Source organism: Curvibacter sp. EU05-FHT14A10 (assembly GCF_058791075.1).
Map to the genome: position 1 here is coordinate 280200 of NZ_JBYTDE010000008.1, position 54819 is coordinate 335018.

General features: G+C 67.2%; 53 protein-coding genes, 1 tRNA gene and 2 riboswitches (2 of these 56 running past the window's edge). Of the genes, 25 read left to right on the forward strand and 29 right to left on the reverse strand.

Annotation, left to right across the window (positions count from 1 at the left end; genetic code table 11):
* Window positions 1–395: the 5' portion of a glutathione S-transferase family protein gene (locus tag AC3WUT_RS17595; RefSeq protein WP_492348368.1), read on the reverse strand. It extends 289 nt beyond the left edge of the window; only the first 395 of its 684 coding nucleotides appear in the window; it begins with the start codon at window positions 393–395; its stop codon lies off the left edge, out of view.
* 186 nt (window positions 396–581) lie between these two features.
* On the opposite strand from AC3WUT_RS17595, the gene AC3WUT_RS17600 reads away from it, so the two are divergent.
* A tRNA-Met gene (locus tag AC3WUT_RS17600) sits at window positions 582–658 on the forward strand.
* A 108-nt stretch (window positions 659–766) separates the two neighbouring features.
* On the opposite strand, the gene AC3WUT_RS17605 is transcribed toward AC3WUT_RS17600, so the two are convergent.
* The gene (locus AC3WUT_RS17605) at window positions 767–1183 is read right to left on the reverse strand and encodes a winged helix-turn-helix transcriptional regulator (RefSeq protein WP_492348369.1); all 417 of its coding nucleotides are present in this window, start codon (window positions 1181–1183) and stop codon (window positions 767–769) included.
* A gap of 90 nt (window positions 1184–1273) precedes the next feature.
* On the opposite strand from AC3WUT_RS17605, the gene AC3WUT_RS17610 reads away from it, so the two are divergent.
* Both AC3WUT_RS17610 and AC3WUT_RS17615 read left to right on the forward strand, forming a co-directional pair.
* Window positions 1274–2125 carry an SDR family oxidoreductase gene (locus AC3WUT_RS17610; RefSeq protein ID WP_492348370.1) on the forward strand — a complete coding sequence of 284 codons (852 nt, stop codon included), beginning with the start codon at window positions 1274–1276 and terminating at the stop codon, window positions 2123–2125.
* Window positions 2126–2212: 87 nt separating this feature from the next.
* A complete protein-coding gene (locus tag AC3WUT_RS17615; RefSeq protein ID WP_492348371.1) occupies window positions 2213–2524 on the forward strand; it encodes a hypothetical protein in 312 nt (103 codons plus the stop codon).
* Here the strand turns inward: AC3WUT_RS17615 and AC3WUT_RS17620 are convergent.
* A complete protein-coding gene (locus AC3WUT_RS17620) occupies window positions 2455–3447 on the reverse strand; it encodes an MBL fold metallo-hydrolase (RefSeq protein WP_492348372.1) in 993 nt (330 codons plus the stop codon). The genes AC3WUT_RS17615 and AC3WUT_RS17620 overlap by 70 nt on opposite strands.
* Window positions 3448–3579: 132 nt before the next feature.
* Here AC3WUT_RS17620 and AC3WUT_RS17625 point away from each other — a divergent pair, with 132 nt between their 5' ends.
* The gene (locus tag AC3WUT_RS17625; protein WP_492348373.1) at window positions 3580–4446 is read left to right on the forward strand and encodes a transporter substrate-binding domain-containing protein; all 867 of its coding nucleotides are present in this window, start codon (window positions 3580–3582) and stop codon (window positions 4444–4446) included.
* Window positions 4447–4467: 21 nt separating this feature from the next.
* Here AC3WUT_RS17625 and AC3WUT_RS17630 read toward each other — a convergent pair whose 3' ends face one another.
* The gene (locus AC3WUT_RS17630) at window positions 4468–5721 is read right to left on the reverse strand and encodes a branched-chain amino acid ABC transporter substrate-binding protein (RefSeq protein WP_492348374.1); all 1254 of its coding nucleotides are present in this window, start codon (window positions 5719–5721) and stop codon (window positions 4468–4470) included.
* Between the two features lie 82 nt (window positions 5722–5803).
* Entirely contained in the window at window positions 5804–7432 is a 1629-nt protein-coding gene (locus AC3WUT_RS17635; protein WP_492348375.1) for a long-chain-fatty-acid--CoA ligase, read from the reverse strand.
* Window positions 7433–7633: 201 nt separating this feature from the next.
* Window positions 7634–7736, forward strand: a riboswitch (glycine riboswitch).
* A 1-nt stretch (window position 7737) separates the two neighbouring features.
* Window positions 7738–7866: riboswitch (glycine riboswitch) on the forward strand.
* A gap of 57 nt (window positions 7867–7923) precedes the next feature.
* Here AC3WUT_RS17635 and AC3WUT_RS17640 point away from each other — a divergent pair.
* On the forward strand, window positions 7924–9201 hold the full coding sequence (locus AC3WUT_RS17640; protein ID WP_492348376.1) for a D-amino acid dehydrogenase: 1278 nt from the start codon (window positions 7924–7926) through the stop codon (window positions 9199–9201).
* A gap of 236 nt (window positions 9202–9437) precedes the next feature.
* Window positions 9438–11414, forward strand: a complete 1977-nt coding sequence (locus AC3WUT_RS17645; protein WP_492348377.1) for a methyl-accepting chemotaxis protein — start codon at window positions 9438–9440, stop codon at window positions 11412–11414.
* Window positions 11415–11445: 31 nt separating this feature from the next.
* On the opposite strand, the gene AC3WUT_RS17650 is transcribed toward AC3WUT_RS17645, so the two are convergent.
* Window positions 11446–11874: an acyl-CoA thioesterase gene (locus tag AC3WUT_RS17650; RefSeq protein ID WP_492348378.1), complete on the reverse strand. Its 429-nt coding sequence runs from the start codon at window positions 11872–11874 to the stop codon at window positions 11446–11448.
* Between the two features lie 253 nt (window positions 11875–12127).
* Between AC3WUT_RS17650 and AC3WUT_RS17655 the strand changes: the two genes are divergently transcribed.
* Window positions 12128–12658, forward strand: a complete 531-nt coding sequence (locus AC3WUT_RS17655) for a chemotaxis protein CheW (RefSeq protein WP_492348379.1) — start codon at window positions 12128–12130, stop codon at window positions 12656–12658.
* An 11-nt stretch (window positions 12659–12669) separates the two neighbouring features.
* On the opposite strand, the gene AC3WUT_RS17660 is transcribed toward AC3WUT_RS17655, so the two are convergent.
* Both AC3WUT_RS17660 and AC3WUT_RS17665 read right to left on the reverse strand, forming a co-directional pair.
* A complete protein-coding gene (locus tag AC3WUT_RS17660; protein ID WP_492348380.1) occupies window positions 12670–14406 on the reverse strand; it encodes an FAD-dependent oxidoreductase in 1737 nt (578 codons plus the stop codon).
* A 52-nt stretch (window positions 14407–14458) separates the two neighbouring features.
* Entirely contained in the window at window positions 14459–15265 is an 807-nt protein-coding gene (locus tag AC3WUT_RS17665) for a shikimate dehydrogenase family protein (protein ID WP_492348381.1), read from the reverse strand.
* A gap of 191 nt (window positions 15266–15456) precedes the next feature.
* Between AC3WUT_RS17665 and AC3WUT_RS17670 the strand changes: the two genes are divergently transcribed.
* From AC3WUT_RS17670 to AC3WUT_RS17690, 5 genes are all read left to right on the forward strand, one after another.
* On the forward strand, window positions 15457–16284 hold the full coding sequence (locus tag AC3WUT_RS17670; RefSeq protein ID WP_492348382.1) for an IclR family transcriptional regulator: 828 nt from the start codon (window positions 15457–15459) through the stop codon (window positions 16282–16284).
* An 18-nt stretch (window positions 16285–16302) separates the two neighbouring features.
* Window positions 16303–18024 (forward strand): FAD-dependent oxidoreductase, encoded by a 1722-nt coding sequence (locus AC3WUT_RS17675; protein WP_492348383.1) that lies wholly within the window; start codon window positions 16303–16305, stop codon window positions 18022–18024.
* A 53-nt stretch (window positions 18025–18077) separates the two neighbouring features.
* On the forward strand, window positions 18078–18704 hold the full coding sequence (locus AC3WUT_RS17680; RefSeq protein WP_492348384.1) for an NIPSNAP family protein: 627 nt from the start codon (window positions 18078–18080) through the stop codon (window positions 18702–18704).
* Between the two features lie 10 nt (window positions 18705–18714).
* On the forward strand, window positions 18715–19518 hold the full coding sequence (locus AC3WUT_RS17685; protein WP_492348385.1) for a sugar phosphate isomerase/epimerase family protein: 804 nt from the start codon (window positions 18715–18717) through the stop codon (window positions 19516–19518).
* Window positions 19519–19627: 109 nt separating this feature from the next.
* Complete coding sequence (locus AC3WUT_RS17690; protein WP_492348386.1) at window positions 19628–20383, forward strand: IclR family transcriptional regulator domain-containing protein; 756 nt, start codon at window positions 19628–19630, stop codon at window positions 20381–20383.
* A 272-nt stretch (window positions 20384–20655) separates the two neighbouring features.
* On the opposite strand, the gene AC3WUT_RS17695 is transcribed toward AC3WUT_RS17690, so the two are convergent.
* The 3 genes from AC3WUT_RS17695 to AC3WUT_RS17705 form a co-directional block, all read right to left on the reverse strand.
* Window positions 20656–21543 carry a sugar phosphate isomerase/epimerase family protein gene (locus AC3WUT_RS17695; RefSeq protein WP_492348387.1) on the reverse strand — a complete coding sequence of 296 codons (888 nt, stop codon included), beginning with the start codon at window positions 21541–21543 and terminating at the stop codon, window positions 20656–20658.
* An 11-nt stretch (window positions 21544–21554) separates the two neighbouring features.
* Window positions 21555–22439: a 4-hydroxyphenylpyruvate dioxygenase gene (locus AC3WUT_RS17700; RefSeq protein ID WP_492348388.1), complete on the reverse strand. Its 885-nt coding sequence runs from the start codon at window positions 22437–22439 to the stop codon at window positions 21555–21557.
* Window positions 22440–22635: 196 nt separating this feature from the next.
* A complete protein-coding gene (locus AC3WUT_RS17705) occupies window positions 22636–23406 on the reverse strand; it encodes an IclR family transcriptional regulator domain-containing protein (RefSeq protein ID WP_492348389.1) in 771 nt (256 codons plus the stop codon).
* A 229-nt stretch (window positions 23407–23635) separates the two neighbouring features.
* Here AC3WUT_RS17705 and AC3WUT_RS17710 point away from each other — a divergent pair, with 229 nt between their 5' ends.
* The 3 genes from AC3WUT_RS17710 (at window position 23636) to AC3WUT_RS17720 (ending at window position 27101) form a co-directional block, all read left to right on the forward strand.
* Complete coding sequence (locus AC3WUT_RS17710) at window positions 23636–25027, forward strand: MFS transporter (protein WP_492348390.1); 1392 nt, start codon at window positions 23636–23638, stop codon at window positions 25025–25027.
* A gap of 123 nt (window positions 25028–25150) precedes the next feature.
* Complete coding sequence (locus tag AC3WUT_RS17715; RefSeq protein WP_492348391.1) at window positions 25151–26212, forward strand: Gfo/Idh/MocA family protein; 1062 nt, start codon at window positions 25151–25153, stop codon at window positions 26210–26212.
* Window positions 26213–26264: 52 nt separating this feature from the next.
* Window positions 26265–27101: a shikimate dehydrogenase family protein gene (locus AC3WUT_RS17720; RefSeq protein WP_492348392.1), complete on the forward strand. Its 837-nt coding sequence runs from the start codon at window positions 26265–26267 to the stop codon at window positions 27099–27101.
* On the opposite strand, the gene AC3WUT_RS17725 is transcribed toward AC3WUT_RS17720, so the two are convergent.
* The 4 genes from AC3WUT_RS17725 to AC3WUT_RS17740 all read right to left on the reverse strand — a co-directional run bounded on the left by AC3WUT_RS17725 (window position 27102) and on the right by AC3WUT_RS17740 (window position 30570).
* A complete protein-coding gene (locus AC3WUT_RS17725) occupies window positions 27102–27932 on the reverse strand; it encodes a KilA-N domain-containing protein (RefSeq protein WP_492348393.1) in 831 nt (276 codons plus the stop codon). It lies immediately after the preceding gene.
* A gap of 75 nt (window positions 27933–28007) precedes the next feature.
* A complete protein-coding gene (locus AC3WUT_RS17730) occupies window positions 28008–28958 on the reverse strand; it encodes an AEC family transporter (protein WP_492348394.1) in 951 nt (316 codons plus the stop codon).
* A gap of 69 nt (window positions 28959–29027) precedes the next feature.
* Window positions 29028–29474: a type II 3-dehydroquinate dehydratase gene (gene aroQ / locus AC3WUT_RS17735; RefSeq protein WP_492348395.1), complete on the reverse strand. Its 447-nt coding sequence runs from the start codon at window positions 29472–29474 to the stop codon at window positions 29028–29030.
* A gap of 46 nt (window positions 29475–29520) precedes the next feature.
* Complete coding sequence (locus AC3WUT_RS17740) at window positions 29521–30570, reverse strand: Gfo/Idh/MocA family protein (RefSeq protein WP_492348396.1); 1050 nt, start codon at window positions 30568–30570, stop codon at window positions 29521–29523.
* 113 nt (window positions 30571–30683) lie between these two features.
* Here AC3WUT_RS17740 and AC3WUT_RS17745 point away from each other — a divergent pair, with 113 nt between their 5' ends.
* The 6 genes from AC3WUT_RS17745 to AC3WUT_RS17770 all read left to right on the forward strand — a co-directional run bounded on the left by AC3WUT_RS17745 (window position 30684) and on the right by AC3WUT_RS17770 (window position 36213).
* Window positions 30684–31607 carry a LysR family transcriptional regulator gene (locus tag AC3WUT_RS17745; protein WP_492348397.1) on the forward strand — a complete coding sequence of 308 codons (924 nt, stop codon included), beginning with the start codon at window positions 30684–30686 and terminating at the stop codon, window positions 31605–31607.
* Between the two features lie 85 nt (window positions 31608–31692).
* Window positions 31693–31833 carry a hypothetical protein gene (locus tag AC3WUT_RS17750; protein WP_492348398.1) on the forward strand — a complete coding sequence of 47 codons (141 nt, stop codon included), beginning with the start codon at window positions 31693–31695 and terminating at the stop codon, window positions 31831–31833.
* A gap of 95 nt (window positions 31834–31928) precedes the next feature.
* Window positions 31929–33089, forward strand: a complete 1161-nt coding sequence (locus tag AC3WUT_RS17755) for an acyl-CoA dehydrogenase family protein (protein WP_492348399.1) — start codon at window positions 31929–31931, stop codon at window positions 33087–33089.
* Between the two features lie 8 nt (window positions 33090–33097).
* Window positions 33098–34708, forward strand: a complete 1611-nt coding sequence (locus AC3WUT_RS17760) for an acyl CoA:acetate/3-ketoacid CoA transferase (RefSeq protein WP_492348400.1) — start codon at window positions 33098–33100, stop codon at window positions 34706–34708.
* 60 nt (window positions 34709–34768) lie between these two features.
* The gene (locus tag AC3WUT_RS17765) at window positions 34769–35554 is read left to right on the forward strand and encodes an IclR family transcriptional regulator domain-containing protein (RefSeq protein WP_492348401.1); all 786 of its coding nucleotides are present in this window, start codon (window positions 34769–34771) and stop codon (window positions 35552–35554) included.
* Window positions 35551–36213, forward strand: a complete 663-nt coding sequence (locus tag AC3WUT_RS17770) for an HAD family hydrolase (protein WP_492348402.1) — start codon at window positions 35551–35553, stop codon at window positions 36211–36213. Before AC3WUT_RS17765 ends, AC3WUT_RS17770 begins: the two co-directional genes overlap by 4 nt.
* Before the next feature lies 1 nt (window position 36214).
* Here AC3WUT_RS17770 and AC3WUT_RS17775 read toward each other — a convergent pair whose 3' ends face one another.
* On the reverse strand, window positions 36215–37069 hold the full coding sequence (locus AC3WUT_RS17775; RefSeq protein ID WP_492348403.1) for a shikimate dehydrogenase family protein: 855 nt from the start codon (window positions 37067–37069) through the stop codon (window positions 36215–36217).
* A 614-nt stretch (window positions 37070–37683) separates the two neighbouring features.
* Between AC3WUT_RS17775 and AC3WUT_RS17780 the strand changes: the two genes are divergently transcribed.
* The gene (locus tag AC3WUT_RS17780) at window positions 37684–38772 is read left to right on the forward strand and encodes a porin (RefSeq protein ID WP_492348438.1); all 1089 of its coding nucleotides are present in this window, start codon (window positions 37684–37686) and stop codon (window positions 38770–38772) included.
* 87 nt (window positions 38773–38859) lie between these two features.
* The gene (locus AC3WUT_RS17785; protein WP_492348404.1) at window positions 38860–40767 is read left to right on the forward strand and encodes a bifunctional sugar phosphate isomerase/epimerase/4-hydroxyphenylpyruvate dioxygenase family protein; all 1908 of its coding nucleotides are present in this window, start codon (window positions 38860–38862) and stop codon (window positions 40765–40767) included.
* 12 nt (window positions 40768–40779) lie between these two features.
* Here AC3WUT_RS17785 and AC3WUT_RS17790 read toward each other — a convergent pair whose 3' ends face one another.
* The 10 genes from AC3WUT_RS17790 to AC3WUT_RS17835 form a co-directional block, all read right to left on the reverse strand.
* On the reverse strand, window positions 40780–42735 hold the full coding sequence (locus tag AC3WUT_RS17790; RefSeq protein ID WP_492348405.1) for a putative bifunctional diguanylate cyclase/phosphodiesterase: 1956 nt from the start codon (window positions 42733–42735) through the stop codon (window positions 40780–40782).
* A 166-nt stretch (window positions 42736–42901) separates the two neighbouring features.
* The gene (locus AC3WUT_RS17795; RefSeq protein ID WP_492348406.1) at window positions 42902–44086 is read right to left on the reverse strand and encodes an ABC transporter substrate-binding protein; all 1185 of its coding nucleotides are present in this window, start codon (window positions 44084–44086) and stop codon (window positions 42902–42904) included.
* Window positions 44087–44128: 42 nt separating this feature from the next.
* A complete protein-coding gene (locus AC3WUT_RS17800) occupies window positions 44129–44842 on the reverse strand; it encodes an ABC transporter ATP-binding protein (protein WP_492348407.1) in 714 nt (237 codons plus the stop codon).
* Complete coding sequence (locus tag AC3WUT_RS17805; protein WP_492348408.1) at window positions 44839–45561, reverse strand: ABC transporter ATP-binding protein; 723 nt, start codon at window positions 45559–45561, stop codon at window positions 44839–44841. The genes AC3WUT_RS17800 and AC3WUT_RS17805 overlap by 4 nt, the downstream gene beginning before the upstream one ends.
* A gap of 10 nt (window positions 45562–45571) precedes the next feature.
* A complete protein-coding gene (locus tag AC3WUT_RS17810; RefSeq protein WP_492348409.1) occupies window positions 45572–46558 on the reverse strand; it encodes a branched-chain amino acid ABC transporter permease in 987 nt (328 codons plus the stop codon).
* Window positions 46559–46635: 77 nt separating this feature from the next.
* Window positions 46636–47487 carry a branched-chain amino acid ABC transporter permease gene (locus AC3WUT_RS17815; RefSeq protein WP_492348410.1) on the reverse strand — a complete coding sequence of 284 codons (852 nt, stop codon included), beginning with the start codon at window positions 47485–47487 and terminating at the stop codon, window positions 46636–46638.
* A gap of 8 nt (window positions 47488–47495) precedes the next feature.
* A complete protein-coding gene (locus tag AC3WUT_RS17820; protein ID WP_492348411.1) occupies window positions 47496–48332 on the reverse strand; it encodes an SDR family NAD(P)-dependent oxidoreductase in 837 nt (278 codons plus the stop codon).
* 177 nt (window positions 48333–48509) lie between these two features.
* On the reverse strand, window positions 48510–48902 hold the full coding sequence (locus tag AC3WUT_RS17825; protein ID WP_492348412.1) for an NIPSNAP family protein: 393 nt from the start codon (window positions 48900–48902) through the stop codon (window positions 48510–48512).
* A complete protein-coding gene (locus tag AC3WUT_RS17830) occupies window positions 48899–50605 on the reverse strand; it encodes an FAD-dependent oxidoreductase (RefSeq protein WP_492348413.1) in 1707 nt (568 codons plus the stop codon). The genes AC3WUT_RS17825 and AC3WUT_RS17830 overlap by 4 nt, the downstream gene beginning before the upstream one ends.
* An 18-nt stretch (window positions 50606–50623) precedes the next feature.
* Entirely contained in the window at window positions 50624–51448 is an 825-nt protein-coding gene (locus AC3WUT_RS17835; RefSeq protein WP_492348414.1) for an SDR family NAD(P)-dependent oxidoreductase, read from the reverse strand.
* A gap of 113 nt (window positions 51449–51561) precedes the next feature.
* Between AC3WUT_RS17835 and AC3WUT_RS17840 the strand changes: the two genes are divergently transcribed.
* A complete protein-coding gene (locus tag AC3WUT_RS17840; protein WP_492348415.1) occupies window positions 51562–52476 on the forward strand; it encodes a helix-turn-helix domain-containing protein in 915 nt (304 codons plus the stop codon).
* Window positions 52473–52679 carry a hypothetical protein gene (locus AC3WUT_RS17845; protein ID WP_492348416.1) on the forward strand — a complete coding sequence of 69 codons (207 nt, stop codon included), beginning with the start codon at window positions 52473–52475 and terminating at the stop codon, window positions 52677–52679. Before AC3WUT_RS17840 ends, AC3WUT_RS17845 begins: the two co-directional genes overlap by 4 nt.
* An 11-nt stretch (window positions 52680–52690) precedes the next feature.
* Here AC3WUT_RS17845 and AC3WUT_RS17850 read toward each other — a convergent pair whose 3' ends face one another.
* The 3 genes in view from AC3WUT_RS17850 to AC3WUT_RS17860 are tightly spaced (at most 57 nt apart) and all read right to left on the reverse strand, a layout consistent with a single transcriptional unit that may run on beyond the window.
* A complete protein-coding gene (locus AC3WUT_RS17850; protein ID WP_492348417.1) occupies window positions 52691–53722 on the reverse strand; it encodes a zinc-binding dehydrogenase in 1032 nt (343 codons plus the stop codon).
* Window positions 53723–53779: 57 nt separating this feature from the next.
* Window positions 53780–54559 (reverse strand): enoyl-CoA hydratase-related protein, encoded by a 780-nt coding sequence (locus AC3WUT_RS17855; RefSeq protein ID WP_492348418.1) that lies wholly within the window; start codon window positions 54557–54559, stop codon window positions 53780–53782.
* A gap of 12 nt (window positions 54560–54571) precedes the next feature.
* Window positions 54572–54819, reverse strand: partial view of a Bug family tripartite tricarboxylate transporter substrate binding protein gene (locus AC3WUT_RS17860; RefSeq protein ID WP_492348419.1) — the 3' end only. The gene runs 742 nt beyond the window's last position; the window shows 248 of its 990 coding nt (coding positions 743–990); its start codon lies off the right edge, out of view — the gene reads right to left on this strand; its stop codon occupies window positions 54572–54574.

The window sequence follows — 54819 nt, forward strand, 5'->3', positions numbered from 1 at the left end:
AAGAAGGGCATGGGCTGGGTCGGGATGGTCATGAACACCAGCTTCATCACCAGCCAGTTCATCAGCGAGCCTTCGGCGTAGTGCATCCAGAAGCGGCATTGCCGATGCTCCTCGGTACCGCGGGCGGGCTCCAGGCCGGCCAGTTCACCGCTCAGGCTCTGGCCATATTGCTCGGCCAGGTACTCCAGGATGGCCCCGGACTCGGCCACCGTGATGTTCCCATCGGTGATCACCGGCGATTTGCCCAGCGGGTGGATCGCCTTGAGTTCGGGCGGTGCCAGGCGGGTCTTGGGGTCGCGCTTGTAAGTCTTGATCTGGTAGGGCAGGCCCAGTTCTTCGAGCAGCCAGAGCACGCGCTGCGAACGCGAGGTTTCGAGGTGGTGGACGGTGATCATGCGGTTCCAGGGGGTGGGTTGCAGGAGGGCCGGGCGATGGAAGCTGCCGAGCACGGCGCGATTGTCATCGCTTTGGCGCTCGCCTGTGTCTCAGCCTGGCAAAGCACCGGCGGGGCCCCTGGCAGTTTTTAAAACTTATTTTTCTATCAACGGAATTTCATATTCCGAACACTGTTATGATTCGTCTGCGCGGTGGAGCAGCCTGGTAGCTCGTTGGGCTCATAACCCAAAGGTCGCAAGTTCAAATCCTGCCCGCGCAACCAATACCCAAGCCCTTGCGGCTTGTAGCAAACGCCCACTGATCAGTGGGCGTTTTGCTTTGTGCTCGGTCAACACGCAGGCCGGCACCCCAGATTCAGGGCCTCAGAGCCTCAGGGGCTTTTGGCTTGCGCCGATTCGCGCGCACTGAGGATCACGGGCAGGCTCTGCTCGATCCAGTTGGCCAGGTCTTCCACCCGCTGGCTGACCTGCTGCCCCACCGGCGTCAGTGAGTACTCCACATGGGGCGGAATCACCGGGTGGGCCACCCGCAGCACAAAGCCATCCTGCTCCAGCGTCTGCAGGGTCTGCGCCAACATCTTTTCACTGATGCCCTTGATCTTGCGGCGCAGGTCGCTGAAGCGGTGCGTGCCGCCCCGCAGAGCCACCAGAATCAACACCCCCCAACGGCTGGTGACGTTGCGCAGCACCTCGCGCGAAGGGCAGGCCTCGGAGAACACATCGCCCCGGGCCATGCGTTCGGCCAGGGTGCCGGCCAGGGGGATGTCCTCAGGGCGTGTTTTGTTCATGGCGCTTACCTTTTTGTGCGTACTTGCGAAAAGTTAGTGTCGTCGCAATCATAGCGGCTCTTCTCTTTTTCAAGCACAGGAAAGCATCTCATGATCGTCGTCACTGGCGCCACCGGCCAACTGGGTCAACTCGTCATTCAATCGCTGCTGCGCAGCGTGCCCGCTTCGCAAATCGTCGCCGCCGTGCGCCAGCCAGCCAAGGCCAGCGCGCTGGCCGCCCTGGGCGTGCAGGTGCGCGAGGCCGACTACAACCGCCCGGCCACCCTGGACGCCGCCTTCGCTGGCGCGGACAAGGTGTTGCTGATTTCTTCGAGCGAGGTGGGCCAACGCCAGCCCCAGCATCAGAACGTGATCGATGCCGCGGTGCGCGCCGGCGTCAAGCTGCTGGCCTACACCAGCCTGCTGAGGGCCGATACCTCGCCCCTGGGCCTGGCGGCCGAGCACTTGGCCACCGAGCGTGCCCTGAAGGCCTCGGGCCTGCCCCATGTGTTGCTGCGCAATGGCTGGTACACCGAGAACTACCTGGCCAGTGTGCCGGCTGCGTTGGCGCACGGTGCCTTGATTGGCAGCGCGGGCGACGGGCGCATCTCGTCGGCCGCGCGGGCTGACTATGCCGACGCCGCGGCTGCCGTGCTCACTCAGGCCGATCAGGCCGGCAAGGTCTATGAGCTGGCGGGCGACAGCGCCTACACCCTGAGCGAATTGGCCGCCGAGCTCAGTCAGGCCACGGGCAAGACCGTCCCGTATGTGAACCTGCCCGAGGCAGACTTCAAGGGGGCGCTGCTTCAGGCTGGTCTGCCGGAGCCCATTGCCGAACTGCTGGTCAACTCGGATGCCGGTGCGGCCCAGGGCGGCTTGTACGAGGGCAGCGGCCAGTTGGGCCGCTTGATCGCGCGCCCCACCACGCCCCTGGCCACGCTGCTGCAGGCCAGCCTGGGCTGAGCCTGCGATGCGCTGGCGGGCGGGGTCGGCGCGGCTCGCCAGCGCTTATCCTGCCTGCTGTCTGTTCGCCACCAGGAGCCCGTACCCATGTCCGACCTTCGCCAAACCTTGCGCCTCATGCAGGCCGGCCGCTGGAACGAGGCGCATGACCGCATCCAGCACGACGATTCCATGCTGGCGGCCTGGCTGCACGGCCTGCTGCACCTTCAAGAGGGCGACCTGGAAGATGCCGAGAACTGGTACAACCGCGCCGCCCGGCACTTTCGCAGCCGCGGCAGCCTGCAAGAAGAACTGGCCTTGTTCGAGGCCGCCTTGTTCGGCACGGCGGCTCAGGAACAGCCGGCGGTACAGGCACCACTGGCGTCAAACTCCAGGGTCTTGTCCGACAGCGGCACATAGGCCGGCACCTTGCTGGCCTTCAGAAAGGCTTCGGTCTTGCTGCCGGGGCGCACCTTGCCGCCCACGGTGCCGACCTCGTTGGCGTGCGAGAGGATCACCGAGGCGGGCTTGACCAGGTCGTTGATCACATAGGCGGCCTCGGCAGGCCCGGTGGTGAAGCCATCGCCCATGTTCATCACGGCGAGCTTGGCGTGGTAGTGGTCGCGCACCACGCGCTCCTGATCGGCCAGGATGCCGGTGTCGCCCGACAGGTAGGCGACCAGGCCGTTGCTGAAGGTCAGCACATAGCCGGTGGCCGCACCGGCATCGCCCGCAATGCCGGCTTCTTTCATGGCCCGGCCCAGATCGCCCCCGATGTAGTCGGGGTCCACACCATTGCTGTGCAGTGCCGTCACGGTGGCGATGCGAACCCCACCCACCATCACACTGCCGCCAAAGCGGGCCAGCACCGATTGCCCAGGGTCGCCGCCGTTGGACTTGAGTTTGGCGGCAAAGAAGGCGGGCATTTCGCTGCCGCTGATGATCTTGGACTTCTTGGCCACGGCAATCGCCACCGCGCTGGTGGCCGGCAGGGCCGAGACCGACACATCGGGTTGGGCGCAGCTGCCTGCGTTGGGGGCCTTGTTGTGGGCATTGCCCACATGGTCACCATGCAAGTGGGTGACCAGCACGATGTCGATCTTGCCCAGGCGTGGGTCGTTGGCACCGGCCACTGTGCGACCCGGGTCGTACAGGATGCGGGTGCCATTCGGATCTTCAAATACCAGGGCCCGGTCCTGGGGGCAGAACTCGCCCGCCATGCCGCCCAGCGGTGTGACCTTGACGCTTTCCTTCACGTTCTGGGCCGCCGCGGTCCCGAGCCCGCAGCTGAAAGTCAGTGCCAGCGCGGCGCCCACGGTGGAAAGCCGGGATGTCTTGAACATGGTCTGTCTCCTGTTTTGTGTTTCAAAGTATTGCATAGGCCCTCCGTTTTTGCTGGGCGGGGTGGCGCCGGGTCTGGGTTGACAGGGGCTTGGTCGCTGACGACGATGGCGACCCGCCCCCAAGGAGACTGCATGCGCCCGATCACCTGCCCAACCCCGCCCGGGGCTGTCTCGGTTCGCCGCCGTGAACTGTTGGGGGCCTGTGCACTCAGCTGGCCGCTGGCGGCTTGCGCCAGCCGATCGGGTGATGTCTCCGCCGCTGCGGTTCGGTCTGAACTCGCGACCGAGGGGCGTCTGCGGGTGGCCATCAACCTGGGCAACCCGATCCTGGCGTCGCGGGGCCACGAGCCCGGTGCGCCCCAGGGCGTGTCGGTCGATCTGGCGCGTGAGGTGGGTCGACGCCTGGGCCTGCCCATCGAATGGGTCGAGTTGCCTGCGGCGGGCCGGGCGGTCGAGGCGGTGCGGGCCCGGCAGGTCAACCTGGCCTTCGTGGCCATCGACCCGGTGCGGGGCGCCGACCTGGATTACACGCCGCCGTACGTGGTGATCGAGGGCGCTTACCTGGTGCGGGCCGACTCGGCGCTGAGCCGCCTGGACGAGGTGGACGGCCCGGGCAACCGGGTGGTGGTGGGCCGTGGCAGCGCTTACGACCTGTACCTGACGCGGACGCTGCAGCACGCCCAACTGGTGCGGTCCGCCACCTCGCCGGCCGTGGTCGATCAGTTCCTGGCCGAGGGGCTGGAGGTGGCGGCCGGCGTGCGTCAGCAGTTGCAGGCCGACAGGGATCGCTTGGCCGCCACCGGCGGCCCTGCGCTGCGGCTGCTGCCCGGCCGCTTCATGGTGATCGAGCAGGCCATGGCCGTGCCCAAGGGGCGGCAGGCCGCGCAGGCCTGGCTCAGTGCGTTCATTGAAGAGATGAAGGCCTCAGGCCGGGTGGCCGATAGCCTGCGCCGCCACGGCATCGAAGGGGCGGCGGTGGCGCCGCCCGCCCGGCCCTGATGTGCGTCGCCGCGCCGGCGCTCAACTGGGCCGCTTCATCTGGCAGGAGGTCGGCTGGGCACTGATGTACGAATCCCAGGCCACCTCGGAGCGGAAGCCGTAGCCGGTGTTCTCGGCGTCGTACTTCACGCCCTTGCTGCCTTGCTTGGCCCAGATGCCCAGGTACAGCGGGGCCTCCAACTGGTGATCGGCCTTGCGCATCTTCACCTCGCCCATGGGGCTCTTGTAGCTCATGCCTTCGAGCGCCAGGGCCACCTTCTTGGCGTCGGTGGAGCTGGCCTTGCGCATGGCCTCGCGCAGCATGTTCATGCTGTTCCAGTGCGCGGCAAAGATGAATTCGTCGTTGTACTTCTTCTTGTAGTCGACGTAGATCTTCTCCAGCTCGGGCGTGGGCGCGTTGTGCACCCAGTTCCACACCACGCCTACCTTGCCTTCACCCCAGTTGCCCAGCTGGGCCGGGGTGCCCGGGTTGTTGGCGTTCAGGGTGAAGTAGTTGATGTTGAGCCCGTAGTCGCGTGACGACTTGAACAGCAGGGTCAGGTCGCTGCCCCAGTTCGAGGTGATCACCGTGTCGGCACCGCTGGAGGCGATTTTGGCCACGTACGAGGCAAAGTCGCGCGTCTGGGCGATCGGGATGAAGTCGTCGCCCACGATCTGGATGTCCGGCCGCTTGCGCGCCAGGTACTCCCGGGCTGCCTTGGACACCTGGCGGCCATGGGTGTAGTCCTGGTTCAGCAGGTACACCTTCTTGATGTCCTTGCGGCCCTGCAGGTAGGTGGTCAGCGCCTCGATCTTCATCTCACTCGAGGGGTAGAAGCGGAAATGCCAGAAGCTGCATTTGTCGTTGGTCAGCAGCGGGTCCATGGCGGCGTAGTTCAGGTACACCGTGGCTCGCTCGGGCTCGCGCTCGGCCAGCTTGTTGAGCGCATCGACCAGGGCCAGTGCCACCCCTGAGCCACCGCCCTGGGTGATGTAGCGGATGCCCCGGTCGGTGGCCGCCTTGAGCACGTTCAGGCTTTCCTGGGGCGAGCCCTTGTTGTCGAAGTCGACCACCTCGAACTTGGGGTCGTTCGGGCCGGCCTTGGCATTGAGTTGCTGTACCACCTCACGCAACTGCTTGAGCGAGCTTTGCCCGGTCAGCGCAAAGGGCCCCGAGAGCAGGTCGATGAAGCCGATGCGCACGGTCTCGGCCGCGCCGGCATGTGAGGCGGCCGCCAGCAGGGCAGCGCCCAGCCAGGCTCGGCGGCGAAGGGTCAGGGGGGTGAACAGGGGCATGATGTCTCCAGGGGCGCCGAGGCGCTGTTGGTGTTGTGAATCGGTCGCAGGATCTGGGGGCGGGCGGGTCAGGTCGGGCGGATCACAGGCCTTCGAAGACGCCGCCGTGCTGGTGGCGCAACTCGTTTTTCTGCACCTTGCCCGTGCCGCCCAGGGGCAGGCTGTCGACGAACAGCACCTCGTCGGGCAGCCACCACTTGGCCACCCGCTCCGTCAGAAAATCGAGCACCTGCTGCTTGCTCAGATCCTGCCCGGGCTTGCGCACGATGAACATCAGTGGGCGCTCATCCCAGCGTGGGTGCTTCACGCCGATCACCGCAGCCATGGCCACGGCGGGGTGGGCCACTGCAGCGTTTTCGAGGTCGATCGAGCTGATCCATTCACCGCCGGACTTGATCACGTCCTTGGTGCGGTCGCGGATCTGCATCACGCCCTGGGCGTCGATGGTGGCGATGTCACCGGTGGGGAACCAGCCGTCAACGAGGGCCTCGCGCTCGGCCTTGTGATAACGCTCCACGATCCACTGACCGCGCACCATCAGCTCGCCTTGCGACACCCCGTCACGCGGCAGGTTGTGGCCGTTTTCGTCGACCACCTTGATCTCGATGCCGAACACCGATTTGCCCTGCTTGCCCACCAGCGCGTGGCGTTCTTCGGCCGGGCGGGCCATCTCGTCGGGGCCCAGGTGGCTCATGGTGGCGATGGCCGTGGTCTCCGTCATGCCCCAGCCGTGGCGCACGTCCACGCCATACACGTCATTGAACTTGGCGATCAGGGCCTTGGGCATGGCCGAGCCACCGACGCCAGTGCGGCGCATGGTGCTGAAGCGCAGCTGGTGCTGCTCCACGTGATGGATCAGACCCATCCAGATGGTGGGCACGCCGGCACTGACGGTGACACGTTCGGACTCCATCAGCTCGTACAGGCTGGCCGGGTCCAGACGAGGGCCGGGCAAGACCAGCTTGGCGCCCGAGATCAGGGCCGCATAGGGCAGGCACCAGGCATTGATGTGAAACATCGGCACCACGGGCAGCAGGGTCTCCTGCGCCCACAGGCTCAGCACGCCGGGCAGGCAGGCCGACAACGCGCTCAGGCACAGGGCGCGGTGAGAGTACAGCACCCCCTTGGGATGGCCGGTGGTGCCCGAGGTGTAGCACAGGGCGGCGCCGGTCTTTTCATCCAGCTCCGGCCACTCAAAGCGGTCGTCCTGGGCCTGGATCAGGCTGTCCACCGCCAGCACGGCCGGGCCGGCCTCCAGTGAGGGCAGGGCCGCCTCGTCGCACAGGGCCACCCAGTGGCGCACGCGGGGGCAATGCGTTGCCACGGCCTGCACCAGGGGGGCGAAGCTGGTGTCGAAGAGCACCACCTCATCGTCGGCGTGGTTGATGATGTAGGCCAGTTGCTCGGGGTGCAGGCGCGGGTTGCAGGTGTGCATCACCATGCCGCTGCCTGAGACGGCGTAGTAGGCCTCCAGGTGGCGGTGGTTGTTCCAGGCGATCGAGCCCACGGTGCTGCCCGTCTTCAGGCCCAGTGCCTGCAAGGCCTTGGCCAGTTGTCGGGCGCGCCGGGCCAGGTCGGTGAAGGTGCCGCGGTGCAGGCTGCCATCGGTCTCGCGCGAGACGATCTGCTGAGTGCCGAACTGGGCGGTGCCGTGTTCCAGGATGGCCGAAACCAGCAGGGGGCGGTCCATCATGCGGCCGGGCTGTTGCATTGTCTGTGTCTCCTTGGGGCTGTTTTGAGGGTTCGGGGCTGTCGGCCCTTGAAAATGTGTCCGGATGTTCGCAAACGCATTCGCTCACCCTTGTCGTGTCGGCGACTGGTGGGCTTTGGCATGGGGGTAAAAACTTTTTGTTTCCAAGTGGCCCGGGTTCTTCTACACTGCGCCCGGTTGTCGGTTGAAAACCGCCGACACCACGTGAACCCGGGAGAGACTGCCCCGCCTTCGATGGCTGGTGCGCAGCGCCGAAGGAGCAACCGCCCCGGAAACTCTCAGGCAAAAGGACCGGGTTCACACGCGACAGATACTCTGAAGAGCTGCCGGAAATCGTTTTCGTCGTCCGGCGCACCGAAGGAGCAAGCCCGCACCGCCCCCCTGTCAGGGCGGCGGCCGGGTGAATCTCTCAGGTCCAGAACAGAGGGGGCGCCTGCCACGCAATGTCGCGTGCAGGCCCCAACCTCATGACGAGTTCTGGAGCTTTTCCCATGAAAACCATCGCAGTCATTGGCGGCGGCATCACCGGTGTCACCACCGCCTACGCATTGGCCCGCCGCGGCCTGTCGGTCACCCTGTTCGAGAAGAACCGCTACGCCGCCATGGAGACTTCGTTTGCCAACGGCGGCCAGCTGTCGGCCTCCAACGCCGAGGTCTGGAACCATCCCTCCACCCTGCTCAAGGGCCTGAAGTGGATGCTGCGCAACGATGCCCCGCTGCTCGTCAACCCCAAACCCAGCTGGCACAAAATCTCGTGGTTCGCTGAGTTCATGGCCCACCTGCCGCATTACGAGCGCAATACCATCGAGACGGCCCGCCTGGCGGTGGCGGCGCGCGAGCATCTGTTTGGCTGGGCCCAGGAAGAGGCCATCGACTTCGACCTCAAGAAGCAGGGCATCCTGCACATCTACCGCGACAAGGCCGGCTTTGACCATGCGGGCCGGGTGTCCGAATTGCTGGCGCGCGGCGGCCTGCCGCGCCGTGCCGTGACCCCCGCCGAGATGAAAGCCATCGAGCCCACGCTGGCCGGCCAGTACTTTGGCGGTTACTACACCGAGAGCGATTCCACCGGCGACATCCACAAGTTCACCAACGGCCTGGCCCGTGCGGCTGAACGCCGCGGGGTGCGCACCCTGTTCGGGCAGGATGTTCAGGGCGTGAAGGCACATGGTGGCGGCATCCAGATCACGGCAGCCGATGATTCGGGCGTGATGCAGCACCGCTTTGACGGGGTCGTGGTCTGCGCGGGCACCGCCAGCCGCCAGATCGCCGCCAGCCTGGGAGACCGCATCAACATCTATCCGGTCAAGGGCTACTCCATCACCGTCAACCTGCGCGATGAAACCAGCCAGCGTGCCGCTCCCCAGGTCAGTCTGCTCGACGACGCCACCAAGCTGGTCACCAGCCGCCTTGGGGTGGACCGATTCCGCGTGGCGGGCACAGCCGAATTCAACGGCTTCAACAAAGACATCCGGGCCGACCGCATCCAACCCCTGATCGACTGGGTGCAGCAGTGCTTCCCGGGTGTCAGCACCCAGAGCGTGGTGCCTTGGGCCGGGCTGCGACCGATGATGCCGAACATGCTGCCGCGCGTGGGCCGGGGCCGGGCTCCCGGGGTGTTCTACAACACCGGTCACGGTCACCTGGGCTGGACGCTGAGCGCCGTCACGGCGGACATGGTGGGGGATGTGGTGGCCGAGGCCTTGTTGCCCCGGGCGGGGGGCCTGAGGGCCGGTGGGTTGGCGGGGCCCGCACTCACCCAGGCCTGACAGGCCTGCGCGCCGGTGCCGGGCCGGCGCCTTGTTCTGGTGCTTGGAAGGCAGGGCCCGGGGCAGGCCCGACGGTGCGCCCCGTGTTGGGGCGCTTCGAAGCCGGGGCTGTCACCGGGCTGTGTCGTGGGCTGTGTTATGGGCTGGGGGGCGGCGCAGAACTTGCTCGGGTTGTGGATGGCCGCCTCCTTTGCCGAGGGCTGGGGTGGCCCTGAGTCCTGAGCCTTCCCATCCCCATGAATCCGCCACTTCACACCCCCTCGCTTGTTGCCCCCCCGCGTTCCTCCAGTCACTTTTTCCGGCACCACGGCGTTTGGGCGCCCGGGGTCCGGCTGTTCCGACGGCTGCAGTTCGGCGCCAAGGCCGGCTGGATCTCGCTGGCTTTCATGTTGCCCATCGTGTTGCTTTTGCTGGCCTACGTGCGCACCAGCCAGGCCACCATCGACTTTGCCGCCAGCGAACGCATGGGTGTGGGGGTCATCCGCCAGATCGAGCCCTGGTTGATCGAGGTGCAGAAGCAGCGCCGGCTGCTCGAGTCGGGCCTGGCCAAGACACCCGATCTGGAGGCCATCGCGGCCCGCATGGCCGCCACCCAGGCCAGCCTGGACGCTGTGGCCAGCCAGATGGACCTGCGCTCTGAGTTCGCCCACGTGGCGCAGTTGCACGAACAGATCAAACCCCTGGCCGCCAGTGGCCGGATCGATGACCTGACCCAGCCGCTGCAGGCCTATGTGGACGCCGTTCGTGATTTGCGCGTGACGGTGATGGACCGGTCTCAGCTCACGCTCGATCCGGATCAGGACACCTACTACCTGATGACCCTGTCGACCGACGTGGTGTCGGCCGTGATCGAGCCCGTCTCGCGCACCCGGGCCCTGGCCGGCGCGATCGCACGCCGTGGCGAACCCGATGCCGCAGCCTTGCGTCAGCTCTATGGGGTCTGGTACCAGGGACGTGAGAGCGTGGACGGTGTGCTGAAGGCCGCGCTACGTGCCGCCGAGGCCAACCCCGAGGTGACTCGGCGAGTCAAGGCGGCCGAGGCTGTCGAGGCGGCACGGGCCTTTCTGAGCGCAGCCGACACGGCCTGGTTCGGGCCGACCTTCCGGGCTGACACCGAAGCCCTGAATGGCCCGGGCCAGGTGGCTGTGGACCGCTTGCGCGAGGTGGGCAGTGCCAGCCTGGGCCTGCTCGACGAGCTGCTGCAGCAGCGCATTGCCCGCACCGAGAGCGAGCGGCGTCTGTTGTTGGTGGGCCTGGTGCTGTGCCTGCTCATGGGCATCTACCTTTTCTATGCCTTCTACCTGGTCATGAACGGGGGGCTGCAGGAGGTCAGCCGCCATCTGGAGGCCATGACCGAGGGCGACCTCACCACCTCGCCCAGCCCCTGGGGGCGTGACGAGGCGGCCAGTCTGATGATCATGCTGCGCCAGATGCAGGACAGCCTGCGCAGCATGGTGCTGCAGGTGAGGCGCTCGTCCGATGAGATCGTGCATTCCAGCACCGAGATCGCCGATGGCTCGGTCGATCTCTCGGCCCGGACCGAGAAGACAGCGGCCAACCTGGAGCAGTCGGCTGCGGCCATGGAGCAGATCGGCGCCACGGTGCGCCAGACCACCGAACACACCCAGGAGGCGACCCGCATCGCCGCCCACAACGCCCAGGTAGCCGGGCATGGCGGTGGCGTGATCGGCAACATGGTGGCCACGATGGAGCAGATCCAGGCCGCTTCACGGCGCATCGAGGACATCATCGGCGTCATCGACGGCATTGCGTTTCAGACCAACATCCTGGCCCTCAACGCCGCAGTCGAGGCGGCCCGCGCAGGCGAGCAGGGCCGGGGTTTTGCCGTGGTGGCCAGCGAGGTGCGATCCCTGGCCCAGCGCTCGGCAGCTGCCGCGCGTGAGATCAAGGGCCTGATCGGGACCAGCGTGGAGAAAGTGGACAGCGGCACGGCCATCGTGCGTGAGGCCGGCAGCACCATGCAGGACATCGTGCAAAGCGCGCAACGCGTGAACGAACTGCTGAGCTACATCGCCACCGGGGCGGTCGAACAAAGCCAGGGCATCGCTCAGGTCAGTGAGGCGGTGCAGGAACTGGACCGCGCCACGCAACAGAATGCTGCCCTGGTCGAAGAGACCGCCGCTGGCGCGTCGGCCCTGCGTGAGCAGGCCGCGCGGCTGGCCCGGGAGGTGGCGCGTTTCCAGACGCCTTGAGGTGCCCTGAGCGCGCTTTGCGCCGAAGGTCTCAGCGGCACAACGCCAGGATGTCGGCTGGCACCGGCACGGCCTTGATGCGTTCAGGGCCTTCGGGGCTTTCGGGCAGGCGCACGCAGAAGGCGCGCACCTCACGGCCCTCGCACAGCACGTCGTCGCCCCGCATCACGACATGGCGGTGCACAAAGGTCTTGTCGCGCCATTCCTCGACACTGGTGTGGATCTGCAGCGTTTCGCCATAGGTGGCGGGGCGCATGAACTTGGTGTTGATTTCCAGCAGCGGCGTGCCGATGATGCCGGTGGTCTTGACCAGTTCACGCCAAGGCGGGACGCCGCAGCTCACGAAAAAGTTCAGCGACGAGGCATCCATCCATTTCGAAAAGTTCGGAAAGAACACGATGCCCGCGGGATCGCAGTCGCCGAACATCACCTTCACTTCATAGACCACGGTCTTGGTCATGGGGTCTCCATTGATTTCATTGATTTGTTTGGCAGGGCGATGGTGCTTCAGTCGCCGCTCGCCACGGCCCCGATTGTGGCCTGTGAGCGGCTGGATGGCCGTTGTCCCGGCGCGACCCCTTACTTTCTGCGGGGCAGGGGAGGCGCGCTGCGGGTGTGTTTTCTATTGATTTTTTCATTTGCTTTGCTTATCATTTAAATCAATTTAAGCAAATATGGCGGCTTGGCAACAAGCTTGCCTTCTGGAGTCAATCATGGAGCGCTCGATTTCAATGCCTTCTACCAGCCGTGCTGGCCGACCCACTGAGGCCGCAACCCAGGTGCGTGAGTACCTGGCCTTCCAGGTTGGCAAAGAGCTGTACGGCGTTGACATCCTGCGTGTGCAGGAGATTCGCGGCTTTGAGATGCCGACCCGCATCGCGGGTGCCACCGAGGTGGTGCGCGGCGTGTTGAACCTGCGTGGCGTGATCGTCCCCATCCTGGATTTGCGTCACAGCATGGGCCTGCCGGCCGACATCGGGGTGGCTACCGTGACCATCGTGATGAACCTCAAGCAGCGCACCGTGGGCTTTGTGGTGGATGGCGTGACCGATGTGGTGGGCCTGGCCCCGGCTCAAATCCAGCCCGCCCCTGAGCTGGCCGATGGGGGGCGCGGTACGTTCATCCAGGGCCTGGGTGAGCTCAGCGTGGAGGGCCGTCAACAGATGCTGATCCTGCTCGACGCCGATCAGTTGCTGGGCCAGTTGGGCGACAGCGAGCAGGCCTTGCTCGCGGTGCCCATGTAAGGTTTCAACCCTCAGAGCGCAGATCTGGCGCGCGCCCAGGCGTGCTGCGCTGCCAGGTAGGCAAACACCAGGCCAGGTCCGATGGTGATGCCCGGGGCGGTGTACACCCCCCCCATGATCGAGTTCATGTCGTTGCCCACCGCGTACAGGCCGGGCAGAGCCTGGTCGTGCTCATCGAGCAATCGGGCCTGCGCGTCGGTCACCAGGCCGGTGCTGGCGCCGATGTCCCCGGGGTACAGGCGGATGGCGTAGAACGGCGCCTCGTTCAGCGGCCCCAGGTTGGGGTTGCGATGGCCCGCCGCCGCATCGCCGATGTTCTGCTGGTAGGCGGTTTCTCCGCGGTGAAAGTCGGGGTCCACGCCGGTCTCGGCGTAGCGGTTGATCTGTGCCACCGTGTGTTGCAGCGCCTGCGCCGGCACCTTCAATTGGGCGGCCAGTTCGGTCAGGGTCTGGCCGCGCAGCAGGTAGCCCTCGGCCAGGAAAGGCGCCAGCCCCTTGCCGCCCGGGCGCACCATGCCCAGACCGTATTGGCGCAGGGCCTTGGCGTCGCACACCAGATAGGCCGGGATGGCGGGGTTGTGTGGGGCGGCCTTTTGCATGGCCAAGCCAAACAGGTGGTACGAGGTGCTTTCATTGACAAAGCGCTCACCAGCCTGGTTGACGGTCACCATGCCGGGCTTGGCCCGGTCCATCACGAAGTGCGGAAACACGGCCTGGCTGCCGTCGGGCCGGCGGCGCAGCGACACCGGGGCCCAGAAGGCCGGGCTCAGGCCGTTTTGGCCGTGCCGGGCGCCCAGGCTCTGGGCCAGGCTCTGGGCCTGGCCGGTGTGGCCGGGCGCGGCCGGGCACCAGGCCTCGTCCGCCCCGGGCAGCAGTTTCTGGCGCCACTCGGGGTGGCGGTTGAAGCCTCCGCTGGCCAGCACCACACCACCGCGCACCCGCACGTTCAGGTGCTGGCCCTGGTGCTCCAGTGTCAGTTCGCGCAGGCCCTGCTGGTCGGGGCCGATGGCAGCCACGCTGGTGTTCAGCGCCAGGCAGACCGAGTCATGCTGCGCCAGCGAATACAGCAGGCGCGCGATCAGTGCATTGCCCATCACCAGTCGGGTGCCACGCGGGTGGCTGAGGCGGTCCAGGCCGTGCCGCGCCAGGATCTTGATCGAGTGCTTGAGCGAAGCCCACGAGCGGGTCATGCCTAGCAGGTGGTTGATGTCGTTGCGGTCCACCATCATGCCGCCCAGCACCGTGAACTCGGGGATGGGTGGGCGCAGCAACTTCAGCAGCGGGCCCAGGCGGCGGCCATCAAAAGGCAGGGGTTCCAGCGCCCGGCCGCACAGCGTCGAGCCGCCCAGGTCTGAGATGTAGTCGGGGTGCTTGGCGTAGGCGCGGTAGCGCACTTCGGAGTGCGCCTCGATCTGCTCCACCGCAGCGCGGCCGTGGGCCAGAAAGGCCTCGCGCAGGGCGCGCGGCGCGTTGTCGCCGATGGCGTTGTCGAGGTAGCGCGCCGCCTCGCTGAGGCTGTCTTGCGGGTTCACCGCGGCGCCCTGGCGCGTGCCTGGCACCCAGGTGGTGGCCGCCGACAGGGCCGTTGTACCACCCACGTACCCGGTCTTCTCCACCACCAACACCCGCGCCCCCTCGATGGCCGCAAACAGCGCCGCCGACAGCCCGGCCCCCCCTGCACCCACCACCACCACATCAAAAGTCTGGCCCGCTGTGAGGCCGCTCAGGTCTTTGTCCAACAACTGCATTTCAGTGATCCAAGAGAAAACGGTGGGGCCGAAGGCGGCTCAGGGAGCGGCCTTAAGCGGGGGACAGAAAATCCACCATGAGGTCCTTCACCCGCGCGAACATGTCCGCGCCAGTCATGGTCGTGCAGCCCAGGCTGCGCGCATGGGCGATCAGTGGGGTCACGGCCGGCTGGGTGATCACGCAGCCGACAAACATCTGGCCCTGCAGGCGGTTGGCGTCCAAGGGGTAAGGGTCACCGTTCTTCATGCCCACGGGCGTGGCGTTGAGCACGATGTCAAAGCCGCTCGGGTCGGCGCTGCCGTCTCGCACCGGGCAGCGGCCCAGGCCGGCCAGGCGGCTCACCAGGGTCTGGCGGCGGGTGTTGTCCTCGTCATGGATGGCCAGTTCGCTGACACCCGCCAGCACCAGCGCGTGGGCGATCGCCGAGCCGGCGCCGCCGGCGCCCACCAGCAGGGCTTTTTTTCCCGCCGGCTGGCAGCCGCGGTCCTGCATGGCGCTGACAAAACCCAGGCCGTCGAACATGTCGCCATACCAGCTGCCATCGGGCAGGCGGCGCATCACGTTGACGGTGTGCAAAAAGGCCGAGCGCTCGGAATGGGCGCTGCACAGATCGAAGCAGGCGAACTTGTGCGGCACGGTGACGATGATGCCGTCCACATTGCGGGCCAGCGACACGCCACGGGCCCAGGCCGCCAGCTCGGCCGGCGGCACATGGGCCGGCACCACCAGGGCGTGCTGGTCACGCGCCTGCAAGGCCAGGCTGACCCCGGCGGGGGATTTGACCTGGGCAATCGGGTCGCCCACGATGTAGTGGACTCGGGTGGCGCCGTCGAGCGAAAGGCTCAGCTTGTCTGTCATGGTGTGAGGGTGATGACTGGTGAAAAGAAGCCAGATCGTATTTGAAAGTGGAATTCAATTCAACTATTGAATTTAATTCCAATTTATGGATATGATTGCGCCATGCTGTCACGCAAGGCCCCGTCACTCATCCCCACCGCTGGCTGTGGCTCGGGTACGCTCGGGCTCCTTCCCGCATGGAGTGTTGAGCAATGAGTGGCGTATTGGAAAGAACCCTGGGCATTCTTGAACTGCTGGCCCAGCATGGCGACGGGCTGGAACTGGCCGTCATCGCCGACCGCCTGGACATCCCGCGCAGCGCGGTGCACCGCCTGCTGACCGATCTGGTGCGCTGTGGCTATGTACGCCAGTTGCGCGACCATGGTGACTACATGCTCACCACCAAGCTGGTGGCCATGGGCCTGTCCTTCCTCAGCAGCACGGGCATCGTCGACATCGCCCAGCCCCTGCTGGACCGGCTGGCCGAGATTTCGGGGGAACTGGTGCGCCTGGCCGTGGTCGACGGTCACCGCCTCACCTGGGTGGCCCGTGCCCAGGGGGCACGCCAAGGCCTGCGCTATGACCCCGACATGGGCAGCGATGCCTTGCTGGCCTGTTCGTCTTCGGGCCTGGCCTGGCTGTCGGGCCTGAGCGACGACGAAGCCCTGGCCCTGCTGGCCCAGCAAGGGCTGGGTGAGCCCGGCAAATACGGCCCCAATGCCCCCACCAGCCTGCAGGCTGTGATGGCCGAGGTGCAGGCCACGCGCCAGCGCGGCTACAGCCTGACCTGTGAAACCTACACCGCCGGCCTCAATGCGATGGCCGCCCCGATCCGCCTGCATGGCCAGCCACCGCTGGGCACGCTCAGCATCGCGGGCCCGACCGTGCGCTTCACCCCCGAGCGCATGCAGGCCCTGGGCGATGAGCTCCAGGCCTGCGCCGCCCAACTGGCGGCTGCCAGCGGCAGCTCGCCTTTCTTCAGCAAACCTGCCCAGGGCGTGCGCGCCGCGGCAGGTGCCAAACCCATTTACGCGGCCTGAGGGCCCCACCACGCCTGCATGAACCCCGCCAGTTCCTCTTCCAACGCCGATGTCGATTTGCTGGTGGTGGGTTCAGGGGCCGGAGGGCTGGCCACCGCCGTGGCTGCGGCGCACCTGGGCCTGAAAGTGCTGGTGCTGGAGAAAGACCCCCAGTACGGTGGCACCACCGCCTGGTCGGGCGGCTGGATGTGGATCCCGCGCAACCCGCTGGCGCGCGCCGCCGGCATCGACGAAGACCCGGCCCTGCCCGAGGCCTACCTGCGCCACGAGTTGGGCGAGCAGTTTGATGCCCCGCGCGTGAGCGCCTTCCTGAACCAGGGGCCGCGCATGGTCGAGTTCTTCCGGCGCCAGACCGCGCTGCAGTTCATCGATGGCAACGGCATACCCGACTTCCATGGCCTCAGTCCGGCGGCCGCGCTGGGCGGACGCTCGGTTTGTGCAGCCCCTTTTGATGCCCGCCGCCTGGGCCGCCACATCGACCGCCTCAAGCCTCCGCTGGCCGAGACCACGCTCTGGGGCATGGGCATTGCCTCGGGGGCTGAACTGCGGCATTTTCTGAATGCACTGCGCAGCCCGCGCTCGTTCTGGCATGTGACCGGGTTGGTGTTGCGCTACTGGCGCGATGGCCTGCTGCATGGGCGCAGCATGCGACTGGTCAATGGCAATGCCCTGGTGGGCGCGCTGGCGGCCTCGGCCATCGAGGCCGGCGTGACGATCCGGGTCGACACCCCGGTCAGGCGCCTGCTGATCGAGGGCGGGCGCGTGGCTGGGGTGCAGACCGCTGGCCCCGACGGCAACCAAACCCTGCGCGCCCGCTGTGGCGTGGTGCTGGCCTGTGGCGGCTTTCCACACGACGAGGCGCGCAAGCGCGAATTGCTGCCGCATGCCCCCAGCGGACGCGAGCACTGGTCGGCCGCCTCGCGTGGCAACACGGGCGATGGTTTGCGCCTGGGTGAATCGGCCGGCGCCGTGGTGGCGCGTGACCTGCGCAGTGCCGCGGCACTGGCCCCGGTGTCCCTGGTGCCACGCGCCGATGGCTCGGTGGCGCATTTTCCGCACCTCATCGAACGGGCCAAGCCCGGCCTGATCGCGGTCACGGCGGCGGGCCGGCGCTTTGTCAACGAGGCCGACTCGTACCACGACTTCATGAGTGCGCTGCTGGCCGCCATGCTAGCAGGCCAAACGGTGCAAGCCTGGCTCGTGTGTGACCACCGCTTCATCCGTCGCTACGGTCTGGGGGCGGTCAAGCCCGCGCCCATGCCGTTGGGCCCCTGGCTGCGTCGCAGCTACCTGCTGCGCGGTCACACCCTGGCCGAACTGGCCCGGGCCTGCGGCATCGATCCGGCGGGCTTGCAGGCCACGGTGCAGCACTACAACGCCGCCGCACTACAAGGGCGCGACACCGACTTTGCCAAGGGCGAGAGCCCCTATAACCGCATCCAGGGTGATGCGGCTGCCGGCACCGCCAACCCCTGCATGGCGCCGCTGCAGCACGGCCCGTTCTACGCGGTGCGGGTGCTGCCCGGCAGCCTGGGCACGTTCGCCGGCCTGCGTGCCAACGCCCATGCCCAGGCGCTCGATGCCCAGGGCCTGCCCATTCCGGGCCTGTACGCCGCTGGCAATGACATGAACAGCCTCATGGGCGGTTGCTACCCCAGTGGCGGCATCACCCTGGGGCCGGCCATGACCTTCGGCTTCATCGCGGCCCACCATGCGGCGGGCGTGGCCCTGCCGACCTGAGGGCGCGCAGCCCGCGGGCTTTTTTCCTTGATTCACACTCCACTGGTCTGTCCATGTACTACGAACTCGCTACCCTGACTCTTCCCTTCGGCACCGCCGGCCAGGCGGCCACCCAGGTGCAGGCGTTTACCAACGCGCCTGAAGCGCAGGGCGAACTGCTGGCCTGCTGGACCACCGACATCGGTGAACTCAACCGCATGATCGTGCTGCGCGGCTTTGCCGATCTGACCACGCTCGAAGCCGAGCGCCAGCGCACGCAAAACAGCGCCAGCCCCTTCGGCTGCGGTGATCTGTACCAGAGCCTGAGCCTGGAGAGCTTTCGCGGCTTCCCCTGGATGAAGCCAGTGCGCCCCAGCGCCGAGTCGGGCATCGTGGGGCCGGTGTATGAGATTCGCACCTATGGCATCAAGCCCGGTGGCGTGCAGCCCACCATCGACCTGTGGGCGCAGCATGTGCCCGCGCGCGAGGCCCTGTCGCCCTGCGTGGTGGCCATGGTGGCGCTCGACGGCCCACTGCGCTTCACCAACATCTGGGCCTACCCCACGCTGGATGCCCGCAGTCAGGCCCGTGCCGATGCGGTGGCCCAGGGCATCTGGCCGCCCAAGGGGGGCCCGGCGCACCTGAGCACGCAGATGGTCTCGACCATCGCCCTGCCCACGGCGGTGTCGCCCTTGAAATGAGGTCAACACCATGCGGACCTACTCTCTGGCCTACCTGACGGCGGGCTCACTCACCCCGGCCGCCATGCTGCGGCTGGCCGCGGAGCTGGGCTATGCCCACGTGGGCCTGCGCCTGTTGCCCAACGGCCCCGGCGGGCCCTTCCAGACCTGGCTGTACGATCCTCAGCAGCAGCGCGAGACGCTGGCGGCCCAACGCGACACCGGCGTGGGCGTGTTCGATCTGGAGATCATCCGCATCGGTGAGGGCTTTGATGCCCTGACTTACCGCCCCTTGCTTGAAGCGGGGGCGGCGCTGAAGGCCAAGGCCTTGCTGGTGGCTGGCGACGACACGAACGAGGCGCGGCTGGTCGAGGGCTATGCCCGCCTGTGCGAGCTGGCGGCGCCCTATGGTTTGAGTTGCGATCTGGAGTTCATGCCCTGGACCGCGGTGCCCGATGCCCGCGCCGCGCTGCGCGTGGTGCAGGCCGCCGGCACCCCCCAGGCGGCGGGCATTCTGGTCGACGCGATCCATGTGGGGCGCTCCGGCACCACGCTGGACGACCTGCGCGCCCTGCCACGCGAGCTGCTGCATTACGCCCAGATCTGCGACGCCCCTGGCGGGCCCGATCTCACGGTGCCCCAGATGATCCACACGGCCCGTTGCGAGCGCCAGCTACCCGGCGAAGGCGTGATCGACCTGGCCGGCATGTTTGCCGCCCTGCCGGCCGAGCTGCCCATCAGTGTCGAGGTGCCGCACCAGGTGCGGGTGGCGCGCCTGGGCCAGACCGCCTGGGCGCGTGCGGCTTTGGCGGCCAGCCGTTCTGCATTGGAGTGACGGTTCCTGGTGGGGGGGTGCGCGACATGCGCGCAATTTGGGCGCCAGCCGGGTGTTTTGAGGGATATCACCAAGGGCCAGGCCCGAGACGCCCGGCACAGAATCGGTGATGGAAGTTGCGCGCAAGAACATCATCGACGGCCTGGGCAAGGGGCTGCGGGTCATTGAGGCCTTTGACGACGAGCATGCCCGGCTCACGGCTTCTGAAACCGCCATCCGGGCCGACATTTCGCGCACGGCGGCGCGGCGCTACCTGCTGAGCCTAGTGCATTTCGGCTATGCCGCGACCGATGGCAAGCGCTTCTGGCTGTCACCCCGGGTGCTGATGCTGGGGCAGAGCTACCTCAGCGCGGCGCGCCTGCCCCGGCTGGTGCTGCCCTTCATCCAGCGGCTGGCGGCCGAGTGCGGCGAGAACTTCAATTTCAGTGTGCTCGACGGGCACGAGGTGGTTTACCTGGCGCGCAGCCAGAGCAACCGCATGGTGACGATCGGGTTTCCGGTCGGGGCCCGCGTGCCGGCCCACGTGGTCACGCCGGGGCCGGCCATCCTGTCGGCCTGGGAGCCGGCCGCCATGGAGGCCTGGGTGGCCGAGCACGAGTTCAGCACCTTCACCGCCAACACGCCCACCCATGCCGAGGTGTTCCGCCGCGATGTGGACGCCGCGCGCGAGCTGGGCTACTGGGTGGCCGAGCAGCAGCTCAGCTCGGGCTTGCGCGGCTTTGCCGTGCCGATCAAGACGCGGCGCGGTGAATGCGTGGGCGCGGTGGGCGCCACCATGACCATGCACCAGAGCCGCGAGGCCATGGTGGCGCGTCTGCTGCCGCGGGTCACCGACGTGGCGATGCAGTTGCAACAAGTGTTGTGACCCCCCCCTGAGTCGCCTTCGGCGCCTACGTGCGGCCGCGAGACGCGGACGCTCTTCACCCTGTCCAGCCCTGCGCAGGCAGGCCTGGAGCCGCAGGGTTCAGCCCCCAAGGGGCGACACCCGCGGCCTGGCAAAGCCAGCTCCGCGGTGTCTGCTGGCATGGCTTGCTCCGCAGCCTTCTGAACGTTAAGACCGCGGTGCTATCGGGCGTCGTGGGCCCGTACGAGCGCTTCGGATTCCTGGGTCTGATCCGACGGCGGGCGCGCAGCGCTTCAGCGCGCACCCGTGGTGGTTCGGGTCCAGTGGGGTAGGGGGGCGGCGCGGTGCAGCACGTCGTCGTTGAGCCAACTGGCGCTTTGGCGGGCCTGGGCGGCCACGTGTTGGGCGGGGAGTTGGGCGTAGTCGTCGTTGCTCACGTCCAGGCTGTAGTCGCCGGTGTAGCCCAGGCGGGCCAGGCGCAGCACCAGGTTGGCCAGTTGCTCGCTGTGGGCGCCCTGGCCGGGGAACACGCGCAGGCTGCGGGCCGAGGGGTCGGGGGCGGCGGGCTCGGGCAGCGCACCGATGACATCGGACAGCTGTACCTGGAAGATGCGCTCGGGCTCCAGTTCGATCAGGTCGTCCAGCGAGTCGCCGTTGGCAAACATGTGGAAGGCGTCCAGGCACAGGCCCAGGTTGCTGCAGTTGGCATCGCTCACCACATCCCAGGCATCCAGGAAGCCACGCACGCTCTGGCCCCAGGACAGGGCTTTGTAGGCCACCTGCAGCCCCAGTGGCACGGCCAGCATGGCCAGCTTGTGCAGGTCGGCGGCGAGTCGGGCCAGGTCGGTGCTGGCCTGGGGCAGGGTGCTGGCGCTGACCAGCAGCTGCGGGGCCCCCACCTGGGCGCAGGTCTGCAGCATGCCCTTGGCCACTTCGACCTTGTACTGGTGCAGCGGCCCGCTCAGGCCTTCAAAGTCGTGCAGGGTCTGCAGGCCGGCCGGGCGCAGGCCGCTGGCCCGCAGGGCGGCCACGGCCCCGGCCACGCCACCGGGGTGGCTGACCACGTCGCGGGCGTCCAGCATCACCTTGGCAAAGCCGGCCTGGCGGATGGCCGTCAGCCGGGCCTCCAGCGGGCCGGCCAGGGTGCGGCTGTCCAGGCTGTAGCTTTCAAACATCGTCATGGCGGCCTCTGTCACTCGCGTGTGCGGTGCACCAGCTCGAAGGACACCGAGCCCAGTTCGCGCCGGGTCAGCGCGCCGCGGTCTTCGGGGTGCAGGCTGCTGGTTTCGATGAATTCGACCCCTCGGCTTTTCAGCAGGGTCACGGCCTGGCCCACATCGGGGGTGCCCAGGCCGATGCGTTCAAGGTTCTCGGGGGCGCGGTCGCTTTCCATCCAGGGGTCGGGTTCGATCAACTGCCACATGAACTGGCCGCAGGGGCTCTTCAGAACCTTGCCCTTGGGCAGGATGCCGTAGCGCTCGTCTTCGGGCACGGTGCTGAAGTCGAACATGGTCTCGTAATAGCGGATCCAGTCCTCACTGCGACCCGGGTCCACGTACTGCACCAGGCCAAAGTAGTCCAGGCCGGCCAGGGCCGGCGGGTGCTGGTCCACACCCGGGATGGGCTTGAAGTCGATGTCATAGATCGAGAACTCGGTCCATCGGTCCACCAGGTAGATGCGACTGCCGCCGGGCCCATGGATGGCGGGGATGTGCAGCTCCATCGCCTGGGCATGGCTGGGCACCGGCCAGGCCCCCAGTTCCACGCAGCGGGTGTGGGCCCGCAAGGCATCCTTGACGCGGAAGGCCACCGCCGAAATGACGGGCTTTTCGTCCAGCAGGGCGCTGACGCGGGCGTCCTCGCTGTGGGCATTGACGATCAGGTTCATGCTGCCCTGGCGGTACAGCATGACCTCACGCGAGCGGTGGCGTGCGATCGGCTTGAAGCCCATGGTCTCCAGCACATGGCCCAGGGCCTGGGGGCGTGTGGTGGCGTATTCGATGAATTCGATGCCGTTCAGCCCGAGGCGATTGGGCATGTCGGGCACGGCTTCGCGGTCGGTGCCAAGTGGGGTCATTCGGTCCTCTTCGGTTCGCAACAGCCCGTCCAGGGGCCTGATACGGCCGTTGGCAGGGCGATGGGGCGAGTATGCCGCCAATGCTGCCAAGGACTGCGACGAAAGTCGGGCCTGGCGCCCAGATCAATCGTCTGGCGCGCGAACTGCGCGATAGTCGCCCAGAATTTTCCGGGCGAGAGGCTTGTCGAGCGCCGACTCAGACCAGGCCGCGCAAGATTTCGGCAATCTCCTTGAGTCCAGGCAGCAGCTTGTGCAACGACGTGTCCGCGGGGTAGGCCTCGCGCTGGAAGGTCAGGCTCAGGGCCCCCACACTGCTGCCTTTGCGGTTGACCAGGGGCACCGACAGGCCGCAGATGCCCAGATTGATGAACTGGTCGGTGGCGGCATAACCCTGCTGGCGGGCCAGCGTCACCGAGGCTTCGAAGGTCTGCTGCGAGGTGATGGTGTTGGCCGTGAAGCGGCTGAAATCGTGTTCTTGCAGCCAATGCGCCAGCGCCGGGGGCTCCAGGCTGCTGAGCAGCACCGGTCCGGGCGACACACAGTGCGCGGGGATGCGGGCCCCGGTGTGAAAGCCGATCGACAGCACGCGCGGCGAGTTGCTGCGGGCCAGGTACACCACGTCGTGGCCGTCCAGCACGCTGAGGTTGCCGGTCTCGCCGGTCTGCATCGACAGGCGCTGCAGAAAAGGCATCACCAGCCGGGGCAGGCGGGCGGACTCGAGGTAGGTCTGCCCGATGCGCAGCACCCGCGGGCGCAGCCAGTAGTGCTTGCCGTCGGTGTCGGCGTAGCCAAAGTGGACCAGGCTCAGCAGGTAGCGGCGTGCGGCGGTTCGGGTCAGGCCGGCCAGTTCACCCGCCTCGGTGGCGGTCAGGCGTGGGTGTTCGTCCGAGAACGATTCCAGCACGCGCAGGCCTTTTCCCAGGCCTTCGATCAGGTGCTGGCGGTCGATGGCGGGGGGCTGACTCATCAGGGTGACCTCGGGTGAAACCCCTATTGTGATTCATTGGCGCACAGCAGCGTTCGATCATCGCACGCGTTATGGGGGTAGGCACTGGCATTTCAAAGCCTCGCCACCTACATTCGCCTCCACCCCGAAGCGGCTTGCCGGCCGCCTCGATGTGTCCGGGGCGCAGCCGTGTGAGCACGCTGTGCCTCTGGACGGCATTCGACAACACAACCGACGATTGGAGACATCCATGTCTGATCAAAAAGCCGCTGCGCACGGCTTGCAACAAACCAAGAAAGCGACCGCCAGCGGCTGGATCGGCTCGGTGCTGGAGTATTACGACTTCTTCATCTACGCCACCGCCGCTTCGCTGATCTTCCCGCAGATCTTTTTCCCCTCGGGCAACCCGACCGTGGCCATCGTGGCGTCGCTGGCCACCTATGGCGTGGGCTACGTGGCGCGTCCGATCGGTGCCTTCTTTCTGGGCCATTGGGGCGACACCCATGGCCGCAAGCAGGTGCTGGTGCTGTGCATGTTCCTGATGGGCCTGTCGACCATGGCCGTGGGTCTGCTGCCCACTTACGACCAGGTCGGCCTGTGGGCCCCGGCACTGCTGGTGCTGATGCGCCTGGTGCAAGGTTTTGCCGTGGCCGGTGAGATCTCGGGCGCCAGCTCGATGATCCTGGAGCACGCCCCCATGGGGCGTCGTGGCTACTACGCCAGCTTCACCCTGCAAGGCGTGCAGGCCGGCCAGATCCTGGCGGCGGCCATCTTCCTGCCCCTGGCCTATTACCTGCCCAGCGAGCAATTCAACAGCTGGGGCTGGCGAGTGCCTTTCCTGCTGAGCTTTGTGGTGATCATCGTGGGCTACTACATCCGTCGCGAAGTCGAGGAAACCCCGGTGTTTGCCGAAGAGTCCAAGCAAGGTGTCGTGCCCCGTGCCCCGGTGGTGCAGGCCTTTGCCGAAAGTGGCCCCAACATGCTGCGCGTGGTCTGCATGGCCCTGATGAATGTGATCCCCGTGGTCACCACCGTGTTCGGTGCCGCGTACGCGGTGCAGCCGGGCTATGGCGTCGGCTTTGACAAGAGCGTGTACCTGTGGATTCCGGTGCTGGGCAACATCGTGGCGGTGCTGGTGATCCCCTTTGTCGGCAACCTGTCCGACCGCATCGGCCGTCGCCCGCCGATCATCGTGGGCGCCATCGGTGCCGGTCTGCTGTCCTTTGTGTACCTGTATGCCATCAGCACCAAGAACGTGCCCCTGGCCGTGGTGATGTCGCTGCTGATGTGGGGCGTGGTGTACCAAGGCTACAACGCCGTGTTCCCCAGCTTCTACCCCGAGCTGTTCCCAGCCCGCACCCGGGTCACGGCCATGGCCATTTCGCAGAACGTGGGCACCATGATCACGGCCCTGCTGCCGGCCCTGTTTGCTGCCGTTGCCCCGCCCGGCGCCGCCGACATCCCGACCACCGTGGGCGCCATCGCCCTGGGCATCACCGTGATCGCCTCGCTGGCGGCCTGGTCGGCCCGCGAAACCTACCGCTTGCAGACCAAGGACCTGGGCAAGCCCGACGCAAGCCCGGTGTCCACCGCGGACTACGACAAGGCCCGCGCACAGGCCCTGGCCACGGCCAAGCGCTGATGTCCGCCACACCCCCTGCCACGGCAGGGGGCGCTGGCCCCAGGGCCCGCCCAGGGCGGGCCTTTTTTCATGGATCCCGGCTGCCGGCTTCTGGCCCGGCGGCCCTTTCACCGGAGCCCCGCCATGACCCACCCCCTCTCCTCTGAACCGTCAACCCTGCGCCTGGGCATCCTGGGCTGCGCCCACATTGCCCGCCAGTTTGTGCGCGACACCGCCTCCTGCGCGGCCGTGCAGGTGGTGGCGGTGGCCAGCCGCCGGCTGGAGACAGCGGTGGCCTTTGCCGGGGCACTCGGCATCGCTCGGGCCCATGGCAGCTACGAGGCCCTGCTGGCCGACGGCACGGTGGATGCCATCTACCTGCCCCTGCCCAACAGCCTGCATGCCGAATGGGCTGTTCGCGCCGCTGAGGCTGGCAAGCACGTGCTGTGCGAGAAGCCCCTCTCATTGGGCGTGGCCCAGGCGCGCCGCATGTTCGATGCAGCCGAACGGCACGGCGTGCAACTGCTGGAGGCCTACCCCTATGCCTTTCAGCCGCAGAACCAGGCCCTGTTGGGCTTGTTGAGCCAGGGGGTGCTGGGCGAGGTGCGCAGCGTGCAGGCCTGCTTTGGCTTCACTGTGGCCCAGGGCACGGGCAACATCCGCCTGCAGCCCGAGCTGGGCGGCGGCGCACTGCTGGACGCCGGCAGCTACGCCCTCAGCCTGATCCGCTCGGTGATGGGCTGTGCGCCCCAGCGCGTGCGGGCCGATGCCAGTTGGAGCGACAGCGGCGTCGACATCAGCACCAGCGCCACCCTGTACTACGCCGATGGCCGCCGCGCTCAGCTCTCCTGTGCCATGGACACGGCCAACCACCGCCGCGCCACCGTGATGGGCAGTTTGGGCACGCTTGAGACCGAATACCTCAACCACACCGCTGAGGCCCCGGGCGACAACCCCTGGGGCTACCTGCCCAGCCAGTTGCGCCTGCGCCGCGGCGTGGCCAACAGCCTGCCGTTTGAAGAGATTTCTTGTCCCACAGGCAGCGGCTTTCGCTTTGCCGCCGAAACCTTTGCCCAGGCGCTGGCCCATGGCGACCGGGCGCTGTTCGAGCGTGCGCGGCAAAGCAGCCTGGACAACATGGCCACGCTCGAAGCGCTGGCCCTGAGTGCGCGCGAAGAACGCACCGTGGCACTTGAAGGCCTCTGAGCCTAGCCCTGATCTCGATCCCCTTCGAACCCTTTTGCCCCCTGGAACTGACATGCCCATCAGCGGAAAAACCCGACTCATTGCCCACATCGGCTACCCCACCGAGAGCTTCAAGGCCCCCATGATCTACAACCCCTGGTTCGAGCAGCAAGGCATCGACGCGGTGGTGGTGCCCATGGGCGTGAGGGCTGACGACTACCGTGCCACGCTGCAGGTGCTGCGGCGCTTCACCAATCTGCACGGGGCCCTGATCACCATGCCGCACAAGGTCGTCACGTTGGACCTGGTGGATGAGGCCACCCCCACGGCCCGCATCGCGGGCGCCTGCAACGCCATCCTGTTGCGGCCCGACGGCAGCCTGCTGGGCGACCAGTTCGACGGCGCCGGCTTTGTGCGCGGCGTGGAACGCAAGGGCTTTGCCCTGACCGGCCGGCGCGTGCTGGTGTCCGGCTGCGGCGGCGTCGGCTCGGCCATTGCCGCCTCGCTGGCAGCGGCTGGCGTGGCGGAGATGGCTTTGTTCGATTTCAACACCGCCGCTTGCGAGGCCCTGGCCGGCCGCCTGCGAGCCCACTACCCCGCGCTCAAGGTGAGCACGGGCTCGAATGACCCGGCCGGTTTCGAGCTGATCGTCAATGCCACGCCCCTGGGCATGAAGGAAGGCGACCCGCTGCCCTTTGATGTGGACCGCATCGCCCCCGGCACCTTTGTGGGCGAAGTGGTCATGAAGCAGGCCTACACCCCGCTGCTGCAAGCCGCGCTGGCCAAGGGCTGCCCGGTGCAATTGGGCACCGACATGCTGTTCGAGATGATCCCGGCCTACCTGGAGTTCTTCGGCTTCGGCAGTGCCACCCCGGAGCAACTGCGCGCCGTGGCGCAGATCCAGTACTGATCAGGCCGGGGGCGGCCCCTGCAGGGCCCGCAAATCGGCCAGTCCCAGCAGCGAACGCATCTGGGTGATGGCGATGGCGTTCAGCTGGGCCAGGCGCTGCTCCGAACCCAGGCCCTGATGTATGAACACCGCGTTGATGCTCTCCAGGTTGGAGAGCACCACCAACTGCTCCAGGGTGGCGGTGTCCCGCAGGTTGTCGCCGCTCTTGGCATGGCCCTGACGCCACTGGGCTGCCGTGAGGCCAAACAGGGCCATGTTGAGCAGGTCGGCTTCGCTGGCGTAGAGGGTGCGTGCCTGCTCCGGCGTGATGCGCGGTGGCATCAGGTGGGCCTGGATGGCATCGGTGTGGATCTTGTCGTTGACCTTGGCCAGCGTCCGCTGCACGTTCCAGGCCTGTGATTGGCTGCGGGCTTCCTCGTCTTTGAGGCGTTGGAATTCCTTGATGAGGTAGAGCTTGAATTCAGGGCTGAGCCAGGAGCCGAATTCGAAAGCAATGTCTTTGTGAGCGCAGGTGCCACCATAGCGTCCGGCGCGTGCGTGTAGCCCGATGGCGCCCGCGCTGGTGATCCATTTCTTGGCAGATAGGAAAAAGCTGTTTCGACCGGACTCATTTTTAATTCCCTCGAATTCGGGGGAATTAAAACCTGGGTTGTTGAGCTGTTCCCAAACACCCAGAAACAAGACGGTGTCCTTGTTTTTGAGCCGTTGTTCAATCAGGGCGCTGCCCCCCTCGAAGCCCTTCACCATGTCGGTCAGCGAAATGTAGTCTTGCTGATGCCTTGAGGTGATCGTGACGGCGGTCCCTTTGACGTTGATGTTGCGTGTGTTCATGGCAGTGCCCATTCGGGGATGCCTGAATGATTGAGGGCGGGCAGCCTGATCTTTGGATCAGGCAGTTCGTCGGCCTCACACCGTGTGCAACGCCATCAACAAGCCGCTGACCGTGAAGAACGAGACCACGGTACCAGCCAGCAGGGATGCGGCGGCGGTGTCTTCTTCGCCGTAGGCTTGGGCCAGGATGGTGTAGATGCCCATCATGGGCATGGCGGCGCTGAGCACGGCGGCCAGTTTGAGCTGGGGCGCCAGTGGCGACAGCCCGATCAGAGGCAGGGCCGATGCTGCGGCCAGCACGGCCAGGGGGTGCAGCAGCAGCTTGCCCGCCACGATGGGGGCCACCTGGCGCAGCAGGCGACCAAACGACAGCCCGGTCAGGGTGCCGCCGATCACGAACAGCGACAAGGCGCTGCTGGCCTGGGCAAACAGGCCCACGCTGCGTTCCAGGGCAGTCGGCAGGTGCAGGCCCGACAGCGAGACCGCAAAGCCCAGCAGCAGGCCGATCACCATCGGGTTGGTGATCAGGCGCCGGCTGGTGTCCATCAGCATGTGCCGCCAGCCCGTGGCGTGGCCGCGCGCGCGCTCGGCCATGGCCAGCAGCAGCGGGATCATCAAGGCGTTCTCCACCACCATGTTCAGGGCCAGGGCCACACCGGCCACGGGCGCCAGCGTCAGCACCAGGATCGGAAAGCCCACAAAGCCACTGTTCGAGCACGACATGCCCATGGCGTAGCAGGTGCTTTGCAAGGCGGAGTGTCGACCCAGCCGGCGCCAGGCGGCATAGCCCAGCCCCATCGTCGCCAATGAGCCCACCAGGTAGGCCACCAGGTAGCCGGTGTTCAGGATCTCGCCGATCGGGCGCTTGGCCAGCGCATTGAACAGCATGGCCGGCAAGGCCAGGTTGACCACGAACTTGCCGAACAGGCGCATGTCGGGCTTGCTGAACAGGCCGGCGCGCGTGGTCAGAAAGCCCAGGGCGATGGCGATGTAGATGGGGCCGGTGATGGCCAGGATGTCGAGCATGTGGGAGGCTGAAAACGGCTCAGCGCCCGCGGGCTTCGGCCGGCGGGCGCTGAGAAAAAATCAATGGGATCAGGTTTGGGCTTGTTGTACGGCTGACACGGCGGCGCGCAAGGCCAGCAAGTAGCTGTCCACGCCAAAGCCGCAGATCTGGCCCTTCACGATCTCGGCAAACACCGAGACGTGGCGGAAGGCCTCGCGCGCATGGATATTGGACATGTGCAACTCGACCACCGGCACGGTCAGGATGGCCAGTGCGTCGCGGATGCCGTAGCTGTAGTGGGTCCAGGCACCGGCGTTGATCAGCACGGCGTCCATGCCTTCCTCGTAGGCCTGGTGGATGCGCTCGCACATCGCGCCTTCGTGGTTGGTCTGGAAGCTCACCACTTCGGCACCAAGCTCGCGGCCCAGGTCTTGCAGTTGGCCATCGATCTGTTCGAGCGTGATGGTGCCGTACTGCTTGGGGTCGCGCTTGCCGAACATGTTGTGGTTGATGCCGTGCAGCATGAGGATCTTCATCGCTTGTCTTTCTGTGTTGCTTGAATCGGGTGGTGATCAGGGGGCTTCAAAGGAGTTCGACCGTCTCGCCATTGGCCGCCGCGCGGGCGATGGCTTCGGTCACGCGCAGGTTGGCCAGGCCGTCGCGTGCGCTCACCAGCGGGGGCGCTTCGCCACGCACCACGGCCCCGAAATGCGCCATCTGCTGCATGATCGGATCGTCGCGCACCAGACCCACCACGCCCACCTCGAAAGGCTTCCACCAGGAGGACTCGCCGCTGCGGGGGTAGGTTTTGAGCCGCATCGTCGGAACCGACAGGCTGCCCTGGGTGCCGGTGATGACGTAACAGTCCTCGTCATCGTAACTTGGATAGGCCTTGTTTTCCTGCGAGGTCTGCTCCCAGCTGCGCGCACAGGCCGCCGTGTCGGACAGCATGAAGCTGCCCAGCACGCCGCTGGCAAAGCGCAGGTTGATGCTCACGGTGTCTTCGACGGCGTGGCCGCGCACCGCGTTCGATGCCAGGGCCTGCACCGCCATCACCTCGCCACACAGCAGGCGCAGGTTGTGCACCTCGTGGATCAGGTTGAGCAGGATCGGGCCGCCGCCGGGCTCGCGTCGCCAGGGCCCTTCGTCAAAGTAGCGCGCCGGCTTGAAAAAAGTGGCGCTGCCCATCACCGCCACCAGGCGGCCCAGGGTGCCGGCCTGCACCACCTCGCGGGCCTTGGCCATGATGGGGCTGTGGGCCCGGTGGTGGCCGATCAACACCCGCCCCGCCGTGGCGTCCACACGCTCGACCAGGGTCAGGGCTTCGGCCACGGTGGGGGCGATCGGCTTTTCCAGCAGCACCGGCAGGCCGGCCGCCAGGCATTGCAGGGCCTGCGGCACGTGCAAGGTGTTGGGGGTGGCCAGCACGATGCCGTCGGGGCGGTCGTGGCGCAGCAGTTCGTCCAGGCTGGGGTAGCAGGGCAAGCCCGCCGCCGCGGCCAGGGTCTGCGCGGCAGGGGAGGGGTCGACCACGGCGCTCAGGCGCGCGCCCGGGGTCTGTTGCAGGGCGGCCATGTGGGCCTGGCCGATGGTGCCAGCGCCGGCCACGGCGATGCGAAGGGAGTGGGTCATGCGTGTCTCAAATTCTGGAAGGGTCTTGTTGCGCCGGCCCTGCCACGATAAAACCGCTTGATCCATTCACAATGTGCTTGAAATTCCATTCACAATTTCCTGATGGTGAATAAATGAATCAAGCCTGGGACCTGGTGGACCTGCAGGTGTTCTGCCTCGTGGCCCGGCGCGGCAGCTTTGTGGGGGCCGCGACCGAGCTGGGCATTTCGCCGGCCTATGTGACCAAGCGCATCGCGGGCCTGGAGCGGGCCTTGGGGGTGACGCTTTTTCACCGCACCACGAGGCGGGTCTTGATCAGCGAAGCGGGCGAAGCTGCCTATGCCTGGGCCAGGCGGGTGCTGGAGGCCGCCAACGAGTGGCATGCCCAGGGGCCTGCGAGCGGGGATGCGCTGACCGGCACGCTGCGCATTGCCACCAGCCTGCGGCTGGGGCGCAATCACCTGTCGCCCATCCTGGCCAGGCTGTCCGACCAGCACCCCGCGCTGGAGGTGTGGCTGGAGCTGGTGGACCGCCGCATCGACCTGCTGGAAGAGGGCTTTGACATCGACATCCGCATGGGTGAGGTGACCGAACCGCACCTGATCGCCCACCCCATCCTGCCCAGCGTGCGCGTGCTGTGCGCGGCGCCCACCTACCTGGCCCGGCGCGGGGCCCCGCGTCAACTGGCCGATTTGGTGCAGCACGATTGCCTGCTGTTCCGCGAGCGGCACCAGAGCTTTGGCGTGTGGCGGCTGGAGGGGCCGCGCGGGCCCGAAACCGTCAAGGTCACCGGCACCCTGGGCTCCAACCACAGCGATGTGGTCAACCATCTGGCCCTGGCCGGCAAGGGCATCGTGCTGCTGTCGAGCTGGGATGTGGACGAGCCTTTGCGCAACGGCAGCCTGGTGCGTGTGTTGCCAGAGTATCGCCAGAACGCCGACGTGTGGGCTGTCACGGCCGCCCGGGCCCAGCAGTCGCCCAAGCTGCGCCATGGCCTCTCGTTTCTGGTCGATGAACTGCGCTCCGGTCCGAACGCCCTGCACACCTTCACCCACTGATCCGATGACCTGAAGGGGTTGATATTGGAATGATCTTCAAAAATGGAATAAGATTCCAAAACTTGAATTCATGCCACGATCACCCATGTCTGCGCCCACGATGTTCCCCATGCCCTGCCGGCTGATGGCCGGGCTGGCGTCGGCCTGCGCCACCTCGGTGTCGTGCGGCGAGGCGCTGTCGCGCCTGCCTTTCTTTTTCGGAGCCCGTTGGTACAGCAGCGCCTGAGTTGGCGCTGTCTTGTGCTCGCCATCCAGGCCCTGCCACGTCGTCGCTTTGTCGTCGCGTGGGGGCCTGCCGTTTCCCGAATCTGAAAGAACCCCATGGACTTCGCCCTCAATGACGAACAGAAAATGATGATCGACACCGTGCGTCGATTCATCGCCGAAGAACTGCAGCCCCTCGAAGACGAGATCGAGCAGCAGGGCTTTCTGGCCCCCGACAAGGCCCGTGCCGTGCACGAAAAAGCCAAGGCCCTGGGCCTGTACGGCCTCAACATCCCGGCCGAGCATGGCGGCGGCGGCTTGGGCGTGGTGGACCGCATCCTGTGCGAGGAGCAGTTCGGCCACACCAGCGACATCCTGATCCGCCGTGCCTTCGGCAACATCTACGAGCCGCTGCTCAAATGCCAAGGCGAGCAGGTGGAGCGTTGGCTGCACCCCACGGTGCGGGGCGAGCGCACCTGCGCCATTGCCATCACCGAGCCCGGCGCCGGCTCGGACGCCCAGGGCATCCGCACCCATGCCCGCCGCACCGACAGCGGCTGGGTGCTCAATGGCAGCAAGCACTTCATCAGCGATGGCGAGTGGAGCGACTTCTTCCTCGTCTCGGCCAAGACGGGCGAGCGCGAAATCTCGATGTTCATGGTGGACAAGGGCCTGCCCGGCTTCACCGTGGGCAAGGACCAGAAGATGATGGGCCTGCGCGGCACGCCTCACGTCGAGCTGTTCTTCGACAATGTGCCGCTCGAACCCGTGGCCTTGCTCGGTGAGCAGGGCCAGGGCTTCAAACTGGCCATGGGGGCGCTCAACGTGGTTCGCCTGGCCCAGGTCGGTGCCCGTGCCGTGGGCAAGGCCAGCCATGTGCTCGAAAAAGTGGTCGACTACGCTACGCAGCGCCAGCAGTTCGGCCAGCCCATCGGCGACTTCCAGATGGTCCAGCAGATGCTGGCCGACAGCGTGATCGAGATCAACGCCGCGCGCTGGATGGTGTTGCACGCGGCGTGGCAACTCGACCAGGGCCAGGATGCCCGCGAAAGCATCGCCCAGGTCAAGGTGCATGCCGCCGAAACCCTGGGCCGCGTGGTCGACCGCGCCGTGCAGGTGTTTGGCGGCATGGGCTTCTGCAAGGAGCTGCCGATCGAGCGCTACTACCGCGACGCCCGCATCTACCGCATCTTCGACGGCACCAGCGAGATCCACCGCACGGTGATTGCGCGCAGCGTGCTCAAGAAGGGCGCCACCCTGTTCGACCTGCACCGTTGAGGCCCGACATGAGCGAACACAAGCCATCCAAGTTCATGAGCCCGGCCCAGGCCGCGGCGCTGATCCGTGACGGTGACACCGTGGGCCTCATGGGCGGCGGTGGCGGTCTGATGGAGGCCACCTGCCTGTTCGAGGCGGTGCAGGCCCGCTTCCTGGCCAGTGGCGCACCGCGCGACCTCAGCGTGGTGCATGCCCTGGGCATTGGCGACAAGAAGAGCAAGGGCATGAACTGCTTTGCCCACGAGGGCCTGGTGCGCCGCGTCATCGGCGGCCACTGGGTCTGGTCGCCGGCCATGCAGCAACTGGCGCTGGACAACAAGATCGAGGCCTACATCCTGCCCGGTGGGGTGTCCAGCCAACTGATGCGCGAGATCGGTGCCGGCCGCCCGGGCCTGCTGACCCATGTGGGGCTGGGCACGGTGTGCGACCCGCGCCAGGGCGGCGGCCGCATGAACGAGCGCGCATGCGACGACCTGGCCGAGGTGCTGCAACTCGATGGCCGCGAGTTCCTGCGCTACAAGCCCTTTCCCATCCACATCGCGCTGGTGCGGGCCAGTGCGGCCGACGAGGACGGCAACATCAGCTTCGAGCATGAGGCCGCCAACCTCGATGCCCAGTCGCTGGCGCTGGCTGCGCGCAACAGCGGCGGCCGGGTGATCGTACAGGTCAGGGAGCGGCTGCCCCGCGGCGCCCTCAAGGCGCGCGAGGTGCGCATCCCGGCCGCCTGGGTGGACGCCATCGTGGTCGACCCCGGGCAGCGCGCCAGCTACGACATCCCTTTCGATCCGGCCCTGAGCGGCGAATTGACGGGCGAAGCCCGCCATGCCAGCGAACAGGCCGACCGGGAGGCCGAGCGACTGGCCGCCACCCAGGCCTTTGGCGAGCGTCAGGCCGTGGCCCGGCGGGCGGCCGAAGAGCTGTTCAACACCGGCAAGCCGTGCCCGGTGGTCAATTTCGGGGTGGGCGTGCCCGATGCCGTGGCCAAGCTGATCGCAGCGCGGGGCGAGCAGCACCGCCTGTACCAGACCATCGAACACGGCACCTATGGCGGCACGCTGCTCGATGGCGTGCTGTTCGGCTACGCCCGCAATGCCAGCGCCATGCTCGATGCTGCCACCCAGTTCGACTTCTATGCCGGGGGCGGGCTGGACATCGCCTTCCTGGGCCTGGGCGAGCTCGATGCCCAGGGCAATGTCAATGTGTCGCGCCTGGGGGGCCTGACCGTGGGGCCTGGTGGCTTCATCGACATCGCCCAGAACGCCCGCAAGGTGGTGTTTTGCGGCACCTTTGCCGCCAAGGGCGTGAAGCTGCAGACCGGCGACGGCCAGATGCGTGTGCTGCAGCAGGGCCAGGTGCGCAAGCTGGTGCGCCAGGTCGATCAGATCACCTTCAGCGGGCCGCAAAGCCTGGTGCGGGGCCAGCAGGTGCTTTACCTCACCGAGCGCGCCAGCTTCAGGCTCACGCCCCAAGGGCTGGAGCTGTTCGAGCTGGCGCCGGGCATCGACCTGCAGCGCGACGTGATCGATCAGATGGACTTCCGCCCCTTGATCGCCAGCGACCTGCGCACGATGGCGCAGGCCCATTTCCATGAGCCTAATGGGGTTGCGCTTGAGGCATGATGCAGCCCATGGCGGCACTCCAGTGGGTGCCGCCCCGTCAAACCTGAATGCCGTACCGCCATGTCCACTGCGCCCGCCGCTTCCAAAGACAACGCTGATTCCAGCGACATCATCGACAGCCTGGGCCGGGGCTTGCGCGTCATCGAAGCCTTCGACGACGCGCATCCGCGCCTGAGTTCGTCCGAGGTGGCCGCGCGCTCGGGCATCACCCGCACCGCCGCGCGCCGCTACCTGCTCAGCCTGGTGCACTTCGGTTATGCCGACACCGACGGCAAGCGCTTCTGGCTGATGCCGCGCATCCTGCGCCTGGGCCAGAGCTACCTCGATTCGGCGCGCCTGCCGCGCCTGGTGCAACCCTTCTTGCAGCGCCTGTCGGCCGACTGCGGCGAAACCTTCAACTTCAGCGTGCTCGACGGCCACGAGGTGGTGTACGTGGCGCGCAGCGCCAGCAACCGCATGGAATCCATCGGCTTTGCGGTCAGTGCACGGGTGCCGGCCCACCTGGTGACGCCGGGCATTGCGATGCTCTCCACCTTCCCGGTGCCGGCCCTGGAGGCCTGGGCCGAGGTGCACGAGTTCAACGCCTTCACCCAGAACAGCGCGGCCAATGCGCCGCAGTTTCTGCAGACCGTGGCCGCCGCCCGCCATCAGGGCTACTGGACCAGCGAAGGGCTGCTCACCCTGGGCTTGCGCGGCATTGCCCTGCCGGTGAAAGACCGCAAGGGCGAATGCCGGGGTGCCATCGGTTCGACCATGCCGGCCCAGCCCTATACCCACGACGAGATGGTGCAGCGCTTTCTGCCGCGCCTGACCGAGGTGGCCAACGTGCTGCGGGATCTGGTGTGAGCGCCCTCGTGCTGCAGGGCATCGACGCGTTGATCTTTGACTGCGACGGCACCCTGGTCGACAGCGAGGAGCCGGGCCTCGAAGTGCTGCATGCGCTGGCGCTTGAAGCGGGCCTCAACCTGACCCTGGCGCAGGCGCGGCTGCGTTTTCGTGGTGTGCGCATGACCGAGTGCGTGGCCTGGATCGCGGCCCAGCGCCCAGGCCGACCTGCCGGATTCGAGGCCGATTTCATCGCCCGGGTGCGGCGCCAGACCGACATCCGCTTTCACCAGGGCCTGCAGGCCATGCCGGGTGCGCAGGCGTTGCTGAGCACCCTGTGCGCACAGGGCCTGCCGATCGCCGTGGCCACCAACGGGCCACGCGAGAAGGTCGAACTGTCCCTGGGCCTGACCGGTCTGCGCGAGCCCTTTGGCCCCCATGTCTACTGCGCCTACGAGGTGGGCAGCTTCAAACCCGAGCCGGGTCTGTTCCTGCATGCGGCGCAGGCCCTGGGCGTCGCGCCGCAACGCTGCGCCGTGGTTGAAGACAGTCTGCCCGGCCTGCAAGCCGCCCTGGCCGCCGGCATGCGGGCCTGCTCGCTGCACCCCCGCGCCGGCCTGCCCGACACCCTGGTGCAGCAGGTGCACTTCATCGAGCGCCTTGACGACCTGCTGGCCTGAGTCAGGCCACGCGTTGCAAGGCCTGGCGCACCGGGCCCAGGTCGGCCGTTAGCGCATCGGCCATGGCTTCGAAGCCAAAGAAGCGCAGGTACTCGGGTACCTGCTGGGTCAGCATCTCGAAGCCGGGATGCACGGTGATGCCGCGCTTTTCACAGGCCTGCTGCAAGGGCGTGGCATGGGGCTTCATCAGGATGTCGACCACCGCTGCATCCGGCGCCAGGGCCGCCACGTCAAAGGGCAGCGGATCGTCGCGGTTCAAGCCGAGCGAGGTGCAGTGCACCACCAGATCGAAGCCACTGGCATCGGGTGTGGCCATGGCGTGCACCGGGCTGGCCGCGCCTTCGGCCAGGCGCGCAGCGATCCGCTGTGTGTGGGCTGTGTCGCGGTCCCACAGGGCCAACTCGCCCAGGCGGCGTTCGGCCAGCGAGGTGGCCACGGCGGTGCCCGCGCCGCCCAGCCCCAGCACCAGCACCCGGCGGCCTTCCGGGGCCAACCCGAAATGGTCCAGCGACTTGGACAGGCCCAGCCCGTCGAACAGGGCCCCCCGCAGGCTGCCATCTGGTTCGCGGCGCAGCGCGTTCACCGCCCCGGCGCGCCGGCCCAGCCGGTCCACGTGCTGGGACAGGGCCAGTGCGGGTGTCTTGTGCGGGATGGTGAGCCACAGGCCGGGCACGTTGGCGGCCGCCAGGGCACCGCGCACAAAGCCTTCGAAACGCTCAGGTGCCACCTCGGCAGGCAGCAGCACGGCGTTCACGCCATGGGCCTGGAACAAGGGATTGAAGACCTCAGGCGCGCGCACCTGGTTGACCGGGTGACCGAGCACGAAGAAGACCTGGGTGTGTCCGTCGATGAGCATGCGAAAAGGGCGCCGTTGCCGGCACTTCAATGAACGAGGCCCGCACGATAGTGGCTGGATCGCCGGGCTTCAAGCGGGCGCCACGGCGGGTGGGCGCACAGCGCGCAGGCCGTCCGGCCAGGCTGCCATCACAGGGTTTTTCCTTTGAGTGGCAAGGACTTGGCGGACACGGCTTGTTGTTTGTTGGACGCGCAGGGCGCTAGGGATATCCCCTGAATCGGGTGCCCGGCGCTCGACTTGCGCGCTATGCGCACGGGGCGCGAGGGCTTGCATTGAATTGGCCTGGTGCGATGCCTAGCATTCAGCCATCCAAGGTGCTGGGAGGGGCGCCGTGCCTTCGCGAGGGGGCGGCGTTCCACGGGTCTTTCGCTCGCGGCTGCCACCGCGGGCGATCAAGTCCGACGCCTGGATACCTGTTCCCCCAGGCTGCTGACGGCAGCGGCCCGGGTCCCCTGCAAAAGAGCGCCGGCCTGTGTGCCGACGCTGTTTTGTTCACCCGGCACGCAAACGGGTGATGAGTCTGAGCAACGCGCCGATTGAAACGCACAAGCAAGTCAAAACAAAGTCACCAGGAGCACTCCGTGAAGAAGACAAACCCCATCATCGCCGCCGTCATGGCCCTCGGCCTGGCCGGTGCCGCCCAGGCCCAATCCAGCCTGACCCTCTACGGCAGCATCGATCAATACTTCAACCACATGACCAGCAGCAGCGGTGCCAAGCTGAACACCTTGCAAGATGGCAAGGACCTGCGCAGCCGTCTGGGCGTCCGCGGGGTCGAAGACCTGGGCGGCGGTCTGTCGGCCAAGTTCCAGCTTGAAATGGGCATTGCCGCCGTGACGGGCGCCACTGCAGACGCCAGCCGCGCCTTCGACCGTCAGAGCTGGGTCGGTCTGGCCGACAGCAGCCTGGGTGAGGTGCGCATCGGCCGCCAGAACACCGCCATCTTCTACCGTGGCGACTACATCGACTACACCTCGCGCACCTTGGGCTCGATCGTCAACAACTTCGGCGTGCCCTCACGTTTCGACAACGACGTGTCGTACATTTCGCCGCGTTGGGCCGGCCTGCAACTCGAAGGCCATTTTGCGCAGCAACAGGCCAGCACCACCACGGCGCAGGTCAGCACCCCGATCACCCAGTTGGCCGCCGACTACCTGAACGGCCCGTTCCGCGTGGGCTACGCCGGCCTGCAGGCCAAGGCCCCGCAGAACGCTGCGATCAATGCCAATGTGTTCTATCACAACCTTTACGCCAACTACGACTACGGCAAGGGCAAGGTCTACGCCGTCTACATCAAGTCGAACAACATCGCGTCCAGCGCCAACGGCAACAACGCGGCCCAGGTGCTGGGCAATGTGGGTGGTGCGGTCAACTGGACCAGCGCCAGCGTGAACCGCACCTTTGATGTGTTCCAGGTCTCGGCCGACTACAACGTCAGCCCGCAACTGCGTGTGGGCGCCCTGTATGGCCGCATCAGCGACAAGTCGGGTGCCGGCCAGAACGCCAACGGTGGCTCGATCGGTGCGTACTACGCCCTGTCCAAGCGCACCACCTTGTCGGCGCTGTGGGAAACCATGCGCAACGACACCAATGCCGGTTTCCGCCCCTCGGGCTCGGCCGGCCTGTCGCCCAACTTCGCGGGCACGGACGTCAATGGCCGCACCATCAGCGGCTTCCAGGTGGGCGTGGTCCATCGCTTCTGATCTTGGGCTCCTGGGCCTGATGGAGGGCCTGGGGCGCTGCCCCAGGCCTTGTTGTTTCAAGAATTGATTTTTCCGGGCTTGACTTCGATGCGCCGTTCCATTGCCACCGTCTCCCTCAGCGGTACCCTGCGTGAAAAGCTGGAGGCCATCGCCGCGGCCCGCTTCGACGGCATCGAGCTGTTCGAGAACGATTTCATCCACTTCAATGGCTCGGCCCGCGATCTGGGGCGCATGGCGCAGGACCTGGGGCTGGGCATCGACCTGTTCCAGCCTTTCCGTGATTTCGAGGCCATGCCCGAGCCCTTGTTCCGCAAGAGCCTGGACCGCGCCGAGCGCAAGTTCGACCTGATGCAGGAGATGGGCGCCCAGTTGATGCTGTGCTGCTCCAACACCTCGCCCGCCGTGATCGACGATGCGGACCTGGCCGCCGCCCAGTTGTACGAGCTGGCCGAGCGGGCGGCCCGGCGCAACCTGCGCGTGGGCTTCGAGGCCCTGGCCTGGGGCCGCGTCACGAATCTGTATGGCCAGGCCTGGGACATCGTGCGTCGCGCCAATCACCCGCACCTGGGTTTGATTCTGGACAGCTTTCACACCCTGTCGCTGCGCGATGATCCGGCAGGCATTGCCGACATTCCAGGCGACAAGATTTTTTTCCTGCAGATGGCCGATGCGCCCTGGATGCAGTTGGATGTGCTGCACTGGGCGCGCCATCACCGCAACTTCCCGGGCCAGGGGCAATTGCCGGTGGTGTCCTTTCTGCAGCGCGTGCTCGAGGCCGGTTACAGCGGCCCGCTGTCGCTCGAAATCTTCAACGACGTCTTCCGCGGTACGCCCAACCGCCGCATCGCTGTCGATGCGATGCGCTCGCTGCTGTACCTTGAGAGCGAGGTGCGCAAGCAGCGTGCGGCCGCGACACCCGCCAACCCGGCGTCCGCTTCCTTGCAGGTCGAGCTGTTCAGCCCCCCGGCGGCTCCGGCGCTGGAGGGCTTCTCGTTCCTCGAGTTTGCCGCGCAAGGGGACTCGGCCGCTGAGCTGGGCGCTTGGCTGGGCAAGATGGGCTTCGAGCGCGTGGGGCGACACCGTTCCAAGGCGGTGGACCTGTACCGCCAGGGGGGCGTCAACCTGATCGTGAACGCCCAGCCCGGCTCGGTGGCCAGCCAGCGTTTTGAGGCCCATGGCCCTTCGGTGTGTGCCTGGGGCTTGCGCACGGGCAGCCCGCTGGCGGCGGTGAACCGCGCCACGGCCATGTGCTCGCAGCGCTATGACGGCCCCATCGGCCCGAGCGAAATGCACGTGCCCGCCATCGTGGTGCCCGGTGGCAACCTGACTTATTTTGTGCCGGCGGCCCTGGGAGAGATGGGGTTGTTCGAGGCCGACTTTGAACTGGCTCCGCTGTCGGAGCAGGCCGCCGTGGCCGATCTGCAGCGCATCGACCACCTGGGCCTGGGGCTGGCGCTGGACCAGCGTGACACCTGGGTGCTGTTCTCGCGCGCCGTGCTGGGCCTGGAGACCGGCGACAGTGTCAACATCGCCGACCCTTTCGGTCTGGTGCGCAACCAGGCGGTGTTCAACCCGGCGCGCAGCGTGCGGCTGGTGCTCAACGTGTCCGACAGCCAGCGCACGCGCACCGCCCGTGACGCGCGCCAGCAGGGCGGCGCCGCCGTGCAGCACATCGCGTTCGCCTGCGCCGACCTGATCGGCACGGTGCGACGCCTGCGCGAGCGGGGCGTGGCCTTTGTGCCGGTGTCACCCAACTACTACGACGACCTGCCGACCCGGCTCGACATCGACCCGGCTCTGTTGCAAAGCCTGCGCGAGGCCGGCATCCTTTACGACGCCAGTGCCGACGGCGCCTACCTGCACATCTACACCGAGCGCTTCGAGGGCCGCTTTTTCTTCGAGTTTGTGCAGCGCATCGGGGGCTATGACGGGCAGGGCGGGCTCAACGCCTCGGCACGCATGGTGGCCCAGGTCGATGACCCGGTCGGACACTGAGGGCACCCCACCTCAACCCGCGGCGAGCTGCCGGACCATGAGCTGCTGAGCCAGCTCGTCCACCGGCACCGGTTCGCCCAGGGCGTGGCCCTGGAAGGCGCTGCAGCCCAGGGCCAGCAACTGCTCTCGCTGGGCATCGGTCTCGACCCCCACCGCCAGGGCCTCCAGCCCCAGGTTGTGGGCCGTGTCGATCAGCGTCTTCACCACCACGATGCCCTGGCGGTTGTCGGGCAGGGTCTGAACGATGCCGCGCGTGATCTTGACCTGATCCAGTGGCAGCCGCGACAGGTCTGTGGCCGAGAAATGGCCTGCCCCAAAGTGGTCCACCGCAAACCGGACCTCGTGCGCACGCAGCTGCGCCATCTTGAGCGCACAGCTCTCCAGGTCTTGCAGGATCAAGGCTTCGGTGATCTCCAGGCGCAGGCGGCCGGGCGGCACCCGGTGGCGCGCCAGGGTCTGCAGCAGCTGCCCCACGAAATCAGCCTGGGCAAACTGCACCGGGCTCACGTTCACGCTCAGGCTGAGGTCCTGCAGCAGGGGCTGGCATTGCCATAAGGCCAGTTGGGCGCAGGCCTGCTCCAGCACCCATTGGCCAATGGCCTGGATCTGCTGACTTTGTTCGGCCAGACCGATGAACTGCTCGGGTAGCAGCACGCCCGCTTGCGGGTGTCGCCAGCGCAGCAGCAGCTCGGCACCGCAGACGTGGCCGACCTGGCGGGTCTGGAGCTGGTACAGGCAAAACAGCTGTTGTGCGGGCAGGGCCTGGCGCAGATCCGTCTCCAGTGCCGCGCGCTGGTTCACCTCGTTTTGCATGGCCTCTTCAAAAAAGCGGAAAGTGTTGCGCCCGGCGGCCTTGGCCTGGTACATGGCGATGTCGGCACGGCGCAGCAGTTCGTCGCTGTCCGGGCCGCCCGGGCGGAACAGCACCACGCCCAGGCTGGCGCTGGTCGAGAAGCCCGGGTAGGCCTGACCCAGCACCAGCTCCAACTGCGCCAGGATCTTTTTGGCCACCCGGGCCGTGTCCAGGGCAGCCACGGTGGGGTTCGCGTCCAGTTCGGGCAGGATCACCACGAACTCATCGCCCCCGAGGCGGGCCAGGGTATCGCCCTGGCGCAGGCAGCGGCCCAGTGCCTCGGCGACGGTGCGCAGAAAGCAGTCACCCACCTGGTGGCCCAGCCGGTCGTTGATGGTCTTGAAGTTGTCCAGATCGATGAAGATGACTGCCCCGTGGGCGTGCCCCTCACCCTGCTGGCGGCTGGCCAGGGCCTGTTGCAGCCGGTCCTGCATCAGGCGGCGATTGGGCAGGCCGGTGAGGGCGTCGAAATAGGCCAGCTTCTGGATGGCCTGCTCCGCCTCATGGCGTTGGCTCACGTCGGTCAGGATCAGCAGCACCCCCTCGACAAGGCCATGGCTGTGCACCAGACTGCTCAGCGCCAGGTCGACCCAGATCACGCGCCCGCTGGGGCCTGTGACGCGCTGGTTTTGCAGAATCAGGCGCCCGCTGGCGGCGCTCAACTGCTGCAGGTGGGCGTGCACCGTGGGCAGATCGTCGGGGTGCCACCAATCGGCCAGGGTGGACTGCATGCTCAGCCCCAGCGTTTGCATGCGCTGAAGGGCGGCGGGGTTGATGCGGGTCACCTGCAGGTCGGCGTTCAGGGTCAGCACGCCCAGCGGGGTGGTCTCGAAGATCACATGCTGCATGCGCAACTGCCGGCGCAGGTTCTGCCGGGCCACCTCCTGCAGATAGCGGTTGGCCAGCCACAACACCACGGCCGCCACCACCACGGCGGTCACCAGACCGGTGAACAGGTAGTCGGTTGGGACGTAGCCCTTGATCAGGTAACCGATGGGGGCGACCAGCAATTCCACCATCAGCACGCTCAGTCCGACACCGAGCAGCCAGATGCGTTGCCGGGGGATGCCTTCCAGCCGGCGGAACAGGCGATCAATCAGTGTGTTGCGATCCATGGAGAGGGGGCCGGGTCATCGCCTTGATGATCGTATTCTGGCGCCCCCTCGGAATCGTCGGAGTGTGAAGAAGTTGGTGGAAACCCCGGCTTTTCCTCTCATTTGGCTTGGATCTGGCCGAAATTCGGCTGAACTGGGGCCCCGCGCCTTCGCCGGGCCCCAGGCTTCACATCTTGCACAGCGGCGAAGGTGCGGGTGTGATCGAGGGCTCGAACTGACGTTCGATGCTGGGGCGCAGAACACCGTCCACCACCTTGGCCCGGCCCACGAAGTTGGGCAGCAGCAACTGGTTGTCCTGGCTGCGCATCGTGACCGGACCATAGAGGCTGTCAAAGCTGGCGCCGCGCAAGGCCTTGCTGACCTCGCCGGGTTTGGCGCTTGCGGCTTTGCGCACGCCCTCAAACATCACCTGGACGCCGTTGTAGGCCTGGCCTTCGTTGTCGGTCGGCAATCGGTTGAACTTGGCCTTCCAGGCCGCCACGAAGGCCTTGTTGCGCGGGGTGGCGATGTCCGGGGTGTAGCCAGTGGTGCCCACCGTGTCCTTGAGCGCATCGCCTGTGGCGTTGACCATGAAGTTCAGGATCAGTGCGTGGCCGATCAGCTTCTTGGCCGGGATGAGGCCGAACTCCTGCGCCTGCTTGACGAAGGCGATCGCATCGCGCCCGATCTCGGCCACCCAGATGGCCTCGACATTGGAGGCCTTCAACTGGGCGATGTAAGGCGAGAAGTCCTTGGTGCCCATGGGCACGTACAGCGACAGCGGCACGCTCTTGCCGGCGGCCTCGGCGGCCTTCTTGAACGATTCGCCCGAGTCACGGCCCCACACATAGTCGGCCGCCAGCACGGCGAACGACTTTTCTTTCAGGTCCTTGGCCCAGACGTTGATCATCGCGATGTCCATCGCGTCGGCGTGGTTGGTGCGGAAGCTGCGCGGCTTGCAGGTGTCGCCCGTGAGCTTGTCCGACTTGCTGGCCACCACGAAGTAGGCGGCGTCCCAGCGCTCCAGGTTCTGCGCAATGGCCAGCGAGATGGACGACGGGATGGCGCCGATCAACAGGTTGTAGCCATCGCGGGCCAGCTTCTCGGCTACGCGGCGGCCGGCATCGGGCGTGCCCTCGTCGTCGGCGATCTGCACCTCCACCTTGCGGCCGTCCACGCCGCCTGCGGCATTGGCCTCATCGATGGCGAACTGCACGGCACGCAGCACCTCTTCGCCCTGCTGGGCGAACACGCCCGATTTGGAGGTGACGAGGCCGACGCGCACCGGGTCTTTGCCTTGCGCAAGGGTGGCGAGGGGGGCGGTGGCCAGCAGTGTTGCCATGGCCAGGGTCAGGGGGCGGGTGGTGAACATGGTTTGTCTCCTTGGGTTGGTGCTTCGAAAAAAGGGGGCGGGTCAGACCATCACGTGGGCTTCGAGGTCGCGCAGGCCGGCGGGTGAGTTCTCGACCGGCCCCTGCGCCACCACCGAGCCCTTGGCCATGGCGCAGTAGCGCTCGGCCACACGCACCACCAGGCTCATGTTCTGTTCGATCAGCAGCAGGGCCGTGCCCTGGTCGGCCACCGCATTGAAGATCTGGCCCAGCTGATCCACGATCACCGGGGCCAGGCCCTCGGTGGGTTCGTCGAGCAGGATCAGCGAGGGGTTGGCCATCAGGGCCCGGCCCACGGCCAGCATCTGCTGCTGGCCACCCGACAACGCCGTGCCCGGGGTGTGGGCGCGTTCCTGCAGGATGGGGAACAGGCGGTAGATTTCGGGCACGGTCCAGGGGCCCTTGCGGTTTTTGTCGCTGCTGGCAGCGCCCAGCAGCAGGTTCTCTTCCACGGTCAGATTGGCGACGATGCGCCGACCCTGGGGCACCACCACCACGCCGTTCTGGGCTGCAAGGTAGGGGCGGGGGCGGGGCAGCTCGCGAGCGCCCAGCCGGATGCGCCCGCCACGCAGGCTGGCCAGGCCCAGGATGGTGTTCACCACTGTGGTCTTGCCCACGCCATTGCGACCGATCAGGGCCACGCGTTCGCCCGGCTGCACGGTCAGGTCCAGGCGGTGCAGGATGTGGGCCGAGCCATAGAAGGCATCGACCTGTTCAAGGTTCAACAAGGCGCTCATGCGGCACTCCCGAGGTAGGCCTCGCGCACGCGAGGGTTGGCGCGCACGGCAGCGGGTTCTCCGCTGGCGATCACACGCCCCAGTTCAAACACAGTGACGACATCCGAGATGCCGAACACCACATCCATGTCGTGCTCCACCAGCAGCACCGAGACCTCCCAGCGCGAGGTCAGCGCCTTGAGGTGGCGGGCCAGGTCGTGCGACTCTTTCACTGACAGGCCGGCCATGGGCTCGTCGAGCAGCAGCACGCTGGGGCGGCCCACCAGGGCCAGCGCCAGGTCCAGACGGCGTTGTTCGCCGTAGCCGAGTTCGTCGGCCGTGATGTCGGCCAGGTCGTGCAGCTCCAGTTCACGCAGCACGGCGTCGGCGTCGGCCTGCGAATCGGCCACGCCCATCTTGTGCGAGGCCAGTTCCACCTGCTTGCGCACCGGCATCTGGCTGAACACGCTGGTGCGCTGGAAGCTGCGCGACAGGCCGCGTTGGCGTCGTTCGGTGGCCCCCAGGGCACTCACGTCCTGGCCCTTGAGGTGCACGGTGCCGCGGGTCAAGGGGCGGCGCCCGGTGATGGCGTCGATCACGGTGCTCTTGCCCGCCCCGTTGGGGCCGATCAGGCCGCGGATCTGGCCGGGCTCCAGCGTCAGCGAGACGCCGTCCAGGGCTTTCACGCCGCCGTAGTGGATGGCCACGTCCTCGGCCTGCAATGCGTATGAAGGGTTCATGGGGGTTTCCTCAGTGGGCTGCGGGAGCAGAGCGACGAGCCGGCTTGGCGGCTCGGGGCCGCAGGCACTGGCCCAGGGCACCGGCCAGGCCGGTCGGGGCGAAGACGATGACGGTGATCAGGGCGATGCCGAAGATGGCCATCCAGTGGTTGGCGTAATCGCCCAGCACATCCTTGGCCAGGAAATACACCACCGCGCCCAGCGCGGGGCCCCACAAGGCCTTGTAGCCCCCCACCACCACCATCATCAGGGCTACGCCCGATAGGCTCCAGTGCAGGTTCTCGGGCGACACGAAGCCGGTGTTCAGGGCAGCCAACAGGCCGGCGAGCCCGGTCACCATGGCCGACAGCGCATAGATGGCGGCCCGTGGCACCAGGGTGCGGATGCCGATGAAGCGGGCGCGCTCCTCGTTGTCGCGCACCGCCTCGGTGATGGCGCCGAAGCGGGTGCGCAGCAGCAGCGTCAGGCCGGCCATCACCCCCAGCAGCACGGCCCAGCTCAGCATGAACAAGCCTTTGGGTTGCAGCAGGACCGACAGCTCGACGCCGAACAGGCGTGCCGGCCAATCGATGTTCATGCCGTCGGCGCCACCGGTCAGGCCACGCGATCGGGAGGCGCTGAGGTAGAACACCTGGCCGATGGCCAGGGTGAGCATGCCGAAGGCCACGCCCGGCACCCGCACGATCACCAGGCCGATCAAGAAGGCCACCAGACCCAGGCCGAGCAGGGTCAGCAGCAGGGCCAGCTCCGCTGGCATCACCTGTTGTTGCAGCAGCAGGCCCACGCCATAGCCGGCGCTGCCGAAGTACAGCGCATGGCCGAAGCTGACCATGCCGTTCTGGCGCAGTAGCAGGCCCACGCCCAGGGCGAACACGGCATAGATGGTGGCCTGGGTGAGCAGGGACAGCACGGTGCCCGAACTGATCGAAAGCGCCAGTGCGGCGCCAACCACGGCGCCTGCCAGCAGGCGCATCGGAAGGGAGTTGAAGAGGGTCATGGGACAGGTCCGGAGGTCGGGGCAGGAAGGCGAGGCAGGGGCGAGGAGGGCGGAGAGCGTGAAAACGTCAACGGGGCTCAGGTGCGGCTGCCGGCAAAGCCTGCGGGCTTCCAGATCAGCACCCCCACCATCACGGCAAAGGGCAGCAGCACGGCGACATCGGGCAGGTAGACCGCGCCCAGGGCCTGGATCATCCCCAGCACCATGGCGGCGATGAAGGCGCCGGCCAGCGAACCCAGCCCGCCCACCACCACGACCACGAAGGAGTCGATGATCACGTCGCTGCTCATGGACGGCGACAGCGACAGAAAGGGCGCCGCGACCACGCCGGCCAGGCCCGCCAGGGCGGTGCCCAGGCCCACCACACCGGCGCTCAGCACATCGGTGTTCACGCCCTGCATGGCGGTGGTCACGGGGTCGGTGCTGGCGGCCCGCACGAACAGGCCTACCCGGCTGAAACGCAGCCACAGGCTCAGGCCCAGGGCCACGGTGATGCCGGCGCCGATCACCGCCAGACGGTAGGCCGGCACCGGGGTGCCCAGCAGGTTCAGCGAGGTGTTGAGCAGCTCGGGCACGGCCATCGAGAGGTTGCTCTTGCCCCAGACGGTCTGCACCACGTCCTCGATCACCAGCAGCAGCCCGAAGGTGACCAGCACCACGCTGAGCGGATCGCGGTCCTGCAACAAGCGAAAGCCATAGCGGTCGAGCAGCACGCCCAGCACGGCCATCAAGGCCGGGGCCGCCACCAGGGCGATCCAGAAATTGCTGTGCGCGGCAATCGAGTAGCCCAGGTAGGCGCCCAGCATGTAGAGCGAACCATGGGCGAAATTCACCACCCGGCGCAGGCCGTAGATGAGGGCAAGGCCCGAGCACATCACGATCAGCAATGCGCCGTAGACCAGGCCGTTGAACAAGTTGATGGTCAGCATGTCGGCTTTCAGGAGATCAAAGAGAGAGGGGGCAGGGTGTTGTCGGGCGCGCCGAAGGCACTCCAGCCGCCGTCCACCGGCCACACCGCGCCCGTGACGTAACTGGCCTGCGGCGAGAGCAGGAAGGCGATCACGGCGGCCACCTCGGCGGGCTCGGCCAGGCGGCCGAGCGGGGTGCGCTGGGCGATGGCGGTGGCGTCGAGCGCGCCCTGGCGCGCCAGCTCGGCCACCAGGGCGGTCTGCACATAGCCCGGGGCCACGGCATTGACGCGGATGCCGGCCCGCGCCCATTCGCAGGCCAGGGCCCGGGTCAGGCCCAGTACGCCCGCCTTGGCGGCGCTGTAGGCGTTGCGCGTGGGCAGGCCCCCCAGGCTGGCGATCGAAGCCAGGTTGACGATGGCGCCCCGGGCTCGGCCGGCAACCACGGGTTGTTGCAGCCAGTGCCGGCCCAGGGCCTGGCTCATGAGAAAGCTGCCACGCAGGTGCACGGCCAGCACGCGGTCGAAGGCATCGGCGCTCTGCGCCACGGTGGGGCCGGTCTGGTCGCCAATGCCGGCGTTGTTGACCAGGCCGTCGAGCCGGCCGAAGTGGGCCAGCGCCGCCTGCACGGCGGCGTCCACCGCCTCGGCCTGGGTCACGTCGCAGGGCAGGCCCAGGTGGCAGGTGCCCAGCTCGGCGGCACGCTGGGCGGCGCTGGTGCCGTCCAGGTCGAGCAAGGCCACGGACCAGCCCTGGGCGGCCAGGGCCTGGGCGCAGGCCCAGCCAATGCCCTGGGCGGCACCGGTGATCAGTGCCACCGGGCGTGCGGTGTCCGGCGCCCCGCAGGGGGGCAGGTGTGAACTCATGTTTGTCTCCTCTGAGCGGGGTGGGGGCCGGGCCGTCTGATCGCGGCACCTGGCAGGCCACTGCAAGCCCTTCACGGGCCTGGGGCTGGGGCAGATTGTGTTTTTCGGGGCCGGTGGCCCCCTTCACGATTGGCGCAAAAAGCAGGACAAATCGTGCATCGATGGCTCGGGATTTCCCTAGGTTGCGCGCACAGCGTGCGGGGTGGGCGCTGCGGGGGCGGCAGGTGATGCAGAAGCGATGGGCCAGGCAGTGGCCCGGATCAGCCGTGTCTCCTGGGCCGTGATCAGGTGGCCCGAGGCCGCCAGGTAGGCCGCGAAGTCGGGGTGGCTGTCACGCGCGGCGCAGCGCTGCTCGTAGTCGGCCAAGCTGTCGTAGCCCCACAGGTGCACGAACTGGTTCTGGGGCCCGACCAGGCTGGTGTAGAAGCCCAGCGGGTGGCCCAGGGTCTGCAGCAGCACCGGCATGGCCAGGCGGTGGAAGACCTCCAGGAACTCGGGCATCTTGCGCAGGGCAATGGTGTAGACGCGATGGTCCACCAGGGGCTTGGGCTGTGTGGACTGGGGGCTCATGCGCGCGCTCCGGCCTGGTCGGCAATGTGGTGGGCGGTGACAAAGCCGAAGGTCATGTTGGGCCCGTGGGTGATGCCGGCGCCGGGGTAGTTGCCGCCCATCATGCTGGCGCGGTCGTTGCCCACGGCATACAAGCCTTCGATCACGCTGCCGTCGCGCCGCAGCACCTCGCCGGTGACGCGGGTCTGCAGGCCGTCGAAAGTGCCCAGGTCGCCCATCAGTACCTTGACCGCATAGAAGGGGCCGGTCTGCACCGGCGCCACGCAGGGGTTGGGGTGGTGCTCGGGGTCGGCCAGGTAGCGGTTGAAACTGGTTCGGCCACGGCCGAAGGCCGGGTCGTCGCCGCGCACGGCGTCCACGTTGTAGGCCCGCACCGTGGTCTCCAGGCCCTCGGCATCGATGCCGGTGACGCGGGCCAGGTCGGCCAGGGTGCGGCCCTCGAACAGGTAGCCATTGCGAATGAAGCGGCCGATCGGCATCGGCGCCGGTTTGACATAGCCCAGGCCATACTTGGCCAGTGTCCTTTTGTCGCAGACCAGCCACATGGCGGTTTCGGTCTGGCCCTCACAGGCGCGGATCAGGGCGGCACCCACATCGTGGTACGAGTTGGATTCGTTGGTGAAGCGCCGGCCATTGCGCAGCACGCCGATCACGCCGGGCTTGTAGCGGTCCAACAGGTGTGGGAACACGCCGAACTCGCCATGGCCGAAGGGCACGCGGGACACGGGCATCCAGGCCGCGCTGTCGCCAAAGCGGATGTCGGCCACGCCGCCCGCGCCTTCGGCCAGGCGCACACCGTCACCGGTGTTGCTGGTGGGCGTGGGCGACAGGTGCTCGCCGCCGCGCTGCACATGGGGGTAGGCCTGGGCGATGCGCCGGGCATCGTGTGGAAAGCCGCCGCAGGCCAGCACCACGCCGTGGCGGGCGCGCAGCGTCTGCCGCCCTTGCGCACCCTCGGCCACCACGCCTTGCACGCGCCCGTCCTCGATCAGCAGTTCGCGCACCGGGGTGCCGGTGCGGATGGGGATGCCGCGCTGCAGGGCCGAATGCGCCAGCCGGGCCGCCAGCGCATTGCCGCTGGTGACCTGGATGCCGCGACGGTAGAGGGCCAGCTCCTTGAGGTGGGTGACCAGGCGCTTGGCCACGTAGACGAAGGAGGTCAGCGACTTGGTGGCGCGGAAGAAGTGCTTCAGGTCGGCGTTCGAGGAGTTGAACATCATGCCGATGAAGGTGATGGTCTTGAGCGGTGGCTTGAGCCGGGCCATGTCGGGCCCCAGCGTGCGGATGTCGAAAGGCGCAGCCAGGATGGAGCGGCCGATGTCCACGCCGCCGCGCACGTCGGGGTGGTAGTCGGGGTAGAGCGTGGGCACGAATTGCATGTCTGTTTCGCGCTGGAAGAACTCGACCATGCGAGGGCCGTTGTCCAGAAAAGACTCAACGGTGGCTTCGTCATAGAACTGGCCCGTCTCGTTCATCAGGTACTGGCGCACCGCGTCGCGGTGGTCGCCTGCGTTTTGCTGGCGGCCGTGCGGGCCCAGGGGAATCCACAGCACGCCACCCGACAAGGCGGTGGTGCCGCCGAAGACGGGTTCCTTCTCCAGCACCACGACCTTCAGGCCGCGGGATTGGGCGGTGATGGCGGTGGCCAGGCCGGCAGCGCCGGAGCCGACGACGATCAGGTCGCATTCGTATTGAGGGGTCATGGGGGTCTCCGGGGCGGTTCAGGCGGTCTGGTTGAAGCCGGGGCGGGGCACCATGTCCATGAGCATCGAGCTCATGCCGCCGTCGACGTTGAGCTCGGCGCCGTTGACATAAGCGCTGCGCGGGCTGACCAGGAAGAGCACCACGTCGGCGATGTCCTGCGGCTCGCCAATGCGGCGGCTGGCCGTGACGGCGGCACGCTTGGCCTCGAAGCCTGGTTCTTCGTAGAACTTGGCCGACAGCGCGGTGCGGATCATGCCGGGGCACACCGCATTGCTGCGCACGCCGCGCGGGCCCCATTCCACCGCCATCTGGCGCGACAGCAGCAGCACGCCGCCCTTGCTGGCGCTGTAGGCGCCACTGCCGGTCTGTGGGAACTGCCCCGCAATCGAGGCCACGTTGACGATGCTGCCCGTGCCTTGCTCGCACATGGCCGGGGCGAATTCACGCGCGCACAGCAGGTAGCCGGTCAGGTTGACGGCCAACACCGTGTTCCAGTCGTCCAGACTCACGCTTTGCAGCGGACCGGCTCGCAGCAGGCCGGCGTTGTTGACCAGGCTGTGGCAGGCGCCGAAGCGCTGGCGCACGGCGGCGGCGGCCTGGGCCACGCTGGCTACATCGCTCACATCGCAGGGCAGCACCAGGGTGCGTTGGCCTGTGGGGTCGATGCGGGCGGCTACGCCCAGCGCGGCCTCACCCTGGCGGTCCAGCAGGGCTACCCGGGCGCCTGCGGCCACCAGGCTTTCGGCGATGGCGGCGCCAATGCCGCTGCCCGCCCCGGTGACCACGCACACCCGCTCCTGCAGGCCCAGCCAGTCGCGGCCGGCCTCGGCTTCTTGCTTCATCTTGTCTCCTTGGTTTGACTCGGCGGATTGTTGGATTTGGGGGCGTTGCCGGCTTTGACGATTCAGGCCAAGAATTGGACAATTCGTGCAAATCCAGACCTTCACGAGCTGCCATGTCCAAAGCCATTCCCAATTACGCGCTGTACGGCGACCAGGACCCCCCAGGCTGGGAGGCCGGCTTTGACTTCGAATGGATCCCGCAGCGTTCGGTGCCCTACAACTTCGACATCAAGCCGCACACGCATGGCGCGTTTTTGCAGATCCTGCTGCTGCAAAGCGGCGGTGGCGAGGTCTTCATCGACCACAGCCGCACGGCAGTGCAGGCCCCTTGTCTGCTGCTGGTGCCTGCACAGACCGTGCATGGCTTTCACTTCACGCCCGATGTCGACGGCCCGGTGGTGACGGCGGCACAGCGCCCGCTGGAATCGCTGGCCGCCGTGGTGATGCCTGAGTTGCTGCAAACCCTGCGCCGGCCCGCGGTGCTGTCCTTGCAGGGGCAGGACCGGGCACTGGACAACCTGGTGCCGCTGTTTCTGGCGGTGGAGCGCGAGGCCCGAGCCTGTGCGCTGGGGCAGGTGGCGGCGGGGCTGTCGTTGCTGACGGCGGTGCTGGTGCAGATCGCTCGCGTGCAGCAGGTGCAGCAAAGCACCGGCGCGCCCGCCCATTCGCGCAAGGCGCAGCAGATTGAACGCTTTCGCAGCCTGGTGGATGCGCACTTCCGCCAGCGCTGGCCCTTGCAGGCCTATGCCGAGCACCTGGGCATCACGCCCGGGCAACTGACCCGGCTGTGCCGGGAGGTGATGGGGCACTCCAGCCTGGAGGTGATCAATGCCCGCATCGTGCACGAGGCCCAGCGCGAGCTGGTGTACACGCGCAGCAGCATCAAGCAGGTGGCCGACCACCTGGGCTTTGTGGACGAGGCCTACTTCACCCGCTTCTTCCGCAAGCACACGGGGCAGACCCCGCGCGAGTTCCGCACCCGCACGCTCGCGGCCATGGCGCCCGGCGGGGCAGGAGAAGCCCCATGAAAAAGCGACCCAACCCTGAATGGACTGATGAGGTTTTTGTCCAGGCCCGGCCGGCGCATGAGGTGTTGCCGCCGTTGTTTGGCGAGGCTCTGGCCCAGGAGATGCTGAGGCCCATGCCGCTCGCCCCTGCCCAGCGACCCGATGCCTGCGACCTGTCGAACGAGGTGATCAAGCATTTCAGGGCAAAACGCCCCAAGCCCTGAAGACCTTGGTGCTAATCGATGTGCAGCGCAAGCTTGCCGAACTGGGCGCCGGATTCGAGCCGTGCCAGCGCGGCGTGCACCTCGCCCAGCGGGTAGACGCTGTCGATCACCGGGCGCAGCAGGCCGCGCTGGCACAGGGCCAGCACCTGGGCCAGCTCGCCGGGGTTGCCCAGGGTGGATCCGAGCACCTGCAACTGGCGGATGAACACCCGGCGCAGATCGGCCGGGGGCTGGTCGCCGGTGGTGGCGCCGCAGGTGACGATGCGGCCGCCGCGCACCAGGGAGCGCAGCGCGCTGTCCCACACCGCGGCGCCCACGTTTTCGATCACCACGTCCACCCCGCGCCCGCCGGTCAGGGCCATGACCTGCCGGGCCACGTCGTCGCGCTGGCTGTTGATGGCATGGTGCGCGCCCAGGGCCAGGGCGCGCTGCAGCTTGAGGTCGTCGCGCGAGGTGACCACGGTGCGCGCACCCGTGAGGCGGGCCAGTTGCAGCGCGGCCAGCGATACGCCGCCGCCGATGCCGAAGATCAGCACCGTTTCATGGGCCTGCAGGCGGGCCTGCGTGTTGACCATGCGCCAGGCGGTGAGGTGGTTCACGCCCAGGGCCGCGGCCTCGGCGTCGCCCAGCCCGTCGGGCACCGGGAACAGGTTGGCCGCCGGCACGCTGAGGTACTGGGCAAAGGTGCCGTCGCGGTGTTCGCCCAGCAGGCTCATGCCGGCGCACAGCACGGGCTGGCCGGCCAGGCAGAACTCGCAGCGACCGCAAGTGATGCCGGGGTAGACCAGCACGCGCTGGCCGGGCTGCAGCCGGGCTTCCTCGGGCCCCACTTCCTCGACCACGCCGCAGCCGTCCAGGCCCATGATCTGGGGCAACTGGTGGCGGATGCCGGCGCCGCTGTTGCGCATGTACAGATCGACCTGGTTGAGGGTGGCGGCGCGCAGGCGCACCAAGACCTGGCCGGGGCCGCGAGTCGGCATGGGGCGCTCGCCGACCTGGACCACTTCGTTGCCACCATGGCCAGTGATGAAGGCTGCCTGCATGGGTTCTCCTGCTGTGAGGGGCGTGATTGCGATGATGGCGGCGATTGTGCCCCGCACTCAGCGGTGCTGAAAGACCGGGGCGCGTCGCGCCAGAAAGGCGTTCATGCCCTCCTGGGCGTCGGCGCTGGCAAAGCGGGCGTACAGGGCCCGGCGCTCGAACAGGATGCCCTCGGACAGCGGGCCCTCGAAGGCCCGGTTGACCGACTCTTTGATGGCCATCAGCGCGGGGGCCGAGTACGCGGCCATCTGCTGCGCCAGGGCCAGGGCTTCGGGCAGCAGTTGATCGTCGGGCAGAACGCGCGAGACCAGGCCGTAGCGGTCGGCCTCGTCGGCCGACAGGGTGCGGGCGCTCAGGCACAGGTCCATGGTCTTGGCCTTGCCGATGGCGCGTGGCAGGCGCTGCGTGCCGCCGGCGCCGGGCAACAGGGCGAGTTTGATCTCGGGCAGGCCGAAGCGAGCGCCCTGGGCGGCCAGCACCAGGTCGCAGGCCAGGGCCAGTTCACAGCCGCCGCCCAGGGCCAGGCCGGCCACGGCAGCGATCACGGGTTTGCGCACCTGGCGGATGGTTTCCCAGTTGCGGGTGATGAACTGGCTGTTGAGCATGTCCATCAGGCCCGCACCCTGCATCTGGGCGATGTCGGCGCCAGCGGCAAAGGCTTTGTCGTTGCCGGTGATGAGGATCACGCCGATGTCCTCACGTGCGTCAAAGCCGAGCAGGGCGTCGCCCAGGGCGTCCATCAAGGCGTCGTTGAGGGCGTTCATCTGGCGCGGCCGGTTCAGCCGGATCAGGGCCACCCGGCCCTGGGTCTCACTGAGGATGGGGGCATCTTCTTGCACCGGGGCTCCTGTTCAGTCGACGTTGATCTTCTGCTGCTTGATGAGGGCGGCCAGGCGCTTGTTCTCGTCGATCAGCAGTTTTCGGAACTCGGCGTTGTCGAGGTAGGTGGTCTCGCCGCCCAGGTCGGCATAGCGGGCCTTGACGTTGGGCTGGTTCAGGATGGTGGCCACCTCGCGCCCCAGGCGCGCCAGCACCTCGGGCGGCGTGCCGTTGGGGGCCCACAGGCCAAACCAGATGTCAAGGTCTGCGCCCGGGAAGC

Coding starts and splice junctions, on each gene's coding strand:
- AC3WUT_RS17775 (WP_492348403.1), bottom strand. CDS start 37,069: ATGCTCATCGACGGACACACCCAGGTCTTCTTCGTGCTCGGTCACCCG.
- AC3WUT_RS17725 (WP_492348393.1), bottom strand. CDS start 27,932: ATGAACACACGCAACATCAACGTCAAAGGGACCGCCGTCACGATCACC.
- AC3WUT_RS17665 (WP_492348381.1), bottom strand. CDS start 15,265: ATGACAGACAAGCTGAGCCTTTCGCTCGACGGCGCCACCCGAGTCCAC.
- AC3WUT_RS17620 (WP_492348372.1), bottom strand. CDS start 3,447: ATGTTCAAGACATCCCGGCTTTCCACCGTGGGCGCCGCGCTGGCACTG.
- AC3WUT_RS17795 (WP_492348406.1), bottom strand. CDS start 44,086: ATGTTCACCACCCGCCCCCTGACCCTGGCCATGGCAACACTGCTGGCC.
- AC3WUT_RS17800 (WP_492348407.1), bottom strand. CDS start 44,842: ATGAGCGCCTTGTTGAACCTTGAACAGGTCGATGCCTTCTATGGCTCG.
- AC3WUT_RS17675 (WP_492348383.1), top strand. CDS start 16,303: ATGAACCCCGCCAGTTCCTCTTCCAACGCCGATGTCGATTTGCTGGTG.
- AC3WUT_RS17815 (WP_492348410.1), bottom strand. CDS start 47,487: ATGCTGACCATCAACTTGTTCAACGGCCTGGTCTACGGCGCATTGCTG.
- AC3WUT_RS17610 (WP_492348370.1), top strand. CDS start 1,274: ATGATCGTCGTCACTGGCGCCACCGGCCAACTGGGTCAACTCGTCATT.
- AC3WUT_RS17850 (WP_492348417.1), bottom strand. CDS start 53,722: ATGCAGGCAGCCTTCATCACTGGCCATGGTGGCAACGAAGTGGTCCAG.
- AC3WUT_RS17640 (WP_492348376.1), top strand. CDS start 7,924: ATGAAAACCATCGCAGTCATTGGCGGCGGCATCACCGGTGTCACCACC.
- AC3WUT_RS17820 (WP_492348411.1), bottom strand. CDS start 48,332: ATGAGTTCACACCTGCCCCCCTGCGGGGCGCCGGACACCGCACGCCCG.
- AC3WUT_RS17845 (WP_492348416.1), top strand. CDS start 52,473: ATGAAAAAGCGACCCAACCCTGAATGGACTGATGAGGTTTTTGTCCAG.
- AC3WUT_RS17755 (WP_492348399.1), top strand. CDS start 31,929: ATGGACTTCGCCCTCAATGACGAACAGAAAATGATGATCGACACCGTG.
- AC3WUT_RS17660 (WP_492348380.1), bottom strand. CDS start 14,406: ATGCAGTTGTTGGACAAAGACCTGAGCGGCCTCACAGCGGGCCAGACT.
- AC3WUT_RS17705 (WP_492348389.1), bottom strand. CDS start 23,406: ATGAGTCAGCCCCCCGCCATCGACCGCCAGCACCTGATCGAAGGCCTG.
- AC3WUT_RS17760 (WP_492348400.1), top strand. CDS start 33,098: ATGAGCGAACACAAGCCATCCAAGTTCATGAGCCCGGCCCAGGCCGCG.
- aroQ (WP_492348395.1), bottom strand. CDS start 29,474: ATGAAGATCCTCATGCTGCACGGCATCAACCACAACATGTTCGGCAAG.
- AC3WUT_RS17690 (WP_492348386.1), top strand. CDS start 19,628: ATGGAAGTTGCGCGCAAGAACATCATCGACGGCCTGGGCAAGGGGCTG.
- AC3WUT_RS17615 (WP_492348371.1), top strand. CDS start 2,213: ATGTCCGACCTTCGCCAAACCTTGCGCCTCATGCAGGCCGGCCGCTGG.
- AC3WUT_RS17830 (WP_492348413.1), bottom strand. CDS start 50,605: ATGACCCCTCAATACGAATGCGACCTGATCGTCGTCGGCTCCGGCGCT.
- AC3WUT_RS17670 (WP_492348382.1), top strand. CDS start 15,457: ATGAGTGGCGTATTGGAAAGAACCCTGGGCATTCTTGAACTGCTGGCC.
- AC3WUT_RS17680 (WP_492348384.1), top strand. CDS start 18,078: ATGTACTACGAACTCGCTACCCTGACTCTTCCCTTCGGCACCGCCGGC.
- AC3WUT_RS17625 (WP_492348373.1), top strand. CDS start 3,580: ATGCGCCCGATCACCTGCCCAACCCCGCCCGGGGCTGTCTCGGTTCGC.
- AC3WUT_RS17810 (WP_492348409.1), bottom strand. CDS start 46,558: ATGACCCTCTTCAACTCCCTTCCGATGCGCCTGCTGGCAGGCGCCGTG.
- AC3WUT_RS17835 (WP_492348414.1), bottom strand. CDS start 51,448: ATGAAGCAAGAAGCCGAGGCCGGCCGCGACTGGCTGGGCCTGCAGGAG.
- AC3WUT_RS17780 (WP_492348438.1), top strand. CDS start 37,684: ATGGCCCTCGGCCTGGCCGGTGCCGCCCAGGCCCAATCCAGCCTGACC.
- AC3WUT_RS17645 (WP_492348377.1), top strand. CDS start 9,438: ATGAATCCGCCACTTCACACCCCCTCGCTTGTTGCCCCCCCGCGTTCC.
- AC3WUT_RS17700 (WP_492348388.1), bottom strand. CDS start 22,439: ATGACCCCACTTGGCACCGACCGCGAAGCCGTGCCCGACATGCCCAAT.
- AC3WUT_RS17740 (WP_492348396.1), bottom strand. CDS start 30,570: ATGACCCACTCCCTTCGCATCGCCGTGGCCGGCGCTGGCACCATCGGC.
- AC3WUT_RS17825 (WP_492348412.1), bottom strand. CDS start 48,902: ATGAGCCCCCAGTCCACACAGCCCAAGCCCCTGGTGGACCATCGCGTC.
- AC3WUT_RS17650 (WP_492348378.1), bottom strand. CDS start 11,874: ATGACCAAGACCGTGGTCTATGAAGTGAAGGTGATGTTCGGCGACTGC.
- AC3WUT_RS17605 (WP_492348369.1), bottom strand. CDS start 1,183: ATGAACAAAACACGCCCTGAGGACATCCCCCTGGCCGGCACCCTGGCC.
- AC3WUT_RS17765 (WP_492348401.1), top strand. CDS start 34,769: ATGTCCACTGCGCCCGCCGCTTCCAAAGACAACGCTGATTCCAGCGAC.
- AC3WUT_RS17750 (WP_492348398.1), top strand. CDS start 31,693: ATGTCTGCGCCCACGATGTTCCCCATGCCCTGCCGGCTGATGGCCGGG.
- AC3WUT_RS17715 (WP_492348391.1), top strand. CDS start 25,151: ATGACCCACCCCCTCTCCTCTGAACCGTCAACCCTGCGCCTGGGCATC.
- AC3WUT_RS17730 (WP_492348394.1), bottom strand. CDS start 28,958: ATGCTCGACATCCTGGCCATCACCGGCCCCATCTACATCGCCATCGCC.
- AC3WUT_RS17655 (WP_492348379.1), top strand. CDS start 12,128: ATGGAGCGCTCGATTTCAATGCCTTCTACCAGCCGTGCTGGCCGACCC.
- AC3WUT_RS17790 (WP_492348405.1), bottom strand. CDS start 42,735: ATGGATCGCAACACACTGATTGATCGCCTGTTCCGCCGGCTGGAAGGC.
- AC3WUT_RS17805 (WP_492348408.1), bottom strand. CDS start 45,561: ATGAACCCTTCATACGCATTGCAGGCCGAGGACGTGGCCATCCACTAC.
- AC3WUT_RS17840 (WP_492348415.1), top strand. CDS start 51,562: ATGTCCAAAGCCATTCCCAATTACGCGCTGTACGGCGACCAGGACCCC.
- AC3WUT_RS17695 (WP_492348387.1), bottom strand. CDS start 21,543: ATGACGATGTTTGAAAGCTACAGCCTGGACAGCCGCACCCTGGCCGGC.
- AC3WUT_RS17720 (WP_492348392.1), top strand. CDS start 26,265: ATGCCCATCAGCGGAAAAACCCGACTCATTGCCCACATCGGCTACCCC.
- AC3WUT_RS17630 (WP_492348374.1), bottom strand. CDS start 5,721: ATGCCCCTGTTCACCCCCCTGACCCTTCGCCGCCGAGCCTGGCTGGGC.
- AC3WUT_RS17785 (WP_492348404.1), top strand. CDS start 38,860: ATGCGCCGTTCCATTGCCACCGTCTCCCTCAGCGGTACCCTGCGTGAA.
- AC3WUT_RS17635 (WP_492348375.1), bottom strand. CDS start 7,432: ATGCAACAGCCCGGCCGCATGATGGACCGCCCCCTGCTGGTTTCGGCC.
- AC3WUT_RS17685 (WP_492348385.1), top strand. CDS start 18,715: ATGCGGACCTACTCTCTGGCCTACCTGACGGCGGGCTCACTCACCCCG.
- AC3WUT_RS17710 (WP_492348390.1), top strand. CDS start 23,636: ATGTCTGATCAAAAAGCCGCTGCGCACGGCTTGCAACAAACCAAGAAA.
- AC3WUT_RS17745 (WP_492348397.1), top strand. CDS start 30,684: ATGAATCAAGCCTGGGACCTGGTGGACCTGCAGGTGTTCTGCCTCGTG.